This window comes from Microcoleus sp. S28C3 (genome assembly GCF_036700785.1).
Lineage (GTDB): Bacteria > Cyanobacteriota > Cyanobacteriia > Cyanobacteriales > Microcoleaceae > Microcoleus > Microcoleus asticus.
This window is the reverse complement of the sequence record NZ_JAUBPO010000030.1, coordinates 1-57,671: the sequence shown is the minus strand read 5'-3', so window position 1 is coordinate 57,671 and position 57,671 is coordinate 1. Positions and strand designations below refer to the sequence as shown.

Sequence of the window (57,671 nt, the reverse complement as noted above, 5' to 3'; positions counted from 1 at the left end):
TCGGAATTGGCAGGCGGCCCCACCTGATATTTTGTAGTTGGGGAGTCCAGAGGTGTAAGGGGGGAACCCATTGCGGGGCTACATCGTCTGGGTAATCGTGGTCGTAGCTTTTGAATTCTGTTTCCCAGGGGAACAGCGGCGGGTTGGATTCAATTTCGGCTCTAAGCCTTTGTTTTAACAAGGTCTGAAAACGGTCTTGCACGGTCGGTATTTCTCCAATTGTCAGCGGTTGTGCGGGTGCATTGTTGTGCCCCCCCACTTGATAGTCCAGCGGGTCTGGTTCGTCCCATTCCCAGTATTCCACCCCGGAATTCTCTTCTGTATCGCCCCACTCTTGTGAGCGAGGGGGCGGATTGAGGTTTTCCTCATCTTCGCTAGAGACATTCGCGATTGGCGCCTGCAATATCCAGTCTAAAAAATGGCGCTCGAAAGCCTCTGCATCCCTGTTCGTTTCGTTATTCATCACTAGATGCCCCTTCTCCGGAATCTGAACGATTTCGCAATTCCCAGGCAAGTTCCAGCAATTTAAACCACCGTTTCTGTACCTGGGCTACCGTGCTGCCGAGGGTTTGCGCGATCGCTGACTCTGACAGACCTTGTTGCTTCAACTTTAGCAAACGCTGTCCCTCTGGGCCAATTTGCTCGCCAAAATCCTGCCACTGAGAAGGCAGCAAACCCAGATTGCGGTCTAAGTCTGCTTCCAGCCACTGGTGAACGAGTTCCCAGCGGTGCGACATGGCGAACCTGAGCAAATGGTACTTGAAGCGCTGCTGCAAATAGTCTCTTTGGCGGGGAGTTATGCCCAGAAGCGACTCTATTTCATTAGTCGGCAAGTCTTGCAAGCGCAGCACGAAGTAATCGGCGCAGTCTTGTTGGTTGCGCTCTTTCAAGTAAGCCACTAATTCGTCAATCACGTTTTGCCGCAGAGATTCTGACTCGTCGCCTAGGGGACGAATTGCCGCCGAACCCTGTCCGGCCATCGCTTCCCGCACCGAGTGCACCGAGGTGTCGTTCCAAGTTTGGTCGGAATCAGAAGCCCCTCCGTCGGCGGCTTGTTCCATATCTACGGAGGTTTCTTTGGGCTGCTGCTGGGAAAAGGTTTGGGCGCGTAAAATAATTAGTTGCTGGCTGCGGTTCCGAGGTAAAGGAATGCGCCGCTTGCCGAAGCGCTCTACAAAGGCCATGTACTCTGCTAGTTCTAAGCGAGTGCGGGGACTGTAGGTGAGTGGTAGTTGGGTTTCGCGCCGGAATGCCTTTAAAGCTTCGAGATAAAATCCTTGCAAAAAATCTTTGATCAGTTCTACTCGCGCCTGATAGCTAGACTGCACCTGCGGAGGAGTGATGTAGCGATAGACGATCGCGCTGAGGGTACTGTGCAATTCTACTCGCCCGGGCCCGGAGCCTAAATTGTAATAGTGGAGGCATTGTTGCAAGCGGTGCTGAGCGAGGCTCTGGGCTGAACCTTCTATATCTCCGGAGGCTTGAATCCGCTGGCTTTCAGTGCATATCCTGTTGACTTCTGCTGCGAGTCGCCCTGCTACATCTTGGCAGTTCTGCTCAGACGCGCGAGTGGACTTTTTAAGTTCGTCTAACAGCAGTTGAAATATGGTTTCCACGCTCTGGCAGATTTCCCGCATGATGGTTTACAGCTAACAATGAAAGTAGCACAGTTAGTAAAAGTATGGATAAATCTTTCCTACCGCTACTTTACCCCGTATTCCCCAGATAGGACAAACTGCAATGCCCTCTATCTCCTCCTTTGGGCAAACACTGAGGACTGCTTTTTTAATCTGTCCTGGACGCGCCATCCCCCAAAAACCTGGTTTCAACAGTTGCGACTGCAACGATGGTTCATCACAGGGTCGGGTTTTACAAAGCCTTCATGCAGCAAGGGGCGAAAACGCCACACTGCCGTTGATACCTTCGGCTTAGTGCTGTGGTGGTCACAGCAGCAAGTGTTCCTGAACGTGAAGCGAGCAAACAGGTTCTTTCTTTCGGTCTACCAGATGGGACAAAGGGTTTCACGGCTGTATTTGATCTGGGTCGATCGAGGTAACAGCAGCCAACGGTTTCTCAAGTGGGTGATGGATAGGTTGGGATGGATTATTCAGGTGGTTTTACGACTCCAACAGACCCAAGGCTTTGTTTTACTAAAAAAAAGATAAGTGGTTGAAAAAACTTTTGGTTGGCTCAATTGGTATCGACGGTTGAGCAAGGACGATCGACTATTACCGGCTTGCTCACAGGCCCTGCTCTACATCTCCCTGATTCGGCTTATCGCTCTTCTTTCACTGTCAGAAGAGTATAATCAAGAAAAATTATTGCTCAGACCCAATTGCCGTATATGGATAAAGCCTGTGCTGCTTCACCTACCCTTAATTGTATCGATGAATATTGCGGTTATTATGGAAATTTGTTTTCAGATGTTAGAAGTTTTGAGGCATTTAAGCCTCTAGATCTAGGGAGGCTCTCCTCAATACCGCCTAAAGCTCTAGCAGCGAGTGCCAAAGTGGTAAGATTAGCAAATGAACAATCCTTACAGCACTTTTTAAGTCAATATCCTTGCCAAGTTCAGGATTTAAAAAACCGAAGATTATCTTTGTTCATGTAAGCCGAGTTGAACACTATCAAGGCTTCCATCCTAGAAATCTTTCTACTTTCCGGGCTGAACCATTAAAGTAGTCTTCCATTACTTTTGCCATAAAGTCTCGACGGCGATCGGCCGTCAGTTTGTTGGCAGCATCCTTGAACATCTATTTAACGGTTTCACTCAATATCATTTCTAGCATCCCAATCACAGAGGTCGGCACCACCGCTCAGGTCAGAAAATCTGTTTCCTAGCCTTCTAGGATAACTGGGGTTATATTTAATTGCAAGTCCCTTATGCCGTCATTTAAAGCAGCCCGCACAATTAAGTGTGTGGGAGGTTGCTTAACTTGGGCATAAATTCCTTGATTGTTAGTGGCAATCAGAGTGCAGCCTTTTTCTATAGAAGGATTGAGCGGAGTATCACCTGCCGCGCAATTGCTGTGTCCGCCAAATAAAGGCGAGCCAGAACAATAAGTTTCCTTGCATCTATCTAAGGGTATCTATATTGCGATTACTTTAACCTGAAATGCAGATATTTTACTAAAGTTCGATCGTCTTCGATCGTCCTCTGGGTTGATGTAAGTGGCTGTCGAAATTTGTTTTAATAAATGTAAAGTTAGAGTTGAAGGAACAATTTCAATGCGTAAGTTAAACATAGGTCTATCTGACGAGCAACGTGCAGGCGTTATCGAACTATTGAATCACGACCTGGCAGATGCTTATCTGCTGTTAATCAAAACCAAAAAGTATCACTGGGATGTAGTGGGCCCGCAGTTTAGATCGCTCCACCAGTTGTGGGAAGAACACTATCAGGCCTTAACACTAAATATCGACGCTATGGCCGAACGGGTAAGAACTTTAGGTGGCTATCCAATTGGTACTGCTGAGGGTTTTCTGAAGTATGGCTCGATTAAAGAACATATCGGCGATTTGCCTTTGGCTACCGAAATGGTATCGCGTTTAGTTGACGACCACGAACTGATTATTCGCAATCTCCGCCAACACGTCCAACAGTGCGGTGAAGAGTTTAACGATGACGGAACCGCAGACTTTTTGACTGGTTTGATGGAACAGCACGAACAAATGGCTTGGATGTTGCGATCGTTTATTGAAGGGGAATCCCTGGCGCCAGACGGCCAGCAGCCAAAAGCTCAAACTGCTACAGCTTCTCACGCTTAGAGAGCAATACTGAAATGGCAAACAGTTATCTAAACTTACCTATACTTGCTTACTTTAGGTAAGTTGACTATAGATGACAGGCAGTGTGATCCTTACTCAATAACCTTTGGCTGAAGGGGGATTGCCTACTTACGTTGCGGTTAGCCGTCGGCCCAATAGCGTAGGAAAGTAAATATCACTTATCTTATCTAAGCCTAGCCCGAAGAAAGATAAGTGTGGATAGGTTTGACGAAGCAGATTAAGTAGACGGAAGAAGGAAGAAGGAAGAAGGAAGAATAGAAAATTTAGATTTTTTATTTAACCCTCTTTCCTGATGGTCGATTGAGCAACCAGGCAGAATTAAACGCCATCTAGCTTTCTCAAAAACCCGGTTTATTCAAAAAACCGGGTTTTTCAATATTGGGTTTATTTAGATTTTCGATTTGCTAAACTATTGAACCGTATTCTTTCATACACCTGCGACGGCAGTACTGTGTGAACTTTCGTTCGCGTCTCAATCCTAGCAAGTGTCGTCCCTTCACTCGATTCTGATCCTTGTTTTAACTCTAACCCTGATTCAGTTGGGGCTATAACTATTATTTTTAATATACTTTCTCTTGACAGCAGATACAAATTGTGAGCAAAAGCCCCATTAATAAATAAATCTCCTTTGAAAGCTCGATACAGCCAAGATCATGTATTCCAATGAAGGCCGCTGCCGTTGCTTTTGACAGCCAAGTAAATGTAAAAATTGCTGCTAGACCAGCGATAAATGCTGCTGGGAATTTCGGGATGTTGCTGCCGGCTATCTGCCATAATTAAAGAGTGAGATTTTGCTATTGCTGTATAGTTGCTAGACATACTGCTGGTAATCAGTCGGTAGCCAACTAAATATTTTGGCACTACTTTAAATTGATAATGTTAGACTATGCGGAGGTGAAGTTCCCATTCTTCGCAGCCTTGAGCGTTTTCTAGTTTAAGTTTGCAGTTGTAACCGCCGACTTTTGCAAAACAAACGCGACGGATTAGATATGAGCTGGCATTGCCTATAAAATATTTATAAACTAATGTTGTATAAACTTCTTATTTGATGGTGGAGTTGTAAAATACACCTGTGAGCAAGTCTTTTTTCTTTATATATATCAACTGACCAGGAATAAATAACTCCGATAGATGGTGCTGAGAAAGTCAGGCACTTCACTTGTTTTTATAAGTTTTGCGGATACCAAATATCGTTGGCATTGATGGGAGCAATATATTCGCCTTTTGATTTTTCAATTGCTAGGTTGCGAGCGGCGACGCCAGCATTTGACTGCTGCAATAAGCTGAATCTGCTATCTTTTTGAGCAAAAGATTTGACGATTTCGGATATTGTATCTGTAGAGCAGTCGTCAACTACTAAAATTTCTATGTTTTGATAAGTTTTATATCCAACATATTTTAATATTTTAGCAATAAAAGTTTCAGCGTTTAAAGCTGGTATGATGACTGAAACTAATGCTGATTTAAAGTGTTTTGGGAGGTGTTTTTATAATATAAAAACTTGTTGATGTAAAAGTTTTGGCTCAAAGGGAGCTAGCTAAGGGTATGTTAACAAATTACGAAAGCTCGATCGTACACCGTCAGAAAATTCAAGAGGTATATTATATATATTGCCAAAAATCCTAAAATGTGCATCGACACCGCACTCGCGGTACAGACTGGGTAGAGGAGTCACTGGCGGATGAGGTCTGTAAAAAAAACTGTACCGGGCAAGTCCTGACAGCCAGCGGGTTTCCGTAGAAAGTCTGTTGGATTTTATACGGTGGTGTGCCTATTGACCAAATCAAAATTTTGTGCGGTGCAATACAGCAGCACAAAAACACTGCTGGGGCTTTTTGTAAGCTTTACAAAAACAATGACATATTTAAAGATTTAATAAAGCTGTTGTCTGCATCAGGTCAGTTTCAGGAAGATGTGGCGTAGAATACAGGTGTGAATCGGAAAAATGCAGTCAAGAATGCCAGAAAAAAATCTACTTGAATATAAACAGAAATCGAGTTATAAATAAAAAACTAGAGCTGATTTTACCCTTCGTAAAGTAGCACCAATAAAATTCAATCAAATTTTTGCCCCTGCAATTTAAACAATTTAGGTGATGATTTCTACTGCCGAACCCACTGTATCCGTCATTATCCCAGTCCACAACGGGGGCGCTTACTTCCGCACCTGTTTGTCAAAACTGGCTCAAGCTGAGCCGAGACCGATCGAGATTATTGTAGTAGCAGATGGCGAAAGCGACGGTTCCTGGCTTCTAGCCAAGGAATTCGGCGCCAAATTAATCAGAATTCCTGAGTGCGGGGGCCCAGCCCGAGCCCGAAATTTGGGGGCCCAAGCTGCCAAGGGAGATATTCTGTTTTTTGTGGATGCTGATGTCGCTGTTTGTCCAGAAGCTGTGGGCTATGCGATATCGGTGTTCAAAAATAATCCCTACTTAGCTGCTTTCATCGGATCTTACGACGATGATCCTGGAGATCCTGATTTTCTATCGCAGTACAGGAACTTGCTGCACCACTACGTACACCAAACAGGTAACGAAGAAGCTTCGACTTTTTGGGGAGCTTGCGGAGTGATTCGCCGGGAAATTTTTTTGCAGATGGGTGGTTTTAATGAGAGTTACCGCCAAGCTTCGATCGAAGATATTGAGCTCGGCTACCGTTTGAAACAAGCAGGTTATAATATTCGGCTGTGCAAAACATTGCAGGTGAAGCATTTAAAGCGCTGGAAACCGATGGGGATGGTGAAAGCTGACTTTTTCTACCGAGCGCTGCCTTGGACAGAACTGATTTGGCGCGATCGCAAATTGAATAACGACCTCAACTTGCAAGTTTCAAACCGGATCAGCGTGATTTTAACTTATGCAGTGCTGCTGGCAGTTTTGGGGACGTGCTGGTCGCTGAGCTTTCTGCTACTGGCTGGCTTGCTGGCAATACCACTGGTAGCAATTAATGCACCGCTTTACCAATTTTTTCACCGCAAACACGGTATCGTATTTGCCCTGAAAACAATTCCGTGGCACTGGCTTTTCTATTTTTATAGCGGACTGGCCTTTGCGATCGGCACTTGTCGCCACTTATACCAAAAAAAGCCCTTGACTGGCAAAGTTAGCTTGCCAGTATCCGCTCAATAAATCAGTCAAATCATCCTTCAACATCAGGCCGCTCGATAGTTTCTCAGGGTATTCACGGGTGCATCTATGACTGTGACAAGTTATAAATAACTGTATAGTTCGATTCAAAAGCTGGAGGTAGGCTTAGTGAAACATTATCCTGTTGCGATCGTCGGTGCAGGCCCTGCGGGTTTGACTGCTGCCTACGAGCTAGTCAAGCAAGGCATTATCCCTGTTGTACTAGAAAAAGGTGATAAAGTTGGGGGAATAGCTCGCACAGAAACCTACAAAGGCTATCGTTTCGACATTGGCGGCCACCGCTTTTATACTAAAGTTGAAGCCGTGCAACAGTTGTGGCAAGAGGTACTGGGAAATCAGTTTATTAAAGTGCCGCGATTGTCGCGAATTTTTTATCGAGGTAAATTTTTTAACTATCCGATCAGTGCCTTCAATACTCTCTTTAATTTGGGCATAATTGAGAGTACGCTGATTATGTTGAGCTATCTCAAAGTAAGAATTTGGCCTCTTCGGGAAGAAAAAACTTTTGAACAGTGGGTGATAAATCGTTTTGGGGAACGCTTGTACAAAACATTTTTTAAGACTTACACTGAAAAAGTTTGGGGAATTCCCTGTTCGGAAATTCAAGCAGATTGGGCGGCGCAGCGTATTAAAGGATTGTCCCTGACGACAGCAATTATTAATGCTTTGTTTGGCAGCAACGACACTAAAACATTAATCAAAGAGTTTGACTATCCGGCTTTGGGGCCGGGGATGATGTGGGAAAAGTTCGCGGAAGCTGTGGAAAATAAAGACGGCAAAGTTTATCTAGATACTAAAGTGATTAGCTTTGAACGTGAAGGGAATAAAATTAAAAGTATCACTGCTGAACAGAACGGAGAATTAGTTCAATATTCGGCGGATAATTTTATTACGAGTATGCCAATATCTGCACTCGTAGCCAGACTGAAACCGCAGCCGCCAGAAGAGGTGTTGCACGCCGCGAGATCGCTCAAGTATCGAGATTTTTTGATTGTATCGCTGATTGTCGATCGCAAGGATTTGTTTCCTGACAACTGGATTTACATTCACTCCCCCGAAGTCAAAGTGGGACGAATTCAAAACTTTAAGAATTGGAGCGCCGCTTTAGTTCCCGACGCCAGCAAAAGTTGTTTGGGAATGGAATATTTTTGTAGCGTAGGGGACGAGATTTGGGAAATGTCGGACGCGGAACTTGTCGAATTAGCAACTCGCGAGTTGGTTGGTTTGGGGTTAGCAACCACTGCCGAGGTTGAAGATGGAGTTGTCATACGGCAGCCGAAGGCTTATCCAGTGTACGATGCCGAATATCGAGGACATTTGCAGGTACTTGAAAAATTTTTCAAGGGAATGGAGAATTTGCAGACGATCGGGCGAAACGGTATGCACCGATACAACAACCAAGACCATTCCATGCTGACGGGAATGCTGGCTGTTAGAAATATTCTCGGCGAAAAGCACGATTTGTGGGATGTGAATACTGAGCGATCGTACTATGAAGATTTTTCAGTCGATCGCTCAAAGGACAAAAAGGATTCGGATTTGATTTCGCAGTCAATATAGCCAGCCGAAATAGGGATTGCGATGAAAAAAGCCAACCTGCCAAAGCTGACTAACGGTGCGCTTGCTCGGCTGCAACTAATAAGACTCAACCAACCATTTTCAAACGTTCGATGTGTATGAAACCTACCTTAAACAACCCGGAAATTGTTTAATCTCGAACACCCACAGATAAGATTACAACTACACCGCATACTGACGTTTGAATTGCTCGTATAAGTTTTGTGTCGCGGCCTCGCCGAATGACTCTTTGGCTAGAGCAAAACTAGGAAAGTCTTTTGGACGCCATTCGCTTTGTGGAACCTCCTCTATGTAGTAGAAATAATCCCATAGAATTGCTTCCCAGCTTGTGCAGCGGAGCCGCTTGCCGCCAAGACTTCCAGTTGATTCCAATGGGCAGGTTCCTGGGGGTAGTCCCTCTAACTCGTAGTGATCTCCCATGCAAATGCACGGTTCGCAGTCTAGGAGAACGCCATGCTTATCAGCTAGAAAACCATAGGAGGTTCGTTCAGTGATAGCGCAGTCGAGAGACTGCAGCAATGAAAGAAAGTCTGCGCTTCGATCGGCGGGGTAAGCAATATCAATATCTTCATGTTCGCGTGTTACCCGATTTAATTTTGCATCTATAGCCCATCCGCCTTGCAGCCATAGGGGCATATCGATCTTGTCTGATTCTGAGAATAATTGATGTATCAACTCAATATGGAGATAATTCATTTTTTTGCATTCCCAACGGGGAGGATCGATCGCCTTTTACACATCAATGACGATCGCGATCGCACCGATCGTTTTCAACCCCTGCGTATCTAGAGCTTCTTAAAGTATCTAGCGATCGGTAACAGCCCGAAGCCCACCTTTTCATAGGTGCGACGGGCTCTTTCATGACCGGGATCGCCTCCGGTCTCGACCATCGCAACGGACATCCCAGCATTTTTCATCCATAAGAGAGCGAATTCTGTCAGAGCGGTGCCAATGCCGCGACTTTGAAAGTCTGGATCGACAGCGACCATGTAGATTTCACCCATGCGGGAGTCCAAGTGTAGTTTCACGGCTATAAAGCCCACGGTTGAATCAGCGTCGATCGCAACCCATACATTTGTGTCCTCCGCAGTGCAGACATCCTCGACAGCTTTTTGCTGGCTCACACGCCAATCATCGGGGTAGAATTCTCGGTACACGTCAGCGTCCATCGCGTTCTGAATCGAATCAAAGACCGGAGCCCATGCTCGAAGCGAAAGACGAATGACTGCATCAAGTTGATGAGCGTCGTAAGGTTCAATCCGCATTTCCATATAAACTCCAGTTAACGGTTCGCTTCACCCGCCGTCAATAACTTCTCACTCCCAACAAATAACCCCGATTTGATCGGTGTGCAAGCGGATTGTTGGGCGGACTTGGGCCAAGAAGAATCTATTGTTCCGCTCGATCCTGCTGGGAAGTCATGGTAGCGAGTCGCTCAGATGCCGACGGTGCTGGGGCATATTCGAGGTGCTGCCGTATCATCGGGACACACTCGCTTGGGCTTGATGTCGAGGTGTCGATTTCCAGGTCATAGATTCCCGGAATGTGAACTTCATGTTGCCACAAACGAACCGGAGGTGGTACGGGTGAGTCAACGGAACTTTCTGGCATTCGGCCGGTGTTACGTCGGCGTTCCATAACGATCTCGATGGGGCAGCGAACGCCCGCGAACAAGACCGGCAATCCGCTCAAACGCTTGGCGCAATCGAAGAGGATGGCGCGCCCGATTGCATAGGCGTCATGGTGTCCCACATCCACTACGACATTCAGACCCAATCGGCTATGCGCGGCGATGGACTCGTACATAGCGCGGTACAGAACGGGAACAAAGAGTTCGATGTCCTGAAGTTCTCCCTCGGGACGCAGACCGATTCCGGGCAGATACCGTTCTGGAGTAGCCTGCATAAATGTGTCAACACCCAGATTCATCCAGAGACCATCAAACGTTTCTTGGATGGCTGTGACAACGCTTGACTTACCGGATCGCGGCACGCCGTTGAAGATGACGGTCTGCCCAGGCTTCTGTGTTTGCTCCATTAACTGTGTTGATGCAACTGCCCGTCCGATCGATGCTCTACTTTTGCTGGCGATCCAGGGCCTCCAATCCCAATCAAGTGCTGCGTCCATTGATGCTGTAGAAACTCGCACAAGGAATTGTAAGTGAAGCGCTATCCAGATCGTTAGCTTGCATAAATCACTAGATGCGTTTTCAAAATATTCGATCGCAGATAGGGATTTTCTAACCGATTCTTTCCAACCAAATCCACACAACGGTTAAATAAATGCTCTATTTCCTCTTGCATACCCAATAAATCTGACACCATGAGGAGGTGCGATCGCTCATAGGTAACTAATACATCTAAATCGCTATCAGGGCGAAAATCATCCCGCAGCACGCCCGCCAAACAGGGCAAACTCGACAATGTTCCAGCGCTGGCAAAATTGCGCGATCGCATTGAGAGAGACTTTTAAGTGATCGTTCACCACATATTCTAAATCTGATTGCAACTCAACCATGCGCGAGCTAACCTCCAATCTTGTAGCTAACGTCTTTTAATTGTAACATCGCAGGTCGGATTGACATTCAGATGCTAATGTTTGAAGTAATTTTTACTTCGGAAAGAGCTGGCATCATTGCCCGACAGTGGGGACAAAACCAGCAAATTTCATGTTGGTGAATGTGCCGTAATAATGGATCGGAACAACAAGGACATTCGTGCATTATCTTTTACCTCTATAATTAATTAGGGAAAAACTATTTTAGGAGCGGCCGTATCTCCCAAATAAATATAGGCAGCCGATCGCAGTACAATTTCGGAATATAGAATCTTTTGGATGTCTAAACTCGGCGCACGTTTTGCTGCGAAGTTGTAAGCCGCGATTTCCCCATCCAAAATGAAGTCACTATTTGTCAAGTAGTGGTCATAATCGTGCATTCCCTGAAAAATAAATCCATAAATAGGATTGGGATAAACAGCAGAATCGTAACTGTCAGCGGATACCCAAAGTTGCTGAAGCTTAATATCTGCAAACATCTCTTCAGCGTTGTCATAACGCATACAATCTGAAAATTTTAGATTTAAAGGCAATTGTTGGAACTCACCCATCAGCCAATCACAGAGTTGGGCGATGGTTTCATCTGAAATTTCGGCTGGCTTGCTTTCCAGATACAGTCTGGCGAGAGTTTCTAGTTGAGATGCGGTGATGTTTGCTTTTGTGAGAGTCATATCACTACCCTCCTAACCTTGAACTACCTTTAGCCTGACAGTTTTTGTCAAGAACTTCTATGAGCTAGCTCATAGTTGGAAGAGAAAAAGTTAAGCCTATTTAATCGATCGCACTCCCTGTTAATTTGTAATTGCTTCCTGTACTTGCTGTGAAACGCAACCTGCGGCTTTAATTAAATCTGCTGCCTTTTCGCCGATCGCAATTGTCGGCGCATTCGTATTTCCTGTGGTGATTTTTGGCATGATTGACGCATCTATCACACGCAACCCCTCAACTCCATGTACGCGGAGTTCAGAGTCTACAACCGCCATTGAGTCAGTTCCCATTTTGCAGGTGCCGACAGGATGAAACACAGTGCTGCAAACTTCCCGAATGTAAGCTTCGAGGGCTTCATCACTCTGATTGTCAGCACCAGGAGCGACTTCCTCACCTCGAAACTCATCAAAGGCACTTGTCTGAAATAATTTGCGGAGTAATTTAATTCCTGCAATGACTTTTTGCACATCCGATTCACTTTGGAGATAGTTCATCCGAATCATTGGTGGATCTTTCGGATCGGACGATCGTAAAGAGACACTACCAATACTCTCAGGATGGATCAAACATACTAAACCAGTGAATCCCGAATCAGAACGAGGAGGGGATGTCAACAGAATAGGGCTGAAGATCAACTGTAAATCAGGCGCAGCATCCAGATTACCCTCGCTATGTAAAAACAATCCGGCTTCAACGATACTACTGGTGATTGCAGGGTGTAAATCCTGAGTTGCCAGGTGTACCACAGGAATGAGAGGATGATCTTGGAGGTTTTGACCGACACCAGGCAAATCGACTACTACAGGAATACCCAATGATTCCAGGTATTCTTGATTACCAATGCCGGAAAGCATCAGCAGCTTAGGCGAATCGAATGCGCCAGCACTTAAAATCACTTCCCGGTTAACCCGGACTTGGTGCAGCGTTTCCTCGTATAGATATTCCACCCCAACGGCGCGGGTTCCCTCAAACAACAATCGAGTCACCAACGCTGCTGTCGTTGTTGTCAAATTGGGACGATCGAGAATTGGCACCAGGAATGCAGCAGCGGTACTGTGCCGTTTTCCATCTTTAATCGTCATCTGATAGAGTCCTGCGCCTTCTTGGTGCATCCCATTGAAATCAGGATTGTTGTGATATCCCATTGCTACAGATACTTCTACAAATCGTTGGGATATCGGTGCCGGGGAAATTAGATCCGTAACGCTCAACTCGCCATCGACACCGTGGTATTCGGAAGCACCTCGTTGCTGGTTTTCAGATTTCTTGAAATATGGCAATATATCTTGATAACTCCAACCGGGATTACCCAATTCTTGCCAGCGATCGTAATCATGAGGATTGCCTCGGACATAAAGCATGAAATTAATCGAACTGCTGCCGCCCAAGACTTTCCCGCGGGGATGAAAGATTTTGCGGTTATTGAGGTAAGGTTCTGGTTCTGTGAAGTATGCCCAGTCTACCTCAGAGCCTAGTAAGTTGAAGCATTCCAACGGGATTTGAATCTCTGGTTTCGTATCTGGATTGCCAGCTTCGAGCAACAACACGGTTGTTTGACTGTCTTCTGTCAGACGGTTGGCGACAACGCAGCCTGCCGAACCTGCACCAATTACAATGTAGTCATAGTTCGTCATAAAATTCTCCTTTTTTGTTGTCTGTAATCGATTAATTTAGTCAGGCTAGAGGATTCAACTTTTCCTACAAGCTTTCTGCATCAAGATACGGTTGTTTTTGTACACCTCTAAAGTTCCAGACTTCGGGCTATCCAAGGTGCCATCCCACACCCAATATTGATAATTGCCCTTCCGAAACTTATAGACTCGAACGCCTTCTGTAGCTTTGCTAGTACCTCCGCCCAAACTTAAATTACCGTTGGAACTGGTCGAGCGATATAGCAGTTCACCCGAAGCCTTCTTTTTCCAAATATTAATGTTGTAACCACCCTGGCATCTCGTACTGAGGATGAGGTCAGCAGTAGAATCAGCAGACGCAGGTAAGGAAAAATTAGCTAAGACACAGATTGGTAGAGCAAGGAGTAACGCTGATTTTTTCAGTAGTGTTTTCATAGTTATTAAGAATGTTGTAGAACTCATTGGACTGCCATCATTCATATCGAATTGCAATCCAATTTCAAAGTATAACACTTCCTACAACCAACTCGTTTTATCTGCGTTGGCAGCGACCGCTTCAACAACTGTATGGGGACTTTTGAAAGTTAGCCGCGCTTGTGGTTTCTGGAGTGCCACCATCGTTTTGACGTGTTCGTCTTCGTCATCACGGATGTTCGCGAACACGTCGTATAGATTATCCACCTTGGGACGGCGAAATTCATGACTTAGTGCAGTTTGAACTTCATCAAACATATAAAGATCGCCATCGCGATAGAAATTGATTGCCACCAGGGGCGCAGGTTGAGCTTTCAGTTGGGCTTCATAGGTTTTCAAGTATTCGTCATAGGTGTGGTAGGCATGACCTTCAATCAGTTCCATCAAGTAGTAGGCGTAAGAGGGAAACAGCATATAAATCAGCACTACCACCCAGTAGTAAGCCACGGCAACGTGTTGAGCGATGAAGCGATCGATCCAGAGGCGATCGCCCCCCAGTGATTCCATAATTAACAGATGGTGTAATTCGTTCCAGGTTTCAGCGAAGTGAACTTTCAACAAGTCTGCTTTGCGCCAGTAACCCAGCGTCTCGTAAAGATGCAGCACTGATAGATAGGAAAAGTAAGGCACGCGGGCGATCGTTTCCAGCATATAAAACCGAGGGTAGGAACGATTTCCGTAGACGACATCTACAAGAAAGACAAAAAAACCAACTATCAATCGAATCAAAACTTTCATGGTGCATTCCTCAAAAATTGAATACATTACCAGGGGTTCAGAACCCCGACTTCTCAGAGAAGTTGGGGTTCTGACTTGTACCTACTTACGCCAGTAGTTGTTGGCAGCAGCGACTGTGGCAAATTCTATTGCGACAACGTGACCAACTGCAATCAGCATCATGGCATCATTGCCATAAACCTCTCGTAACTGTTTGCGCTTTTCTTCATCAGGCTGAGTCATTTTAATAATCAGCCGTGCCATTTTGACTGCCAGTTGCCGTCCCTCTTCAGGGGTTTCTGTCAAAAGCGAGTTATTGGGAACCAATGTAACTTCGGCTGGTGTTACAACAGATGGATTGTTTGAAGTTATATTATCCATGTCAAAATCTCCTGAGTTAGTGTGTTTTTTAGAACAGCAGCATTGATTGTCCAAGACCTTCCTAAGTTCATCTGCTTCGAGCGTAGAATGAGATTTCAATAGCTTCTATGAGCTGGCTCATACTTGAAGCAACTCACCGATGGTTTTAGGCTATTACTCCAAAGATATCTCCTGGCAAATCCGCTCTAGCTTTTCTGGATTACGCACACTGTAAATAGACAAGATATAGCCATCAACAATCTCAAACGTCATCACACTGTGAATGCGGCCATCCAGATATTGGATCATGCCGGGTTGTCCGTTGATATCGGCTAAGTGAGAGACAGAATTAAGCAGCCATTTGCGACGAATGGCTAACAGCATCCGAGCCACCTTTACTGCTCCATGTATCGGCTTGAGGACTGAAACCACCTTGCCGCCACCATCTGAACAAAACGTCACATCCTTCGCCAGCAGCAGTAACAAATCTTGCAAATCCCCTTTGGTGGAGGCATCTAAAAATTGGGCTGTAATCTGCTTTTGTTGAGGCCGAGAAACTGGGAAACGAGGACGTTGGTCGGCAAGATGCTGCTTCGCCCGTCGCAGGATTTGGCGACAGTTGGTGGGACTCTTGCCGATCATCTGACCGATTTCGTCATAGTCATACTCGAACACATCCCGGAGTAGAAATACTGCCCGTTCGATCGGAGATAAACGCTCCATTACAGTTAAAAATGCGATCGAGAGCGAGTCTGCTAATTCCATTAGATCGGTTGAATTTTCGGATTGTTGCGTTAACATCGGTTCTGGTAGCCAGGTACCGACGTATTGTTCTCGTTGGACACGCGCCGATCGCAAATGATCGATGCAGAGACGAGTAGTAATAGTTGTCAGATAAGTCTTTGCCGATCGCACCGTGGAGTTCGCCGTCTGTTGCCAGCGCAGGAAGGTTTCTTGTACCATATCTTCGGCATCTGTGACAGTACCCAGCATTCGGTAGGCGATCGAGAACAGCAACGGACGATGGTGGTTAAAGTCATCCAGAGAACTCATAAAGCCCCCTGCTCTTGTTGCTGAATAGTTCTCAATGCCCAGAAGCCAATTCCAGAGCCTAATCCATCCACAATTAATATCAGGATGGCTGTGACTTGGAACACCAAACCCCAGCCTTCAAAGGCAACTTGAGACACATGATCGGGACTGATCGCGATGAAATGATTGTAGAGCCCAAACAGGATCGATCCAGCCATTGAACTGAGTAAGAGCCAGCTACCAATGCGATAGAAATGTGTCCAAAGCAAAACGGCTGCAATGATGGGAATCAGAAAAATCACAATACCCACAAACAAACTCTGAAGGAGAGAGAGGGGAATTGGGATTTGCAAATGCGCTAAACCATGCAGTCCGTTTGCGATCGCATGGATGACCGCGATCGTTGTTCCATATTGAGCAATCTTCATTTTATTTTTCCCTGATTAGAAAGCTTTCCAGACAACTCCTAGTGTTAGCCCGATCGAGATTAAATTGTCAGTTGGCCCTCTTCAACGGCAGTTTTAACAAGCCATTCCAACGATCGCGGTTGAAAATTTAGTTCGCGTTTTGCCTTGGCATTGGAGACACCTCGTAACTGGGTGCCATAGTAGACAGCATCTCCACCACTGATTCGCAGAGCATCCTCAACTGATACCTGCGGTGGCGGTGGAGCATTGAGCCACTGGGCATAAGCAGGAAGCCACACGCGCACCTCTAAGGGCCGATCGTCCGCAATTAAGTAAATACCGGGATTGCCTCGATCGACTGCCGCCACCGTCGCGAAGGCCGCATCCTCAATGTGAACCCAAGACCATACACCTTCGCCATTTCCGACGATCGGGAATTGTTGCTGCCGCACCTGTTCGGCAACGTCTCCATCGGTTGCGTACCAAGTGCCGGGCCCGTAGAAGAAGCCGTAACGCAGGACAATTGCTTCTAGATTGGGGTTCCCTAGCAAGCGATGTTCAATCTCATTCAGGGTGCTGGTTCCGTCTGCAACTGCGGGCGAAGCATCTAAGGCTAGGGGTGTTTCTTCATCGGCCAATCCTGTACCGGGAATCGCCCAAAAGGCGATCGACTGCCGGATGTAACGACGCACACCAGCCGCTTGCGCTGCCGCTAGGACATTAGCGCCCCCTTCGAGACGGATGCGATCGTTCAGTGCTGCTGCCGCCTGCATTGTCTCAGGGGTGTAGGTTTTAGGCAGAGAGGTGAGTTGTTCGATTACAACGGACGGTTGAGCGCGAATCACAGCAGCTTTGACAGCATCTGCATCAAACACATCTGCGATCGCAGGTTCGACACCTTGTTCAGCTAAAAGCCTTGCTTTTTCTGGAGTGCGGGTCAACGCCACTACATCATGTCCTGCGCTGTGCAATTGGGCGAGTAGCGGACGACCGATCGCCCCCGTTGCACCTGCCACAAAAATTCTCATCTAGGAACCTCCTGTTGAAACCTGTGAGGTATTTATAGATAAGACGAAAGAGCATCGTTAGTTGTGACAAGATGATTTAACTCAAAGTTGAAATGGCGATCTGTCACTTTAGCTCAAGTGAAGCAATGGCATCGCTAATTTTCACCATGAGTGTCATTGGATCGATCGGCGAAACAGTAAACCCGCACTTCTGGTAAAACTGCTTCGCATCTTCGGAGATAGCGTGTACGAGAATTGCACGTATTCCTGCAATCTCAGCAGCTTGCAAAATGCGAAGAATTGCATCCCGCAGCAAAGCGCGTCCGATGCCGGAACCTTGCCAGTTGCGATCGACTGCAAGCCGTCCAATCACCATAACAGGAATCGGATCGGGCATATTGCGCCGGACTTTACCCGTTGCAGCAGTTTGTGCTATTGCTCCAGTTGCAAGACAATAGTACGCAATCACTGCTTGACGATCGCACAAAACATAAGTCCGTGAAGCCCCCTCTGACTCATTTTTCAGAGCGCGGCGCTTGAGCCATTCATCTAACTGACTGTTGCCTGAATCAAAGGTCTCAATTTGATGTAACGAGTTCAGTTTTTCAGGCGGGCAGAGTTGGCCTAAATCTCGATCTAATCCCACGGAGATTTTGTTTTTAGTAATGCGTTTAGCTTCTGATTTGCCGTCGGCGGTGCATCCAGCAGCGCCAAAAATTGCTTAAATTTAAGTTCATCTAACCCAAAAAAACAGCGGTCTAGAATCACATCTTGAGCTTTTTGGTAAGCTGATTCAAGCATGAACTCCGATCGGCTCTTTCCCTGTAATTGGGCCGCGCGATCGATGAGAGCGCGTTGATTCGGCTTAGCTCGAATGTTGATTGTCACATCGCGGGTGTGGCTGACTGACTCTTCAGATGCTGGCGGGTGCATAACAGTTACCTCTGGCTAGATACAGTAGTAATTTGAGCTAGTAGCCCTAGCATATTTATATTATGATTTTTTGTATACACAATGTCCACACATCTACTGAAATCTTCGATCGCGGATCTAGTTAAGCGCGATGGAATCGTGAACTCACGCATTTTACGGGCAGCACCCGCCGCCCCTGAGACAGGAGCGGCCTAAGTCCTGATGTTGCCTTTCTAGGTCTGTTTTTGATAGTTGACACAAATTTTTTAAACTTGTGCTAACTCTTGACTTACAGACTTACAGAGTGAAAATATGCTAAGACGCAAGCAACAAACAAACCAACCTATGAACTTTTCCCAGAAGTCAGGGGGCAAAAGTCCCACACCCACAAAAACCAACCCAACACAAAATCTCAACACCGGGGGGCTGCGGACATTACTCCTCGCCGCCGGGATAGCATCTCTGTGCGCTAGCTGTCAAAATCCTCCAGCACCCACCGCCACAACTACCGGAACCAGTCCCGCAGCCACTCCCGTCGCAGTCAGCAGCCCAGGAGATCCAAATACCGTCAAAATAGTCTCCATGCTGCCCATGACGGGTAGCGCATTGGGTCAATCTCAAACAATGGTCAACGGCATCAAACAAGCACTTGCCGAAACCGACTCCAAAGCTTGCGACGGCAAAATCAAAATCGAATACGAAGTGCTCGACGATGCCACCGCCGCCGCCGGCAAATGGGACCCGGGTCAAGTAACCTCCAACTCGAACAAAGCCGTTGCTGACGGTTCGGTAGTTGCCGCCATCGGTCACTATAACTCCGGTGCAGCCAAACTTTCCATTCCCGTGCTCAACCAAGCTAACATCGTCATGATCAGTCCGGCTAACACTTATCCGGGACTGACTAAACCAGGAAAAGGCGAAGCCAAAGAACCCAACGTTTATTATCCCGCAGGCACTCGCAATTTCACCCGCGTTGTCCCCGCTGACGACCTTCAAGGTGCTGTAGCTGGCAACTGGGCAAAATCTTTAGGCGTGCAAAAAGTCTACATTCTCGACGACCAAGAACTCTACGGCAAAGGCATCGCTGATGTTTTTGAAGCTACTTCTAAAAAGTTGGGAATTCAAGTCCTCGGAAGAGAGGGAATTGATATTAAAGCTAGCGACTACAAGGCGTTAATGAATAAGATCAAAGCTTTAAATCCAGACCTGATTTACTTCGGCGGCACTACTCAGAGCAACGCCGGACAAATAATTAAAGACATCAGAAATGTCGGGATGACGGCTGATACAGTCAAGTTCATGGGGCCGGACGGCATTAAAGATCAAGCTTTAATCGATGCCGGAGGCAAAGATGCCGAAGGAGTTTATGCTACTTTTGGCGGTTTGCCTCCTCAAGAATTGACTGGTGTGGGTGCGAAGTGGTACGAAAGTTACAAGGCAAAATATAATGCTGAACCGGAAGCTTATGCAGCATACGCCTATGAAGCTGCTAAAGTTGCGATCGGCGCAATTAATAAAGTTTGCAAAAATGACCGCGCTGCTATCCGCGAAGCTGTCTTGGCAACTAAAGACTTTAACGGGGTACTCGGCACTTGGAGTTTTGACACCAACGGCGACACGAGCTTGACTACAATGTCAGGAAATGTTGTTAAAGGCGGTAAGTGGGAGTTCGTGAATGCGCTCAAGACGGAATAATTAATCAGAAGGAAGAGGGAAGTTCGGCAACGGATTTTATAACGGATGTAATGGATATCGGGAAGAAGGAAGAAGGAAGAAGGGATAATAAAAAGTTATGCCTTTTTCCTTCTCCCTCCAATGTCCCATGCCCGATGCCCAATTCCCAATTCCCAATTCTCAATTCCCAATTCTCAATTCCCAATTCCCAGTTCCCAATTCCCAATTACTCAAAAACATGAAAAACTGGAAAAGTATTCTCTTATATCTAGGTGTAGTTTATATAGTTTTGCTATTAGGCCCGATCGCAGGATTTGATTTGCCGAAAATTTTAGGAGAAATAGCCAGCAGTCCTGAAGTTTTGATTCAACAATTGTTAGTGGGTTTGGTCAACGGGGCGCTGATTGCAATTATTGCTTTGGGTTACACGATGGTTTACGGCATTATTGAGTTAATCAATTTTGCTCACGGCGATTTGTATATGTTGGGTGCTTTTGCTTCCCTAACAGTGTTCGGTGCTTTTGGCATTCAAGACGGCGCGCCTTTAGGTATTGCTATACCGGTGATGTTAGTCGGTTTAATTGTATGTTCGGTGTTTTGTGCTGGACTGAATATTGTTGTCGAAAAGTACGCTTATCGACCTTTGCGAAATGCCCCCCGTTTGGCTCCTTTAATTTCAGCGATTGGAGTTTCTTTTATTTTCCAAAATATGGGGTTATTTTGGGGAGGATTGAAAGCTTTTATTCCGGTGATGGGTTCTAATTCGGCGGCTCCGAAAAGTTTTCCCGATTTGTTGCCGCGAGTTGATATTCTCAAGTTTTTGGGAATTCAAACGAGTATTGTATTTACTACGAAAGATTTAATTGTGTTGGTGGTGGCTGTGGTATTGATGGTTTTGCTTCATCTGTTTGTCCAGTACACTCGTCTGGGAAAGGCGATGCGGGCAACGGCTCAAAGCCGCGATGCTGCTAAAATTATGGGGATTAATGTAGATCAGATTATTGCTCTGACTTTTTTGATTGGTGGAGCTTTGGCGGGTTCGGCTGGAATTCTGGTTGGTCTGTACAACAATACTATTGTTTTTACGATGGGGTTTACGGCTGGTTTGAGGGCTTTTACGGCGGCGGTTTTGGGGGGTATTGGCAATATTGTCGGGGCGATGTTGGGGGGGGTTTTGATTGGGTTGCTGTCGTCTTTGAGCGATCAGTATTTGTCGAGCCGCTGGACTAATGCTTGGGTGTTTGGGGTTTTGGTGGTGATTTTGGCTTTTCGGCCAGGGGGTTTGTTGGGTGAGAATGTTCAGGAGAAGGTTTGAAATTTCGGGGTTTAAATAATCGCAAGAGATACTTATCGGGACTTAAACAAAAAATACGAGCTAAATGAGTTATAATGCTTGCTCTGCAAGCATTTAACGTTAAAGTAATGAGCAATGAAAAAGACCATCCCCGCTGCGAGGCCCCCCTGCTTTGATAAATGGTTTCAAAGATTTGACGATATCTTTGGTCATCAAGCTCAAAAACGGGAGTTTAGGAACTATTTAAGCGGATTATTGGGAGATCGGGAGCGAAAAAACCTCTCGCAGATGGCGACAAACGCCGTCGGAGTAATTTACCACAAATTACACCATTGTTTTAACAGCCGCGCCCTGACGGGGTTGTCAACCCGTCATAAATTTGATATTATTGATAGCCATTACTTACAGTTGTGCTGTGATTCAAGGTCAAAAAATCAAGACAATGGGAATTCAAAAATATGTGGGTAGGTTAACTGAATAGGGGCGCTCGATACGTCGCCATAGTAGTTTCTGGATTGGGTTATCTGGTCAATGTTGGGCCGAGCGTTGCGGAGGGAGTTGGCATGGAATGCAAGTCAAGACATTATTATTACGCTCATTCATCGGAATTAGGCGCAATAAACTACGATTTTTTCAGAGGGGTATGAGGGCTATGTCCTTGATTCTATCAATGTTTTGACTCTTGTTGTCACCCCCTCGGGGGTAATGCTTGTATCACAGTTTAAATGCACAACAGCTTATATGGATTGTCCAGTGACCCACTCACTCATGCCATCTCAACAATCTACTCCCGACAAAGAAGACCCCAAAGTCTCATGGTTCTAGCGCTTGGTTGTTTTAAGTTTGGGAGGAATTCGATAAATAACCCAGTTGGGTGTTTCTTGATAGAGTTCCAATGTTTTTTGAATGTACGCAACCAATTTAGAGTTATCTTTTGCTATTTGATTATTGTCATATTTAACAATTCCCATCCAATCTGCTCCCTGGATAATCAAGTCTTTCAAGAGTACAATTAAAGTATCATCTTTTATTTTATCTTCCCAACCAACCCTATTTTTTCCAATGCTGCCTTGATACCTCTGAGGAGGAAAAACCCAGCCACGTCGTTGACTATAATAGATAGCGACCGGATCGCCACCTCCACGATTAGCTATGGTAACAACAAGGTCACTTGGTTGAGTTATTTGCTGCAAAGCTATTCCTAATTCGTAGCCATCTTTTGCCCAAGGATAATAGCAAGATTTATTTAACTGTTTATAACCAATTCCAGAAATGATTAGTAGTATTGCCGTTATGAGTGCTAATGCTGAAGATGAACCTCCGACTCGCTTGGCGAATGAAGCAAGTGCTATCAAACCATTTCCTGCTAGAGCGGCGGCGGCTGGGTTGACAATATTTAAGTTAGAGGGATTTGCGACAAGCTGTTGAGCGCCAATGAAGTAATAAATGGCAAAAGCAAGTATCCACCAATGAAACATCGCTGGTACTGGTACAGCTACATGACTTGACTGATCCTCAGATTCCAGGGTAGGAAGTTTATAATGAGGAGGAAGGAACAAACCAATAGCAACAAGGATCATGATGGGAAATGTCCAAAGCCAGTTATAAATATGATTATATAGTTTAGGAAAAAAATATTTTTGTTGCCACCATTCACGTAACTGACTATCCCAAAGCCAGTTCCCGCTGCCAGCAAAGTGGTAAGGCGGATAGGTGAGAGCAAGATGCCTCGCCCACAAATAATAGGCAATTACTGGCAGGAGGATGGAAATAGCAGCTACTCCAATGACTATTAGCTTTTTCGGGCGCAGTAATCCTCGATGAGCCAGGACAAAAAATATTGTATAGAGCATCGGAATGCCAATGATTAAACCTGGTAGTTTGGTTAAAAAGCCCCAAATTGCAAAGAGGGTGGCAAGTAATAAATAGTACCAGCGGTCAGTTTGTAGGTAAGCAATCAGCATCCAGAAACTTGTGACAACCAATGCAACCATTGCCGGGTCGGGAAGGAAAGACCGATCCAGATATATATTTCCTGGAAAAATTGCGAGAATTGCGGCACTCATAAGAGCGCGATCCCGATCCCAAATACGCGAAACTAACTGATAGAAGGCAAATATTCCCCACAAGCTAAACAGGACAACGACGCTGCGTCCCACCCAATCATGCTGTCCCAATAAAGTATAGAGAAGGGCTGTAATATAAGTAACTGTTTGAAATTCCCGTCCATTATAGCTAGGCCCTGGCCCATCCCAACTAACTTCAGGGTAGAAGATATTCCAATTTCTGCGATAGAAATTTTCTGCCATCATGGCTGTGCTTGACTGCCGCCAACTAAAGCTATCAATAAATGGCTGATTGATATTAATCAATCGCAAAATAGCTGCCACTACAAGAATTGATATCAGGAGATAAGTGGTGTTCCTATAAATTGGAATTTTCATCTTGCTCTGATGATATAAAAAATATTTGACCTGTAAAACTACGCAGTAAGCTAGTGGAACCTAGACAAGGGCAGCGCTAGCTAACTAACTTTACACCTGGGCATATCTCTTGGTCAAGTGGAGTACGCTAATTAGCAAAGAGGGGGAGCCTTCACAGCCTGCTCCCCCAAAAGGTTGCAGGTTATCTCCTGCGTAATTCTTGTTTTAATTGTCTGATATCGAGTTGTGCTTGAAAATTCCTATTTATGACGACAAAAGAGAAATAGGAAGAATCAACAGTTTTATCATATATCTGAAAAATTCTCCCCAAGCGATCGCAGTTATAGAAAACCGGCGTTGCTGAAATGATCTCCGAGTGAGGGAGTGAAAGAGCAAGAAAATAATGAACATTAAATAAAAATACAAGGAATGTCTTGAATGCCTGTCAAGTCATGTCAATAAAATTTGGAATAAAATAGCTAAACCTAATTAGATTTATGTTGACTATTTCAGGAAATTTATAGACTGCCTCAATCGCGGGGTTATGCACAAAAAGTTAAACGTGAATGTCTTTCAATGTATGTAAACTGCATGGAATTAGCGGGCAATTGAGAGGATGAAAAAATTATATCACACCCGCATTCTCAATTGGGCAAAACAAGTAAGATAATTACTCCCTGATGCTTACGAAGCAGACACAATTCCCCGGGTCGCAGAACTTGATGAAGTAGAAATATTTATTTTCCTATAAAATAAGATTTGGCTAGGGACAGCGGTAAATGATTTTCCGCCAGGGATTTTAGGATTGGCGCTGGGCGAGCGAATGTGGCTCAGATTATTGCTCTGACTTTTTTGATTGGGGGAGCTTTGGCGGGTTCGACTGGGATTCTGGTTGGTCTGTACAACAGTACAACAATACTATTGTTTTTACGAGGGGTTTACGGCGGGTTTGAGGGCTTTTACGGCAGCGGTTTTGGTGGGGATTGGCAATATTGTGGAGGCGATGTTAGGAGGGGTTTTGATTGGGTTGCTTTCGTCTTTGAGCGATCAGTATTTTTCGAGCCGTTGGACTAATGCTTGGGTGTTAGGGGTTTTGGTGGTGATTTTGGATTTTCGGTCAGGGGGTTTGTTGGGCGAGAAGGTTTCAAAGTGCAGGGTGGAAATAATGGCAAAAGATACTGATCATAATAATATAAGAACTGCCTTATAAAAGGATGGGTAGATAATTAAACTCGATTGCTACTTCCCTTCTAATCTTTCATAGATAACATCGGTACGCATGGCATACTTGGTACCAGTTCTGACTGTACATCCTTCGTGCGTGAGTTTGTGTTGGAAAATCACGGTCATACCAGTTTTGGGGACTACGGTATGTTCGAGTTGTTCGGTGAAGCGAGTTTCTCCCCCCTCGAAATCAGCGTTGAGGTACACGAGAACGCTGTGAAGAGTCACCTGAGAATCACTTGGACAATACCAATGATCCATGTGAGGCGCAAATCGCTGACCCGATCGATAGCGATACATCCTCAGACGTTCGTTCAAGCCCACTAGAACAAAGTTACCATGCGCGAGGGAATGTGGGGACGAAGCCTCCGAAACAAATCTGCCGAAATTTCCGGGTCGTCCCTAATGACGCGATCCTGGTCGCGGAACATCGGATTATTTGTCGCGATCGCCGGTGCAGATGCTTCAATCAGAGAAATCAGGCGATCGCACTCCTTGGAACTATAAACGTTTTCTACGACCCACAGGAAGCATTCGGACTCGAATCGAAACGGTACGTCAGTATGAATATTCATGGCTGCTGGATATGTAGTTTTTCGTCAACATGATTCGATCGCGATCGGCGACGAATAATAAATCAAGCGCGAGATCGTTTTACGTTTTAGTTTTACGTTTTAAATATTCCCTGGTTTGAGCCAGCCAAAAACTTCGCCTAAAGTCAACTGCATTTCCGGCATAAAATTGGGCATCGGAAGTATATCTGTTGGTTCTTGCAATGAAATCGGCTGCTGCCTTGCGGGATAGGCTAAAATGTTTTTTTCATCCGGATCGACCAACCAACCCATCTGACAACCGGCATTCAAACAGTACAAAATATTGTTTGTAACTTTGGTTTGGCTTTGGGATGGAGACAAAATTTCTATTGTCCAGTCTGGGTGAGCATTAAATGTATTGGCAATTTCGCCGTCAGCGTCTAGGGGAATGCGATTCCAAACAAAAATGGCGACATCGGGAACAATAGAACGTCCGCCAAATGTGCAGCGAAGTTCTGGTAGAGCTAGGGCAATTTGCGGTTTCTCTGCGATGTCGTTGGCGACTGTTACGAGTCTGCCTTGTAGTTTGCTGTGTTTTCCTTGCGGCATAGGTTTTTGGACGATCGCACCTTTGATGTATTCGCTAGCGGGTTTGGTTTCTGGGAGTTGCAAAAACTCGTCGAGGGTGATAGTTTTTTGAGGTGCTTGTACCATATAGCGATCGCCCGTTTGAAGTGTGTTGCGGTAACAGTTCCAGTATATTTGAAGTTTCGTCACTTTTGGTGCAATAATCGAACTCAAAAGACTCTAAACTGTAGCTAGCCCGATCGAGCGTTTCCACGATAAGCAGTCGCTCACATTCATTGAGGCAGAATTTGGCACGGCCCGCGTCAGTCGCATCTATAACTGCGATTCCTAGCATTCTTTCATCTAACTACTGACTAATGACTAATAACTTCTTCCTATGTCAAAAAAAATAATTAAAGCAATTAAATCGAGCGGTATTTTAGGGGCGATCGGCTCTTTGACTGTTCTGTTATTCGGCGGTTGGAGTGGCACGGTGATCGGCTGGCTGATGGGTACGGCGGCGGGCTTTATGAGCTGTCAGGAGCCAAAGGTTTACAGCCCGAAAATGGGTGCGACTATCGGCAGTATAGCGGGATTGGGATTGGGAGTTTGGCTGTTAGTTGCGAGTGTGGTAGAAGGGGTTTTGATTAGACCTTTTTCTGGGCAATCGGCTGTGGCTTTGCCGACTACGCTGCTGTACGGGATTTGCAGTTTGACGATCGCAATTCTAACAGCTACGTTAATGGGTGCTTTGCAGGGTTTGCAGGGGGAACGCCAGCGGCTGGCAACTCTGGTGACATTAGCTTTTATTCTAATTCTGTTTCCCTTTATCGACATTCAAGCTCAAACTGGCTGGATTGCTACTGTAGTACAGATTCAAATCTTTATTATGCTGGCGCTGGGTTTGAATATTACGGTGGGTTTTGCGGGTTTGTTGGATTTAGGATATGCGGCATTTTTTGCGATCGGCGCATACACGACAGCTTTACTATCTTCTGGGCAGTTAAATATTGCTTGGAACTTTTGGGTGGTACTGCCGATCGCCGCTGGTGTAGCTGCGATCGCGGGCGTAATTCTGGGTATTCCCACACTGCGGCTCAAGGGCGATTATTTGGCGATCGTTACCCTCGGTTTTGGCGAAATTATCCCGGTTGTCTTTAGGAATTTAACGGCGATTCGGATTGACGAACCAGTCTCGAAGATTGTTGCTTCCCTGTTGGGGAAACCCGAGTTGGTCCTTTGTCTGGTTGGGTGCGATCGACCTTTTAACCTCACCGGTGGCGAAGCGGGAATAAACCCGATCGGGCGTCCATCTCTCCCCATCGTCGGCACTTTCAGCACCGGCAACTACTTTCCCTGGTACTACCTAATTTTGCTGCTAGTTGTCTTCGCTTACTTCATGATTTCGCGGCTGCGAGATTCCCGCTTGGGGAGGGCGTGGAATGCCATGCGCGAAGATGAATTAGCGGCTAGTGCGATGGGGATTAACCTGGTCAAAACCAAACTTTCGGCTTTTGCGATGGGAGCGACGTTTTCGGGCTTTGCAGGCGCATTTTACGCCGCCTATATCAGCGCGATTTTTCCCAGCGTTTTCGATTTCTCGGTGTCGGTAATCATCCTGTGTATGGTGATTTTAGGCGGTTTGGGCAATATGACGGGGGTGATTTTGGGCGCTATCATTATCATGTCTGCCGATCGGCTTTATCTGCCACAATTAGCGCAAGTCCTCAAGGGTTTCCTGAATACTTTTGTACTCCCCAGGATTGCAATTCCCCAGTTACAAGACTTTCTGGCAACCAGTTTAGACCCGATTCAAATGCGCTTATTTCTATTCGGCCTAACTCTTGTTGTCATGATGATCGTGCGGCCGGAGGGGCTGATTCCTGATAAGATTCACCAAGCTGAACTGCATTCTGATGCTGAAGCGAGCAATGAGTCTTTAGCAGATGCGAGAAGTCAATAAATAAGTAAGGACAAAAAAAACATAGTATTTTGTAGGTGGGTTTAGCTAAAAATATAGGGTGCCATGCCAGGAACTTTATGAGTGTAAAACCCCCCTCGTCATCTAATGTTTATTTGTAACCAACTACTTAGTAAGGGTGAAAGATTAGCCATGAAGAATGTAACTGGTACTGCTTTTATCGTTGCGGAATTTAGAGCAGAAGAGAACGAAGAGGCAATTCCTCTTTACACTGATAATGTAGTAAAAATCTGGCTGAATGAGGAAACAAAAAAAATAGCTAGCCAGATAGCTCAAAACTCTCCCGCCGCTAAAGAAATGGTTAAGTTGAGGACTAAATATTTTGATGATGTTTTGTCAAACCAAATTTTAGGAGGTTGCAAGCAAGTAGTTATTTTAGGTTCTGGTTTGGATACTCGCGCTGCTAGAATTAATGGAGAAAAAGTCACTTATTTTGAAATAGACGACCGCGCGACTCTTCAATTAAAAGAAGAAACTCTCAAAGCTAACAAAGTTACTGCCAATGTTCGCTACCTTCCCGGGGATTACGTAAAAGACGGTTTAATCTCTTTGCTGAAACAGAGTGAATTTGATTTCGCTCGACCGACATATTTCTTGTGGGAAGGCAACACTACCTTGCTTGACAAAAAAGATGTAATATTTGTATTAGAACAAATTCGCGACAATGTTCATAATTTCCGATTGTCCTTTGATTATATGTCGGAAAAGGTGATTTTGAGAACCACGGGCTACCAAGATCTCAATGATTACATAGATAAATACGAAAGTATGTATGTACCGTGGATTACTGGGTTTGAAAATATTGCCACTTTGGCTGACGAACTCAATCTCAAAGTTATTGAAAACTTTTCGACTGCAGATTTACACGCACAGTATCGCCCCAGCCGTTCGCTAGAATCTAATCTTTTTAAGTTCTATTTTGTCTGTACGTTAGAGAATATGTCCTAAAATATCCCAAATTGATTCGCGTGCGTGAAAGCTCGCGATCATCCCGCTCGCACTACTCTAAAATATTAGGAAACACAACAAAAATGTCATTATTAGAAGCACAGCAACTTACAATGCGGTTCGGGGGTTTGACTGCCGTCAACCAGGTTAGTTTAACTTTGGAAAAAGGCTCAATCGCCAGTTTAATTGGCCCTAACGGTGCCGGAAAAACAACATTTTTTAATATGCTTACGGGCATCTATAAACCGAGTGCAGGTCAGTTGCTCTTGGAACAGAAGAATATAACGGGTTTACCGCCCGATCGCCTGACAACTTTCGGCATTGCTAGAACTTTTCAAAATATCCGCTTGTTTAACAACATGACTGTGCTGGATAATGTTTTAGTAGGTAGACACTGCCGATTAAAAACAGGTTTGTTGGGCGCAATCCTCCGCACTCCGGCTGTGATTTTGGAGGAACGGGAAGCTAAGAAAAAAGCCTTGAGTATGCTGGATTTTGTCGGTTTAGGTGCTTCTAAAGCGCCGGAGTTGGCAAAAAATCTTTCCTACGGCGACCAGCGGAGATTGGAAATTGCGAGGGCTTTGGCTTCCGATCCGAAAGTGTTGCTTTTGGACGAACCGACGGCAGGGATGAACCCGAACGAAACGGCTGATTTAACTCGCTTTATTTACCGGATTCGCGATGAGTTGGATTTGAGTATTTTGCTGATTGAACATGATATGAAGGTGGTTATGGGAATTAGCGATCGCGTCAGTGTTATGGAGTACGGTACTAAAATTGCTGAGGGATCTCCTGCCGAAGTTCGCGCCGATCCTCGTGTGATTGAGGCCTATTTGGGAAAAGAAGAAGATGGACATGGATAATCGGTATTGTATGCCGACAGATAAGTGAGTGCGCAGTGCGAACTATACGAAAAAATGATAGAATCTCCGGCAAATTAACCGCAATAAAATTAGGGGCGGGTTTGACAAAAAATCTGTCATTCCTATCGATAATATTTATCAACCCGCCCCGGACAACAGCATTTTATAACGAGCAATTCAACGGAAAAGATATGAGGTGCACAATGTGCACCTTACGAATTAATTTTCAGGAATTTTCCTAAACTTTTGATTTGAATTGAGACAATTTATTATTGAGTTTCCGCCCCCTGATAAACAATCCTAAAAATATTGCAGTACCTAATACTGCGCTCGGTTCGGGAACTGCTTCTGCTTCTGCCTCTGCGATATTATTCTTAATTTCTACTAACCTTAAGCTAGTGGCGCTGCCGAATGTCCGCGAATACACCCCAGAAGTATACAGGAGGCTTGTTGCTGCACTTCCTTGAGCCATTAAATTAAAATTAATGGCTGTGGGATTAAAGCTGTTGCTGGCAAACCCATTCAAATAAAAGCCACTAGAAGAGTCTAAACCGCTGGCAATTTGAAAAGAGTCTAACAGAATGTTAGTAACAGTGTTAATCAACCAGAAAGATATACTGCCATTCGCGCTGGCGCGTTCGGATTGGCGGTTGTCAACTGATGTTAAAAGATATAAAAATGTCTGGAAATTGAAGGAAAAAGTTTCTTCGGCATCAATGTCGAAGTCACCGAGAACTGCTGCTTGACTTTGGGCTAAACCGGAATAGTTATTGCCGTCACCTTGCACTTTATTTTGCGAGAGATTTGCAGCCAGCAATTCGTGACAGTTAGATAGAAAAACTGCATCAGCAGTTGCCTCGCTAATAACTGAACCGTTCTTAGCTATTGTCTGAGTGTAAATGTTAGTAGATGTACCTCTATCAGTCGGTATGTGACTGAAGTTGTCAATGGTTACTGCTGCTGCAGAACCTGCGATTATTGCAGCACTGCTAGGGCTAATGCCTACAGTCAAGCCGGTTACTAAAGGAGTTGCTAATAAAAATGCGATCGCTCCGGTACTGTGATTTAATTTCATGGTAAATGTCATGAAATTTGAAAATTTTTAAATGCTTTTATTGGTAAATTGTAGCGGTTGGTTGCGCTTACCTATTAATACTACCTATTTACTTAGAGATTTTTGTAAAGCTACTGTCAAGAAAGCTTGTGTTTAAGTAAAAATTATGTAAAGTTGGTCGCCACAGCTACTAAAAATACATTCTATGGGAGCTAGGGCTGGTGTTGATCTAAGTAAAATTACTGCTTACTCTAAAAAAGGTTAACTTTAAATAAATGCAATAAATATTTATAATTAGCCGGGATAATATAATAAAGCACAAAGCAGAAAGAGTAATTATGTTGGAAATTAAAGACATTCACACCTACTACGGAAATATCCACGCTCTCAAAGGAGTATCGCTAACAGTCTCGCAGGGAGAAGTTGTGACATTAATCGGCAGCAACGGGGCAGGGAAAACAACAACTCTCCGCACGATTCAAGGACTGCTGCGCCCGCGCCAAGGCACTGTATTATTTGAGGGAAAGCCTTTAGAAACACTATCTACAGAGGCGATCGTCCGTTTGGGGATTTCTCAAAGTCCGGAAGGGAGGCTAATTTTTCCGCGAATGACGGTGCAAGAAAACCTAGAGATGGGTGCTTATCTCCGCAACGATACTCTCGGTATCAAGTCCGATATGGAAAAAGCATTAAATTTATTTCCCCGTTTGCGAGAAAGAATTAATCAAAAAGGGGGAACTCTCAGCGGCGGCGAACAGCAAATGTTGGCGATCGCCCGGGCTTTGATGTCGCGGCCCCGCTTGTTATTATTGGACGAGCCGAGTATGGGATTGGCACCGATGTTAGTCAGTCAAATTTTTGCGATCGTCCGCGATATTAATGCTGAAGGAACAACTATTTTACTGGTGGAGCAAAACGCCCGCATGGCTTTAAGTGTAGCCCACCGCGGCTATGTCATCCAAACAGGTCAGGTTGTAGTCGCCGGTACTGCTAGCGATTTGCAGTCAAATGAAACTGTTCGCAAAGCGTATTTAGGCGAAAGTTAAATATGGGCATGGGGCATGGGGCATGGGGCATGGGGCATGGGGCATTGGTTATTGAAACTGACAAATAACCAATAACAACCAACAAATAACAAATAACAAATAACAAATTACCCCATTTGCGATCGCAACTTCCCCGTTTCCAATTCCGTCTCAAAAGCCGCCCGCACCTTTTCCCACTCCACTTGGGCTTCCAACAGGCGATCGCGCGCCGTACTCACATCAAAAACCTGTTCCCCTCCCGACTCAGACGCCACGCGGCCCATATACTCCAACTCCCTGCAAACTGCTGAAAAAGACACGGCTCCTAAATTGGCGCTGCTCGACTTGAGCGTGTGAGAAGCCAGCTTCAAACTATCAGCATCGCCGAGAAAAATAGCCTCCTTAATAGTTTCTAAATGCTGCGGTGCGTCTAACAAATATATCTTAATCAGCTCCCCCAAAAAATCCGGGTCTTCCTCATCGTCTAGCTCGCGGAGATTGTGCAAAACATGAAAATCAATCGGCGAATCTGCTCCCGGTTTGACGCTCGAATATCCAGCAGCATCACTGTCAAGTCCATCGGAAATATCTTGATTTTTAGGCTCAGTAACGGCATCCAATTCATCCCGATGCAGAGGTGAGCACTTGCTCAAGGCGATCGCCAACTCTTCCCGGCGCACTGGCTTAGTAATATAATCGTCCATACCTGCTTCCAGACACTTTTCGCGATCGCCCTGCATCGCATTAGCAGTCATCGCAATAATTCTCGGCTTCTTGTTAGCAGGCCATTCCTGACAAATGCGGCGCGTCGCTTCCAACCCGTCCATGTTCGGCATCTGCACATCCATCAGCACAACATCGTAAGATTGCCGCTTCAGGGCCTCCAAAACCTCCAACCCATTAGCAGCAATATCAGCCCGATATCCTATCCTATCTAGCAAATGCGTAGCGACTTTTTGATTCACCACATTGTCCTCGGCCAGCAAAATCCGAATCTGACTAGAATTAGCTGCATCCTGTCCCGCTGAATTGGTAGCAACCTGCCTCAAAACAGCCGGCGTCCGCTGCACGCGGTGCTGTTCTTGAGATTTTTCAAAATACTTCAATCCCGAAGTCAAAGTCACCACATTTGAAACTTCTCCCCTGCTGCTTTTTCCGGTAACATATCCAAAAACTTGCAGCAACACATTATAAAACTGTGACTGTTTTAGAGGCTTAGTTAAAAAAGCCGAAAAATGTACTTCTGTAGTTTCAAGTTTTTTCCAAACTTCCGCCTTGCTTAAATAAGTAAACAGCACCAAAGGTAGCGCAACTTTGCGAGGATTTTTAACTTGGATGGCATTCGGATTTAGGTCGTCGCCGCCAGACAAATTGCTCAGCTCAAATTTCCGAATCTGCACAGCCAAAGCCACACCGTCCATATCTGGTAGATTCATCGCCAAAATAGCTAAATCGATCGCCGAGTTTTGTTTGATGATTTCCAAAGCCTCAGCACCGGAAGTTACAGCTACCGGTATCATTCCCCAAGACTCTGCCTGCCGGCTCAAAACTTGCCGATTAATGGCATGATGCTCGACAATTAACAAGTGCTTACCAGCGGCAAATTCCGGCCTTTTTTCCTCAGTCAGGATTTCATTAGCTTCAGCAATAACCGTGAAATAAAAAATCGAACCCGAACCCGATATCGGCGGGGAAGTAAATTCTGCAGGCGACCTGCCAGCGGTACTTTGTCCGATCGCAGAAACTGCCGATTGAGACTTAGAACTTCCCGGACAAACCTGGCTGACAACCCACATTGTACCCCCCATCAGATCGCTCAAACGCTGGCTGATAGCCAGTCCCAAACCCGTCCCGCCGTAATGTCGCGTTGTCGAAGCATCCACTTGCGAAAAAGCTTTAAACAGGCGATCGATCCGGTCTGGCGGAATGCCAATTCCCGTATCTTGGACAGCAAATTGAATCTCGTATTGTCTGCTATCTGCCAACCGTCTCTGGTTAATTACTAACGGTTGCGGCTCTAAAATATTGATTATTTCCGGCGAACTCTTAGCAGCTACCTGCTCAATTTTTCTAGCCGTACAGCAGACGACAATTTCTCCCGATTCTGTAAACTTAACTGCATTTCCTAGTAGATTTACCAAGATTTGGCGCAGCCTAGTGACATCTCCTAAAATGTTTTTCGGAACAGAACTGTCAATAAAGTAAGCCAGCTCTAAACCTTTTTCTGATGCTCTCGGAGCCAGCAATTCCAGAGATTCTTCTATACAGTTTTGCAGATCGAAGGGGCTGCGTTCCAAGTCCATTTTTCCCGATTCAATCTTGGAAAAGTCTAAGATATCGTTAATAATAGTCAGCAAAGCATCGCCGCTGGTGCGAATTGTCTCTACAAAATCCCGCTGTTCTGGAGTTAGATCCATATCGAGCAACAAACCCGTCATCCCGATTACCGCATTCATCGGAGTGCGGATTTCGTGACTCATAGTCGCTAAAAATTCGCTCTTAGCTCTGTTAGCAACTTCCGCCGCTTGTCGCGCTTGATCCAAAGCTTCATTTTGCTCTGCTAACTGTCGCTGTCGCTGAACTTCCGTTTCTAAAAGTTGTGCTTGAGCTAACGTAATTCCCACTTGAGCGGCAACATCTTCTAACAGTTCAATTTCGTCGGAATTCCACTGGCGAGTGGCATCGCACTGGTGCAAAGTAATAATTCCATTCGGTTCTCCTTGATAGGAAGTGCGCACCGCCAACATAGATTTTAATCCGATGCGGCGGCACATCGGCCCCGAAGATTCGAGCAAAGGATCGGCAAACACATCAGGAGATGCCAGGGCTATATCTTCAGCGAGGAGTTTTTCTGTGTAGGGGTTATAAGTGACAGAAAGTTCTAAATCTAAAGCAGATTCGTGACCTGGTTCTAAGTATTCCGCGACGCAAGGAAGGTGCGGATAAGGTTGGGAAAGATAGGTGTGAATTGTACAGCGATTGACGCCAAATACGCGACCGATTTGGGTGGCGGTAGTCTGAAAAATTTCTTGAGTATCTAAAGTCGATCGCACTTTTTGAGTAATTTGTTTGAGTAGTAAAACGCGCTGGTACTGACCTTGCAAAGTTCGCTCTCGCTCTTCGCGGGCAATTTCCGCGCCGATATAATTGCCCATCAACTTTAAAATTTCAAAATTCAGCGGTTTCAAAGGAGATTTAGTGGTGCGGGAAGTAAAGCTCAAAGTGCCAAAAATTCGCCCTTGCACTATTACCCTCGTTCCCACAAAAGCCTCCAACTTGCGCACGCTGTAAGCGGGGTGGTTGCGCCACGGAGTAGTGCCGGCTGATTCGACAGAAATAGGTTCGCTCGATCGCAAAACCTCTCGCTCAAAGGTTCTGCTCAAAGCAAAACCGTCTCCTTTAGCAAATCCAAAGGGAAAATCTTCCGGTACATAAGCCGCGATCACTTCGTAGCGATCGCCCAAAACCCTGCCCAACAGCCCGATATCCATCCCAAACTGACTGCAACCCATTGCCAGCAACCGGATCGTTCGATCGTCAAAAGAGCCTTCCGAACTCACCATTACCTCGTAGAGCGATCGAATTGCCCGCTCGCTTTCCCGCAGATCCTCAACCCCTTCGACGCGGTTGCAGACATCGTGCAAAGTCCCTAAAATTCCCGCTATTTCACCTTGGGAATTCCGCCGGACTTGGGCAAATATTTCTACTGAAATAAAGCCCGAATTACTGTGAATTCCCAAGTAGTTTTTCCCCGCCTCCGACTTGCACTTAAATCGCAGTTCTCGTCGTTCAAATTCCGACTTGCCCGACAGCAAAGACTCCAATAAATTTGCACATTGCGCGCGCTCATCTGGATGCACCCAATCTAAAAAATTAGTTTGCAAACTTTCGGCAACCGAAAAACTCGTAATTTCCGTCCAAGCGCGGTTGAGAAATGTCCAAACCCCTGCCGCATCTATCTGGAAAATTACTGTTGCTTTCAAAGAGTCAAATAGTTGGAATTGCTCCTGATTATGAGCGCGGTTTGTGAGTTCTAACTGCTTGTTTGCAGTAATATCTGTATGAGTTCCTACTACCCGCAGCGGTTTGCCCGTAGCGCCGCGCAAAACTTGACCCCGGTTCAGCACCCAGAGAGTGCTGCCGTCTTTACAGTACATCCGATATTCTGCTGAAAAATCCGGTGTTTTTTGGGCGAAGTGCTCTTCTAAAGCTGCCTTTACGGAGTCAATATCATCTCGGTGGATGCGACTCCACCATTCCGATCGGCGATTCGAGATTTCCCCTTCTTGGTAGCCCAGCATTTCTTGCCACCGCGCCGAATAAAAAAACTCATCTGTTTCGAGATTCCAGTCCCAGATCCCCTGATTGTTGACTGCAGGGGGGAGATTTGGGCGCTCTACGAAACTGTTGTGAGAAATTTCAGCCGCGACGTGGCTATTTGCTGCCCTCCCCTGTATTTCTGCTGAGAGTCTTTTGTATTGAGCGTTGCTAGATTCTAGCTGGCGCTGCAAAGCGATTAAGCCAGAATGAAGAGATTTTGAATCCAGCGCTTGTAAAAGGATAGTTTTAGGATTGACAATCCCGATCGGGTGATTGCTTTCGTTGAGGACTAATAAAGGCAACTGGCAGTAGTTTTTTTGCAGCAGGGCGACTGCTGCTTCGAGGGTAGAGTGCGATCGCACCAGCGGTGGCGAACTGCTGCAAATCGCTCCCGCTTTAATTTTGTTGGAGTCTCTTCCCAGGGCCTGCAAGTGCACGATGTCTCGCGAACTTACCACGCCAACCAGTTTGTGAATGTTGGGATTTGTAAATTTGGGATTTTGAGCAGCACCAGTCGAGTGTTGTTCGGGGGTTTCAGTGATTAATACATAGCTAACATTGTGTCTGAACATCAGTTGCGCCAAATAGCGAACCGAAGAAGTAGCAGGAGCGTGAATAATTCGCGAGGCTGCGATTTGAGGGATTTGATAAAGTTTAATTAAACTCGCGGGCAGCTCTAATTTCGGATGCTGAATTGGCAGCGGCGGAGGGAACGCGAAAGCCGCAGGTGGCGAAGCGCTGCTAATTGCTTTTTGTGTCGATTCCCCAATTCCCTGCAACATTTGCACCAAGCTTTGAGAGCTAATTATACCGACAAGTTCTTCAGTGTCGCTGACGATGGGCAAATGGCCGATATGATTTTTCTCCAGCAGATTTGCTAAGGCAAAAAAGTCGGAAATTTCTGATTCTCGGGCTACAGTTACGGTTCTGATCATGATTTGCTCGATCGCAAATCCCCTCAAAGCAGCGCCGATCGAATTTAGCTGTACGACATCTCGCGTTGTAAAAATCCCTAGCACTGTCTGGCCGCCCGCATAGGGAGCTTTTGAGCCGTTGAGACCCAGCCCGTTGCCTCCTGCCTGTACCGCACGCGGTACGCCGCTGTAGAAACCCAACTGTTCCCGCGATTGTGGGGAAGTCCCGTTCGTGGGATTTCCGAATTGAGAATTCCCGCGCGGTTCTACCACGAGGACGTAACTGGCTCCTGTGCTGCTCATCAGCTCGATCGCCTTTTCTACGGGCGTCTCAGGGGTGACAGTGAGGGGATTGCGGTTGATGACCTGACTGAGGGAGGGAATAAACATCAGGGGGCATAAAAGTGATATTTGTTGGAAACAGCCGATCGCGAGCAGCAGGTTGATTGAGAGGCTTTGCCCGCGAGATTTCCCAGCGCGCTCAAAGTTTCTGTACGATTAGACTCACTCCTACTTCCAGCATCTTGGCATTGAAAATTAATTCCGTGCCAATTCCTGATAATTGGCCGGTTCTGACTTTCAGAACCAATGCTATCTGCCAGAGGGCGGACATGAAGGCTGGCGGGCAATTCCTCGCTTAGCGTAACTGCTGCGGGTTTACGAGCAAGAATTTCTGCGATTGTCTAGATTGCACCTTACTTTCTCGCCCTCAACGGAACTCTTGCTCGGATTCTGTTTGAGGCAAGATACCTGCACGCTACCAATTTACCAGCGACAGGAGGGGAATCACAACATGACGATTTAGGTATTGCTACTGTGCAATTAGGGGTTCTAGGGTTTGAGGGTTCGAGGGTTCGAGGGCTAAACAGGCAGAAAATAAATAATTCCGATCATAACTAATTGTATCTTATCCCAATTATGACCCGAGGATTTGAGCTTCAATTCTGGCGATCGAACTTGATGAGAATAGCGCTGTTCCCCGCCACCGCAAAACTCGCATTGCCACCCTTCAGCGTTAAGCTACCAACAACCTCATCCATTTTGTTAGAACTGAACTCCCGCACCGTGCCCTTACCGGCTTTTATCAGAGCCGAAATATCTGCATTTACTGTGTAAGATTTGGCTCGATCGTTGACAACAAGCAAGTAAACATTCTTGCTAGCATCGAGAGTTGCAACTGCCATTATATCCGAACTGTTAGGAATAGGAAAAAAGGTAGCTTTCCCGCCCTGCAAAGCCCTAATTCCCATCCGCAAAGCATAGTAGCCTGCACGCCGTTTTCCCTCGTCCCCTAGCAAACCTTCCACCACTGCGGGCTTGCCCCAGTCGTACAAACAGAATATGTGACTGCCGTAAATATAATTATCCCCCGGTTGGGAACCTCGAATCAAATTCTTAATCAAATTTAAAGCTAAAGATAAATTGCCGTAGCTAATGTTGTAAGTTCCCCATTCTCCGACCCAAAGCTGCGAGTTAGCGCGGACAGTACCGTTCATCCAGCCGCGCACTTTGCGGGTGTAGTTAGAAATATCTGCATCGTAGTTGTGGACATTGACTGTATTGAAATAATTCGGTATTTCCTGCAAAGCACTAGCCGGCCAATTGCTGCCACCTACGGTTTTCGGGCCGTGGATGCGGTAAGTGCGATCGGGCAAATAAGTTTTGTAAACAAAGTCGATCGCATCTTTTGCCACTTTAACCAACTCAAAATAGTCAGCCATAGTCCCGCCCCAACCCTGAGCGCGATTGTCCGGTTCGTTGTGAATTTCCCAATCATCAACGCCGTAATCATTGCGAACATTCAGCCAATAAACCGTAGCAAAAACGTGTTCCCACCACTCGTTCCAATCTTCTTTTGGGCGCGGCGGATTCAGTTGCAGCGCCCAACTCGGCTTCCAGTTATTATCAACATTCCGAATACTCACAACCGGGCGAATATTTGCTTGTTTGAGACTATTAAAAATAGTCCGGGCATTGCCTTGCCAAACTATACCAGGTTTTCCCGACCACCAATAATCGCTACCCTGGGGCGGATCGGTCATAATCTTATCCCAATGCGCCCAATTAATTATATTGGGATTTGCCTTAATTTGGGATATTTCCGGCCACCCGTATTTACCATCATCGTCTTCGGGTTCCCATCGGGACATCCCGCCGTAAATGCGGTAGGTATTAATTCCCAAATCTTGCAAATCTTTGATGTCGAAATTGATATTGCCCTCGACTGCACCGATGTAGCGAGTGCTAACACCCGCAGCATTGGCTGAAATTTTAATTGTTTCGATGTTTTGAGAAAAAATTGTCGTTCCGCTGAACAACGCTAGGCTGAGGGCCATTAAAATGGCGAGCGTAAAATTCCGAACAGTTATTTTCAAGAACACGGGAGTAATGACTAATGATTACATCACGCCTATAAATATAGCAGGTAGTCATACGATTTTAGATTTTAGATTTTAGATTTTGGATTTTAATTTTTAGATGGTAATGACTGATGACTTAAGTTATTAGTTATTAGTCAAAAGTCAATTTTCTTAAGAAACTTTTCGTAATTCCTGTTACTAAAACTTCTCCACAACGTACTTGCCCAAATTCCTGCCCGCTGTTAACCCATCTCGATTGTCCGACAACCAGTGAGAACCACCGTAAATGCGACTCATCCCGGCTTCCTCCGCAGCCTCAGTAATACTTTTAAAAGCCCGAGGCTGCAAATTTACCGAAGCATCGGCGACGGTGGTAAAACTAACATTATCGCCGAAGAAAGCTGTCAAAACTACATTTGCTGCACCGCCAAAGGTACTATGTCCCGAAACATAAGCTGGGGAAAATGTAGTATTGAGTAACGGCGTCGAATTTGCATCCGCTGCTTTCTGAGGATTGCCGTTTTTATCTGCTTGCTGGATTCCTGTAATTAGTCGCCACCGATTGAACGTTTATTTTTGGTAGCCGTCGATGATGCTGGCATCGGCGAGAGCAATATTCAACACTGCAAATAAACCCACGTTTTGCTCGAAGTATTGCCGCGTCTAATAGCAATATCAGCAGCAATTTGATTCCAATTTCCGGGAGGAGTGACAGTACCTGCACTGTCCAGCCAAAATTTGGATATCGCACTTTGATCGGGTGTGCGAATTTTACTATTTTTTGCTCCTAATTATTTTAGTTTGTTGAGATATGCTGCATATTCTTCGCTCGTCAAACTCGGCATATTCGCTATTTACAACTGCGAATATTTAGTCATGGCAAAAGGTTTGACATTTTTCCAGTGTGGCATAGAATCTGGTTTCAAACCCGGCGGTATGGGCTGCCAATAACCAGTTTGATTAACGGGAGTATATTTCACCTCGACAGTCGCACCATCATCTTTTCGCCATTCTCAGATATTGTTCACTACAAACTCTCTCTATTGTACGCCATCTGTTTTTGATTTTCCTTTAGCGATTGTCGCCAAAAAAGCTGTTTTTGCTGCTTCTAAAGTTGCTGTTTGTTTTGGGTACAAATTTACTAGCACGCGATGTGCTGCTGCTGCTTCAGCAGGTGTACCGGCGGGTGCTGGTGCTGGAACTTTGTATACTTTCTGAGTTTTGGCGATCGCATTTGCCGCATCGTAAACCGCAAGGTGAACCAATACGGTTTAGTTAAGGGCTATGCAGTGCTTAAAACAATCAATACAGAAGTATTCATTATGATTCCACTACCTCTGTGTTTAACTTGTTTAGACCGAAATTTTGAGCCAGTTTTTTTCACGACTATGGGGTTGTTTCTCTGGACTCTTTCCGGTATATTTTGATCCAGAATCTCCCAAGTTAACAAACTCAAAAAAAGAGAATTTATTGTGGTTGTAACCCCTGAAATTTTGGGAGCGCGCGACGAACAACTCGTAATGTTCCAGTAAAATAAAGACGCAAGGGTGAAATGCTTGCCTTGCTTGCAGCTTGAAAAATTAACGACCTTACAGCAAGCGTGTCCTAGTAGTAAACCATAAATTTCTTGCACAACTTATGAATGCTCTGTGAGAACGAATATGAGTTTTTCGTCCTAATAAATGTACTTTGAGTTCATCAATCGTATTCTCGACTTCCCAACGTTGATGATATTCACAGGCAAGTAACTGGGCAGTAAATTTTTCAGCGTCCAACAAGCTGGTAATTAAACGATATCTAATTTTTGCTTCTGGGCGATCGTAATTCTCAATTGTGTACTCAATTACTCTTACCTGTATGGGCTTAAATCCTTTTTTCCTTAATTTGCTATCAGGGGTAAATCCAACTCACATACGAATCATCATCTAATTGTATTTCGTTTAAGAATTTAACGTTGCAGGGAATTCGCCCCAAATACTCACAACCTTTACTGACTGTAGCTTCTACTATCGCATAAGAATGTAAGCCTCTATCCCACATCAATAGCATTCCCGGCGTTACCGATCTCCAAAACTTTAACGATCTTACTCTTTCTCCCATTTTATATGGACACATTAAGGCATCAAATATTAAATGTGTTGCTGCCTCTACTAAAATGATTAATCTAGATGCAAAGGAATGCTACTTTTGTAGCGGGGCGACTTCCTTTCCCGACCAAAAACTCTGGCATTTTCATCACGATCGGGGAGATCTAAGCAGGTTCCGTCTATCACTACGACTCTAAGTTCGTTGATAAAAGCTCCTAGTGTTTCAACTGTCACCATTGGTCGCACTTGCAGAATGAAACAACTGTCTCATCAGGCCTGCTCCTAATCTTTGTCTGGCTTGAGTAATTGCCGAAATACACATGGAAATCGCCAATATTTACCAAGTTTTCTCCACCCTTCATTAAGACCATCAATCAAATTTTTTAGTACATCCCGCATTGAATCTTTCGACCACAGACTCATGGCAATTACCAGACACACTACCAGTTGTAATGGTAAGGCACGATGACGTTTCTCTTCAACCTTCGTTTTAGTAATCGCCTGGAAAGATTGCAGTAGTCCGACTCGCCATTTCTATTGCTTTGAATATCTCCGTGCTTGGGATTTTGGAAGATACTAATGAGAATTATTTGAGATGCACGCTAACTTGCTCTCCCTTTTTGGATACAATACCTAGTTTACCACGGTTTGAGCGTTAACTGAACCCTATTGAAATAAGCCTCAATTTCGCCATGAACTAAAACTCTGTAGGCAAGAGTTAAGGCTAACTGCCGAGCGGAATATGAACCTATAGGGTTAATTTTAGGAATAAATTGTTTTTTTAACCTAATGCTTATGACCAACGTAATGTCATTGCTGACAATGCGTAACGCCTAAATCTGACACTTGCGTTTAACCAAAGCGTCCACTGATGTACTCTTCGGCTTCTTTGGTTTGGGGAGAACGGAAAATTTGTTCAGTGGGACCAAACTCCACCAATTTGCCGCGTCGTTTGCCTTGATCGTCCGTTTCTGTATTGAAAAATGCCGTCCAATCCGCGATTCTTGACGCTTGTTGCATATTGTGAGTCACCGTAATAATTGTGTATCTTTCCTTAAGTTCTAAGCACAGTTCTTCAACCTGTCGGGTAGAAATGGGATCGAGAGCAGAGCAAGGTTCATCCATTAACAAGACATCGGGCTTCATAGCGATCGCGCGGGCAATACAAAGCCTCTGTTGTTGTCCCCCGGATAACGCCGTTCCTTTATCTTGCAGTTTATCCTTGACCTCATTCCAGATAGCAGCTTGTTTCAGAGAAGATTCCACTAATTCATCCAGATTTCCTTGATAACCGTTGGTTCTGGGGGCATAGGCAATATTTTCATAAATGCTCTTGGGAAACGGATTCGGTCTTTGAAACACCATTCCCACCTGTCGCCGCAATTTGACGGAATTCACTTGCGGATCGTAAATATTGCGGTTGCGATAAATGAGTTTCCCTTCCACCTTGGCACCAGGGATTAAATCATTCATGCGATTGAAGCAACGCAATAAGGTACTTTTGCCACAGCCTGAAGGACCGATAAAAGCCACAATTTTTTGACGGGGAATTTTGATATGGACATCGACAAGGGCTAAAAAGCCATTGTAATAAACCTTTACGCCTTCTGCATCAAACACGCTATCGTCCGTGTTGAGTTTGGTATTACTGTTAGTCATCTGAAATGGTCTCCTTAATCTTGACAACTCAAGTTAATTAATGGCTGGAATAGCGTTGGCGCAGATAGATAGCGACGGCATTAAGCGCCAAAATCAAGATAATCAGCACAATAATCGTCGCTGCGGCTGCACTGGCAAACCCCGGTTCAGGACGAGTGATATAGCTGAAAATTTGAATGGGTAACGCCATAAATCGTTGGAATAAACCCGGATTAAACGTGAGGAAACTGACAGCACCCACGACCACCAAAGAAGCAGCATCCCCCATGGCGCGGGAGACAGAAATAATCACCCCCGTAAGAATTCCCGGAATGGCATAGGGTAAGACATGGTGTTGAATGGTTTGCCATTTGGTAGTTCCCAGTCCATAGGAAGCATTTCTCAGGGAGTCGGGAACAGCCCGAATCGCCTCCCTCGCTGTGACGATAATGACGGGTAAAGACAATAGGGCAAGGGTTAATGCCCCCGAAATCAAGGTAGGCCCAAACCCTAGTAAATAGTTAAAGACCCCTAAACCCAGTAAGCCATAGACAATAGAAGGAATCCCCGCTAAATTCCCGATATTAATCTCAATCAGCGCAGTCCACCACTTTTTAGGGGCGTATTCCTCTAGATACAAAGCAGCCCCTACCCCAATGGGAACCGCAACCAGAAGGACGATTAGTCCCAGAAAGAAACTCCCAATAATGGCTGGACGGATACCTCCGCGTTCGGCAAAACGGGAAGGCGTTTCCGTGAGAAACCCCGGTGTTAGCAATCTGCCAAGTCCATCATGAAGGATATTAAGAACCAGTAAGGCGAGGACAAATAAACCGATGAGTAACCCAATTAAGAATAGATACTCAAAGACTTTACCGATCGCTTCTCGGCGTTCTATATTGTCGGTAAATTCGGCAGTGTTGACGGAATTGTTTGTTGGAGTTGATTTAACCATAGCAATCAGTCGTATTTTTCCTTAAAGCGACTAGAAATCCAAAAGCTGGCCATATTGAGAGACAATGTAATCACGAACAGAACTGCTCCCACCGCATACAAAGTCTTAAAACTGAGGCTACCCCTGGGACTATCTCCCCCCGAAATCTCCGCCATAAAAGCGGTCAAGGTGGCGACGGATTCCATGAAATTGACGGTGAGGCGGGGCTGCGATCCAGCCGCAATCAGAACGGTCATGGTTTCTCCCACTGCGCGGGAAACGCCTAAAATAATCGAAGCCATAATCCCAGACAAGGCAGCCGGAAGAACCACTTTAAAAATGGTTTCTAGTTTGGTAATGCCCAAGGCATAGGAACCTTCCCGCAGAGAACGGGGAACCGATTGAATGGCATCTAAGCTGATGGAACCGACGGTGGGGGTGATCATAATGCCCATCATTAACCCAGCGCTGAGGGCATTAAAAATCTCTAAGGGGAAAAGATACCGCAGAACCGGAGTGACAAAGAGCAAAGCAAAGTAACCATAAACTACTGTGGGAATTCCCCCCAATAACTCCACAGCAGGGCGTAACACGGCTGCCACTTTCGGTTGGGCATATTCACTCAGGTAAATGGCTGAAGACAACCCCAAGGGAACCGCCACAGTCATAGCGATCGCAGATGTTAAAAACGTTCCGTTCAGCAGCGGCCAGATGCCAAAATGGGCCTCGGCAAACAGGGGAGTCCATCGGGTATCCAGAAAGAACTGGGCTAAGGACACTTCTTGGAAAAAACCCAAAGTCTCTTGGAAAATGATCCAGACAATACCAAAGGTGGTGGCAACGGACACGAAGGCACAGGCAAATAAAACTGCACCAATAATCTTTTCTGGGACATCTTCAGAAGCCTTCTTAAGCAAGAAGTCATCCGCAGCGAAAAGGGAGTCATCAAAGGAACTAGGAGTTAGGGTCATTGGCTTGAGATTTCCTCCTTAAATAAAGTTAGTAATGGGTTCGCCGGGTTTGGCTTTTTTGAACTTCGTTCCGGTTTCACGCCGCTCAAATTTTTGCTTAGTTTTCACATAAGCTTCATCGGGTAACGCTACATAGCCCACACCATCCACCCATTTCCAAGAATTTTCTAAATAGAATTTCACGAATCTTTCCAGGGAAGGATTGGTTGTCAGGGAGTTTTTATTGACGTAGATAAAGAGGGGGCGAGAAAGGGGGCTATAGATATTTCTCAGAACGTTATCAAGGGGAACTGGTTTAACACATTCTCCATTCGCATTTTCAATCGCCACCCCGTTCAATTTGTCTTGGTTTTGGAGCAAGAAGGCAATTCCCAGATATGCCAGTCCCGATTTATTGCCAATCACCCCTTGAACGAGGGTATTTTGGTTGCGACTGGGGGTAAAGTCGGTACGACTATTTTTCCTTTTACTCGTTACGGCTTGGGTGAAATAATCAAAGGTTCCCGTATCGGAAGGAGGGGCAAACAGCAACAGTTTTTCGTCTGGAAAGTCGGGATTGATTTGCTTCCAACTGGTAATTTTGCCTTCGGATTTGGCATTCCACATTGTGTCTAATTCTTTAATCGTTAGACATTTGGCAAAGTTATTTTCCTTATTAACCACTACCGCAAGACCATCAAGAGCCATCGGCAGTTCAATAAATTCGATTCCTTTTTCCTCACATTTTTTGATTTCTTCGTCTCTGATAGTGCGAGAAGCCCCCGCAATCTCAAGGTTTCCAGCACAAAACTTGCTAAACCCTCCCCCTGTGCCACTGGCAGCCACGCTGACTTGGGCATTGGGATAAAGTTTTTGGTATTCTTCGGCGACGGCGAGGGAAACGCTAAAGCCCACAGCACCACCATCAATACTGATTTGCTGTTCCTTATCTCCTGAATTGCCACAACTCGTCATCAGGTTGCCCGTGACGATGAGAGGGATTAGGTAAAACCAACGAGAAAATTTCATAGGATTTGAGCGTAAATTTGGAAAAATGAAAGTGAATTAGGCGTTTAGGTTCAGGACTTGCCCTTAATTTGGTCAAAGATGCCATCCTTTGCAAAAAACTTCTCTTTGATCGAAGGCCACCCTCCTAAATCTTGAGCATTGAACAAGGTTTTAATTGGGGGAAATTGCACCTCTGTGCCTTGAGCGATAAAGGGATTGACCGAACGGTAGCCTAATTTGGCGAATTCTTGCTGAGCTTCGTCTGAATAGAGAAAATCGACAAAGGCTGCTGCCACTTCTCTCGTTCCATGCTTATCCACGTTTTTATCAACTATCGCCACGGGATTATCGATAGAGATATTGAGGGAAGGAACAAAATAACTGGTTTTGGGTCGGTTCGTTCCAGCTAAAATCACTTCATTTTCATAGGTTACTAAGGCATCTCCCTGCCCTTGTTGGAAGAATAAGTCGCTGGCTTCCCGCGCATCTTTCGTTAGGGTGGGAATTTTTTTATAGATTTTTCCCACAAAATCAAGGGCTTGTTCAGGATCTCCTCCTTCTTGGGTGACTGACCCCCACAGACCTAAAAATTGCCAAACACCAATACCAGAGGTTTGAGGATTCGCTGTAATGACATTTACATCTTCTTTGGCTAAATCTGCCCAAGTTTGAATATCTTTGGGGTTGCCTTCTCGGGTGACAATTGCCGCGACCGATTGACTAACTACTCCCCTTCTAGGAACTCTGTCCTGCCAGCCAGAATTAATTAAACCCGCTTCTTCGATGCGAACGACATCCAATGGGAGGGCCAGATGCACTACATCGGCTTCTTGTTTGCCGGCAACGATCTCGTCGGTTTGCGCTAAAGACCCGCCATAACTGCGTTCAAAAATGACGTTTTGGTTGTGTTCTTTCTGCCACTTTTCTACAAATTTAGGGACGATTTGGTCGTGGGCCGCTTTCGTCACTGAGAAGGAAACTAGGTTGAGCTTGATATCGCCTTGATTAGCCCTACTCGTTCCAGAGCAAGCAGCAATTGATATACTTAGAATTACACTTAGTAAAAACAAGACACTGTACGCTTTTTCTGAGCGTCCTAGATGCTGAGCTCTTTTAAGAAATTGCCCTGAAAATCGCAGCAATTGGGAACTGGCTGCGATCGCAAATTTTAGAGACTGAACGATCGAAGTCACTGAATTTTGCCAAACTTGTTGTTGATTCACCGATACTTTTTCTTTAACTACGGTATTTTTATCGAGATTTCGTAGTTACTTTGAGGAGTATAGAGTCATCAAATTAGAGTCTTCAGTTTTCTTAATATTTTCTTAATAATTGGTCTTAACCTACCGCTACCATGACAAAGAGTCCAAACTCACACCCGCCCGCCGCGGCCGCTAAACAGTTAGAACTGACTAACTTAAGTGACTCCCGCATTGGCGATGCCCAGAAAACGGTGATTATTGCCTCTGGAAGTGGGTGCGGTAAAAGTACGCTGTTGCGGATTATTGCTGGCTTGGAATATCCGACGGTGGGGGAAGTGTTTATCGACCCGGATGTCGCATCGCCGTAGAAGTGTTTGAAGGCAATATCAATGATGCTTCAACCTTAAGTCCACTGCTGGAAAAAGTTCGCCAAAAGAGTTAGACAAAATTGTCACGCTTGACAACCGCTCGAATCGTCCGCTTCGAGGAGCCGAAAAAATTGGGGTGAGAGTGGGAAAGGTCATCAATCGCTATCAGGTAGCAAAGCATTTTCATCTCAAGATTACCGACAACAGCTTCTACTACGAATGAAACAGCGAGAAGATTGAGATGGAAGCGCATTTAGATGGAATTTATGTGATTCCTACCTCGGTCTGTCCTTCTGGGTTAGATGAGAGAGAAAGAGTGAAGGCGTATCAGAGTATATTCGATCGGACGCACCTTGCACCCTCTCCGGTAGGGTGCGTCAGAAACAAAAACTTTCGAGTTGATGCAAAAACATCGACTGACGCACCTTATCTGTATCAATTCAAACAGCTTTGCTTCCCAAAAAATCCCTCATGTACCTATTCACCAACTCCGGCTGTTCCTGCTGCACCCAGTGGCTGCAATTAGGAATGTAATGAATCTGAAAATCCCGCACGTAATCTGCGGTTCCATAGGTTAACTCTTTACCGAGGGCGGCATCATTTTCTCCCCAAATCATCAGCGTCGGAACTTGCAGCACGCTCCAATTCTGGCGATCGAGAAATCCGCTAGCCATATTGCGGTAATAATTGATAGTAGCAGTCAGAGCGCCCCGTTTGGCAGCCGCATCTTTGTAAGCTTCGATATCTGAGGGGGTAAAAGTGTTTTTGTCAACTGCCATACCTTCCAAAGCAGCAGAAATTGCCTGATAGTCGCCCAACTGAATTAACAACTCCGGCAAAACGGGGAACTGAAATAAAAAGATGTACCAACTTTTCAGCAATTGTTGGGGAGTGCGTAACCCTTCAGCAAACTTTGCCGGATGCGGTAGATTCATCACAATTAATTTATCCAGCATTTGGGGATAAGCATAAGCAAAATTCCAGGCGATCGCGCCTCCCCAGTCGTGACCAACTAAGACGCAACTTTCGTATCCCAAACCCTGAATAATTCCCTTGACATCTTGCACAAACTCTGCCATCACGTAAGCAGATTTATCCTGAGGTTTGTCGCTGTCGTTGTAACCCCTGAGATCCACAGCGACAACTTTATAATCTGATGCAAATTCCGGGATTTGATGTCGCCAAGAATACCAAAATTCAGGAAATCCGTGCAGCATCAGCATCAGCGGCCCAGAACCTTGAGTGACATAGTGCAGTTTGATGCCGTTCGTAGCGATAAATTCGTGTTTCCAAGCAGCTTCCAGCACAGACATATTTGATGCTTCCTCTAGCTTTCGAGATATCCTAGCAGTTACTCTCTTTGAGAGGAACCAACTTTAGGCATATCTAGCAATTCTCCCAGCACTTGTAAACTCTTCCTTTTCTCTTCATTTGTGGAACAGGCGTCCCGCCGCTGGTTCTTCGCGCAAAAAAAGCCGTAGCTTGCGGGACCCGACGCTATCGCCCATTTCCTAAAAAGATTGCTATCTCTGTCAAAATAATAGTATAATGTTGCTGGCATCCAGACAACGGCTAAGCCAAAAATTACTCTTTTTCGAGCGCGCGAAAATCCAGAATCGCAACAATTTTAGGTGTGGTAGTTGTGCAATTTCAATAATTAATATCTGGCGAGTGTACTAAGAATTAAAGGAGTTAATACTATGTCTGGCGATCGCCTGCAAAACATTGTTAACCGCTTGACAGATCGTCTAAAGCGTGACGTATTAATTGAAACATCCCTCTACGACATTCGAGAAATTTTGCAGAGCGATCGCGCGGTGCTTTATCATTTTTACAAACAGTGGCAAGGTCGAGTGACTTACGAGACGTTGAGTGCGATCGACCTCTCCATCTTGGGTTCAACGGGGCCAGATGAGTGTTTTAACGGCGAATACGCTGCTTTGTACGAAGCCGGCAGAGTTAGAGCAATTGCAGATATTGAAGTAGAACAAATTCACCAATGCCACCGAGATTTTCTGCGTAGCCTGAAAGTGCGCGCCAATTTAGCCGTGCCAATTTTAACAAAAAAAGGACTGTGGGGGCTGTTAATTGCTCATCAGTGCAGCGGGCCTCGTACTTGGTTGCGATCGGACATTGAATTCATGCAGCAACAAGCACAAAATATGGCAATGTCTCCGACAATTCAAGATAGTTAATTTTGAATCCAAAATCCTGCTTTGTGACTGTTCGGGTGCATTATCTGTGCGATAGAAAATTACCAACAACCAAAATATGATGTTCTATTGTTAGGCGGAGGTTTGTAGCGACTCATAGGGCTGGATGAGAATCTCAGCGGGAATTCCTAACTCTTGATTCAGCTTCCGAATCATTTCCAAAGTCAAGGAGTGTTTGCGAGATAATATCTCAGATACTCTATCTCGACTGCCAATACATTGTTCCAAATCGCTACCAGACCATCCGCGAGCCTCCATGTAGTATTGAATGGCTGCAATTGGATCGGGTATTGCGATCGGAAAATGTGCCTTCTCGTAAGCTTCTACTAGGGTACTGAGCACATCTAGGCGATCGGAGTCAGGTGTATTAGGAGGTGCATTAAACAGCAACTCAACCTCTCGAAGGGCATCCTGATAGTCAGTTTGGGTTCTAATTGGACGTATTTCCATATATCAATTTGTGTTTAGATTGTTTCTGCATCTACCTTGTCATACTCGGCATGAGTGCCTATAAAGCGGATAAAAATAATACCGATGTCATAACGAATGGCAACAATCAGCCGATAGGAATTGCCTTTGATGTTGAACACAACACGATTGTTGGCAATGATGCTGGCATTACGATGAGCAGACTTAACATCGACTGGACTCTGCCAATCGGCGTGAGACGCTTCGTAGTACCAAGTTTTTAGTGCTTCTGAGGCATCTGGATGAGTTTCCCAGAAGTTTCGCAAGGTGCTGCGGGACAAAATACGCATAGAACTTATAGTAACTCGATCTTAAAACGGGAGCAAGAGGCGCTTGAAGAGATGCCAAATCTTTTTCCAAATTAAGCTTAACGGCTTGGGCTTCAGCAGCGGCGAACCTGTAGTCGGAAAGGCAGTCGGGTGGCTTCTAGCCTTCAAAATTACCGCGATCTTGTGGGCGCAGAGCACCGTCTGCTGGAAGCCCTTGTTAGTAGCCAAGAGTGGTTAGACGAAATCGGCTCAATTCTTCTACCCATTGCTTTGATACTGATAATAATATTTGTGATGTCTCTCGAAGACATTCAGGCGTAAAAAAAATTAGATACTCACCAAGTTCTCGATTGAGAAAAGGAGTCACGTTTCCGTGACAAAGATCATTTCTTAGGGCAACGATCTTGACATCTACACGGTTAGGTTTAGTTGTTGCTAAATTTTCAATAAAGTCACTTTCACCTGGAAATGCTAGGGCTAGAATTGGCATTCCCTTGTCGCCTGCTTGATTTATCAGAGTATTACTCAGCAACTTATAATCGCTCAGATCTTCGTTAAAGGACTTGCCTGCAAGTTGATGAATGGTTATTCGGAGGGTTGCCTCTATACCATTAATGAGCGATAAGACTCCTGGTATATATAGATCCTTCCGCAGCGCTTGTGCCCCTTGCACAAAAAACCAGTGCATTTCTGAACCACGCAAATGTGCAAAAAAAAGTCCATCATTGGGTTGGTCAAATACCGAAAGCATATCGCTCATATTTTTACCTTGAATGTATAACCAACATAGTAGAATACCAAGCTTATTTTATAACTTGTCCTCTTCATTGCAACTGGCTTGATGACTTGACAGCTAACTTCTAATTGTATCGCAGTTGCGGTACAGTAAGGGATATAATCAAACAATACCGCAGCTCAACGATCGCCTACATCTTTCTTACTCCCCATCAGCATCTCCCTTCCTCGAAGGTTAGGTGCTGTAGTGAGAATTAACTAACAGCTACAGCCTCCCCTAAAGGATGCTGCTGCAAAACCGCTTGCAAATACTTCCCAGTATAAGACCTCTGATTTGCCGCCACATCCTCCGGCGTCCCCGCCACAATAATTTCGCCGCCCTTATCTCCCCCTTCCGGGCCTAAATCGATCGCCCAATCGCAGCACCGAATCACATCTAAATTGTGTTCGATTACCAAAATAGAATTACCCTTATCCACCAATCTTTGCAGCACATTTAGCAAATGGTGAACATCATAAAACGACAAACCAGTCGTCGGTTCATCGATCAAATAAAGCGTCTTCCCAGTAGCGCGGCGCGACAGTTCCGTTGCCAATTTTACCCGCTGCGCTTCGCCTCCAGAAAGCGTCGGCGCCGGCTGTCCCAACTGAATGTAACCCAAACCGACATCTACCAAAGTTTGCAGTCTGGCGCCCGCCCTGGGAATATTTTTAAACATCTCCAAAGATTCCTCTACGGTCATGTTCAAAACATCAGAAATCGACTTGCCTTTATACTTCACTTGCAGCGTTTCGCGGTTGTAGCGCGCACCCTTGCAAACCTCGCACTGCACGTAAACATCCGGCAGAAAATTCATCGAAATCACGTTCACGCCTTGGCCGCCGCAAGCTTCGCACCTTCCCCCTTTCACGTTAAAAGAAAACTGCCCCGCTTTGTAACCTCTTGCCTTGGCTTCAATGCTTTCGGCAAACAAATCCCGAATCACATCAAAGACTCCCGTGTAAGTAGCAGGATTAGAGCGCGGAGTGCGGCCGATGGGAGATTGGTCAATTACAATTACCTTATCAATCACATCCTCTAGAGAGCGTTCCCCTTTAGTTTTGAGGGCGTCCATATCGGGCGGTAAAGGCACTTTTTTGGTGATATAGTGTTGCAGCGACGGGTAGAGCAATTCATTGATTAAAGTAGATTTTCCCGAACCGGAAACCCCCGTCACGCAGACGAGTTTTCCCAGCGGAATTTCCACATCAATATTTTTTAAATTGTTGCGCCTCGCATTTGTGATTGAAAGAGCTTTGCCGTTGCCTTTTCTTCTTTCATTAGGGGTTTCAATTACTCGCTTTCCCGACAAGTAAGCCCCGGTCAAAGATTCTTCAGCCGTTAGCAAATTTTCTAAACTTCCTTGCGATATAATTTTGCCACCGTGAACGCCGGCACCGGGCCCGATATCGACAATGTGGTCTGCCGCTCGCATGGTTTCTTCATCGTGTTCTACGACAATCAAAGTATTGCCTAAATCGCGCAATTTTGTTAAGGTTTGCAGCAGTCGAAAATTGTCTCTTTGGTGCAAACCGATGCTCGGTTCGTCCAAAACGTAGAGCACGCCAGTCAAACCAGAACCGATTTGAGTCGCCAGCCGAATTCGCTGGGCTTCTCCGCCAGAAAGCGTCATTGCTGCGCGGTCTAAAGTCAGGTAATCTAACCCGACATCGAGCAAAAATTGCAGCCTTGCTTTGATTTCTCTCAGGGCTAAATCGGATATTTGGAATTGCCGATCGCTCAATCCCAAATTATTTACTCGTTCGCGACATTCGCGAATCGAAATACTGGTTAAATCCACAATTCCGTACTGTCCCAATCGCACCGAAAGCGCCTCTGTTTTCAAGCGTTTGCCGTGACAAACCTCGCAAGAGCGATCGACCCGATACTGTTCCAACTTCTGCTTGATCAGATCGGAACCAGTATCGTCGTACTGGCGCTGCAACATGGAAATTACGCCCTTAAAATCTCTTTTCAAATCGGTGGTGTTGCCCTCTCGCTTCTTACTTTCTGAGGTACCCTTGGACTCATTGCCGTACAAAATCACGCGCTGGTGTTCGGGCTTTAATCGATGCCAAGGAGTGTCGATATCAAACCCGCAAGTATCAGCAATACTGCACAGCAAAGAAAGATAATAAGAATTGTCTTTGTCAGACCAAGGCGCGATCGCACAATAAAGAGGTGCTTTCTCGTCGGGAACTACCAACTCCGGCGCAAAAGTCCGCAAACTCCCCAAACCGTGGCAGTTTTGGCACGCGCCGTAAGGCGAATTAAACGAAAATAGCCTGGGGGAAAGTTCTTCCATTACCGCGCCGTGTTCGGGACAAGCAAAGTTTTCGGAAAATACGATCGGCCCCTGTGGTTCGGAATTTTCATCACTCGGTAGCTCTTCAATTATCGCAATTCCCTCAGAATGGCGCAAACAAGTTGCCAGAGAATCAACTAAACGTTCTTCTAAACCGGGTTTTTTAATTAACCGATCGACAACTATCTCAATATTGTGCGTATGATTTTTATCTAATTCGATATTTTCCGAAAGTTCTAAAATTTCTCCGTCAACTTTGACGCGGATAAATCCTTCCGCAGCTATACTCGACAATAATTTGCGGTGAGTGCCTTTTTTTCCGCGCACAACTGGTGCCAGAAGGTGAAAGCGAGTGCCGTCGGGAAGTGCCATGACTCGATCGCACATTTCATCAATTGTCTGCGGCGCAATGCTGCGATCGCAAATCGGACAGTGCGGTTCACCGGCTCTGCCGTAGAGCAATCTGAGATAATCGTAAATTTCTGTAACAGTGCCAACAGTCGATCGCGGGTTGTGAGAAGTTGACTTTTGGTCGATCGAAATAGCCGGACTCAAGCCTTCGATCGCGTCCACATCCGGTTTGTCCAACTGTCCCAAAAACTGGCGCGCGTAGGCGCTGAGAGACTCCACGTAGCGGCGCTGTCCCTCGGCAAAAATTGTATCGAAAGCGAGGGAAGACTTACCAGAACCGGAGACACCCGTAAAAACTATCAGACGATCGCGCGGCAGTTCCAGATCGATATTTTTCAGGTTGTGCTGTCTCGCACCGCGAACCCGAATCATATTTTGGTTGTTAGAGTGAGAATTCGTCACATTATGCCCGTTGCGGGATGCACTTGGCTGGCTGTTTGAGGTTTCGGCGCGTTGGGACATGAGAGTAGTGCAAAACAGTGCTTAACCATCTTAGCGCTGCAGATCGAATTGCTGGCATCCAAACTCAAGAATATCAAAGAATTGTCAAATAGGTTTCCGTCGGCCCGTCGGGCAAAACTTTCAATCTTTGATTTTTCAAATCAATTTCAATTCCCAACGCTTCCATCGGGATCACGCCTAAAAGTGGCGTTTTCCCCTCGGGCAATTCCAGACACTCAAAAGTCCCTTCGCGGCCGCACAGAGAAATCTTGGCATCTTGAAAAATCCTCGCTTCACTAATGCCCGTCGCTGTTTCCACAACTACTTGCTTGAGAATTTTCAAACCCAGTCGGGCAATGACATCTTTAGGCAAACACAAAGTTGTCGCGCCCGTATCCACCAAAACATTTTCTAGAGTAACAGACCGGACTTGTTCAATGGGAATTAAACCATCTTCGGCTTTCCCTTCGTCCAGCCGATTCGTAATTACTAGAGTTGCGATAACTTTTCCCATTTGGGTTTCCGTAGTTGTTTCCATTACGTTCAAATTATCATAAATTGCTCCTTTAATTTTAGCACATATTTCCACATATTGTAGGGAGAGCTACTCCCAGTTTGCACCGCCAACCTGACGAATATCTCTGTCTAAATCATCACATTATTGCACGCCAATAAACTTGTGAGTTTGCAAAGATAACTTGTAGCTAGGATTTTGTTTCAGCAATTCCAAGATTATGGGAATCCCTGAATCTTTCGAGTTCCATTCTGGTTGCAAGAAAACCGGAATATTCACATTACTTGCCAAATTCTTGTGATAAAATTCAACTTCTTCGCCAGTGCTAACCACCAACTTAATTTCATTAGCTCTAGTCCAAAAAAGCTTTTGCACCGGATATTTAGGGTTGATGTGTTCCTTAGGAGAAAGAGTAATCCAAGCCTGCGGCGAAACATCCTGCCAGCAAGCACCAGAAGTTTCAATACTCACCTGCTTGTCAGCTTCTAACAAAGCTTCAACTAACTCAGGCAAATTCTGGTGTATAAAAGGTTCGCCGCCAGTAATGACAACTCTCGGAGACTGCAATTGAGCGAGCAATTGTGCGATCGACTGCGGCGCAGACGGCAAACCTTTGCCCCCATTTGCGTAACCGGTGTCGCACCAAGGACACCGCACAGGGCAACCTGCCAATCTGATAAAATCAACTAAAGTCCCCGTCCAGTAACCTTCGCCTTGAACAGTACACTGAAAAGTTTCGTGAATCGGTAATTTTACCTGCAAATTTGAACCCAGCATTTGCGCCTCTGATTAACTAAAAAATAAATCATTCTCTAGGGTACGCATTGCGCACCTTACTCTATACTTTTGAGTTTCTAGGGTGTGCATTGCGCACCTTACTCTATATAAAACTGACTTGTATATTCTTGAATAATTAGCAGTTTGTGGCAATTTAAAATGAACCGCAAACCGCAAACAACTCTTTAATTATCCTGTTCAGGTTCCATCATAGTAGCCCAGCGGCGTTTCAATGCCAAAGTCAGCCCGTCACCAATGGGGACAACACTGAGAGTAACTCTGGGATCGTTGCGCAATTTGTCGTTAAAAATACGAATGGCGGTGGTACTTTCGTCTTGTACTTGAGGGTCAGCAACTCGTCCTGACCACAGAACATTGTCAATTACAACTAAACCGCCATTGCGTACAAGTTGCAGCGATCGCTCAAAATAAGCCTCATAATTTTCTTTATCGGCGTCGATGAAGGCAAAATCAAAGGTTCCTGCTTGTCCTTCAGCTATTAACTTGTCGAGAGTATTTATTGCTGGGCCCAAGTGCAAAGAAATCTTGTTGGCGACACCCGCAGCTTCCCAATAGCGTCGCGCGATCGCAGTATATTCCTCGCTGACATCGCAAGCAATAATCTGACCGTTTGAAGGCAGCGCCAAAGCCACGCACAGCGAGCTATAACCAGTAAAAACCCCTATTTCTATGGTTTTGGTCGCTCCCATAAGCTGCACCAGCATCTCCATAAACTGACCTTGTTCGGGAGCAATCTGCATCTGGGCCATAGGATGCTTAGCAGTTTCTTCCCGTAGGGAAGCGAGAATATCGGGTTCCCGCAGAGAAATAGATAACAGATAATCGTAAAGTTGATTTTCTAGGCCAAGAGTTGAGTTCGCCATCGGTTTGTCCTTCCTGCTGACTTTTTATTTGAGATTGTAGACGCGCAGTTAATGGAAATCGGAGACTGTAGAGTTAAATTTGGCACCTATTTTGCTGTGGCTGATGACAGGTTGCACTAGCAGTGTCTCGGTTATGGAGAGGCAACTTGCAAAACGCGCGATCTAGTTCCAAACCAGTTTATCTCAGCCACAGGTGATTTAGCAGCTCTGGAAAAGAAAAATCGATAGAGGGGAGCGTTTTGAGATGGCGGCGTTCCTAGCACTAGCACCGCGTAACGCCGTTAGTGATACCAGTTTAAAAGATGAATGCAACTGTGGACAAGCTGCAAACCCATACATAATCTGCCATTGCTCATCTCAAATCTCAAATCTCAAATGCTATGAGTTGGGTAGAACGTGACCGAAAGCATCTAGGATACAAGCCCCCGGATTCATCCGTGAATAAATAAAAAACCTGTATCCGATAAAGGAGCCCCCGAATTTATTCGTGGGGTCAATGCTTCAATTCTTTAATCTTTAATCTAAAATCTAAAATCTAAAATCTAAAATCGATTGACTTCATCCCGATCGCTAAGTAGATGAACTGCGAAAAGCATAAGTAGTCAAAAGCGAGTGAAATGAAGCAATCGCAGAGGTTGTGATTAGTTTACATTTTGTTACATTGTCAAGTTTTTGCGTGTCGCTCTACTTAATCCTCAATGACTAATTATTGAGAAGTTACGCACTCTCAATAAACAAACCGTTTCTTTTAACTCTTATTGATGGGTTAAAGCAGGTGTATTTTCCTGGAACAAAGCAGGGGCCTGGAAACCCTGGTGTCCCGGAATATTACTCATAACGAATAAACTGGGTTTAATCAACAGTCCGGACAGTTTTTTGGGGTGAGTGGCGAGGAAAGCTATCCAAGGCTTAAAGTACAGTCATACATAAA

General features: G+C 45.3%; 53 protein-coding genes and 3 pseudogenes (1 of these 56 running past the window's edge). 14 read left to right on the top strand and 42 right to left on the bottom strand.

What is annotated here, in order from left to right; translation table 11 throughout:
* Together QUA13_RS11575 and hetZ are read right to left on the bottom strand one after the other, a co-directional pair.
* Window positions 1–463, bottom strand: the 5' portion of a protein-coding gene (locus tag QUA13_RS11575) for a hypothetical protein (protein ID WP_333198495.1). It extends 608 nt beyond the left edge of the window; only the first 463 of its 1,071 coding nucleotides appear in the window; it begins with the start codon at window positions 461–463; its stop codon lies beyond the left edge, outside the window.
* Window positions 456–1,637, bottom strand: a complete 1,182-nt coding sequence (hetZ, locus tag QUA13_RS11570; RefSeq protein ID WP_172190680.1) for a heterocyst differentiation protein HetZ — start codon at window positions 1,635–1,637, stop codon at window positions 456–458. Before hetZ ends, QUA13_RS11575 begins: the two co-directional genes overlap by 8 nt.
* Window positions 1,638–1,828: 191 nt before the next feature.
* Here hetZ and QUA13_RS11565 point away from each other — a divergent pair.
* A pseudogene (locus tag QUA13_RS11565) lies at window positions 1,829–2,279 on the top strand (transposase); the annotation flags it as partial.
* Between the two features lie 348 nt (window positions 2,280–2,627).
* Here QUA13_RS11565 and QUA13_RS11560 read toward each other — a convergent pair.
* A complete protein-coding gene (locus QUA13_RS11560) occupies window positions 2,628–2,753 on the bottom strand; it encodes a hypothetical protein (protein ID WP_333198493.1) in 126 nt (41 codons plus the stop codon).
* A gap of 475 nt (window positions 2,754–3,228) precedes the next feature.
* Here QUA13_RS11560 and QUA13_RS11555 point away from each other — a divergent pair, with 475 nt between their 5' ends.
* The gene (locus QUA13_RS11555; RefSeq protein ID WP_333198491.1) at window positions 3,229–3,768 is read left to right on the top strand and encodes a Dps family protein; all 540 of its coding nucleotides are present in this window, start codon (window positions 3,229–3,231) and stop codon (window positions 3,766–3,768) included.
* Window positions 3,769–4,440: 672 nt separating this feature from the next.
* Here QUA13_RS11555 and QUA13_RS11550 read toward each other — a convergent pair.
* Both QUA13_RS11550 and QUA13_RS11545 read right to left on the bottom strand, forming a co-directional pair.
* Window positions 4,441–4,650, bottom strand: a complete 210-nt coding sequence (locus QUA13_RS11550) for a hypothetical protein (protein ID WP_333198489.1) — start codon at window positions 4,648–4,650, stop codon at window positions 4,441–4,443.
* 304 nt (window positions 4,651–4,954) lie between these two features.
* The gene (locus QUA13_RS11545; protein WP_333198514.1) at window positions 4,955–5,194 is read right to left on the bottom strand and encodes a glycosyltransferase family A protein; all 240 of its coding nucleotides are present in this window, start codon (window positions 5,192–5,194) and stop codon (window positions 4,955–4,957) included.
* Window positions 5,195–5,884: 690 nt separating this feature from the next.
* Here QUA13_RS11545 and QUA13_RS11540 point away from each other — a divergent pair.
* Together QUA13_RS11540 and QUA13_RS11535 are read left to right on the top strand one after the other, a co-directional pair.
* Window positions 5,885–6,916 (top strand): glycosyltransferase family 2 protein, encoded by a 1,032-nt coding sequence (locus QUA13_RS11540; protein WP_333190162.1) that lies wholly within the window; start codon window positions 5,885–5,887, stop codon window positions 6,914–6,916.
* A gap of 126 nt (window positions 6,917–7,042) precedes the next feature.
* The gene (locus tag QUA13_RS11535; RefSeq protein WP_333198487.1) at window positions 7,043–8,494 is read left to right on the top strand and encodes an NAD(P)/FAD-dependent oxidoreductase; all 1,452 of its coding nucleotides are present in this window, start codon (window positions 7,043–7,045) and stop codon (window positions 8,492–8,494) included.
* Between the two features lie 180 nt (window positions 8,495–8,674).
* Here QUA13_RS11535 and QUA13_RS11530 read toward each other — a convergent pair whose 3' ends face one another.
* The 14 genes from QUA13_RS11530 to QUA13_RS11465 all read right to left on the bottom strand — a co-directional run bounded on the left by QUA13_RS11530 (window position 8,675) and on the right by QUA13_RS11465 (window position 18,337).
* Complete coding sequence (locus QUA13_RS11530; protein WP_333198485.1) at window positions 8,675–9,208, bottom strand: nucleotidyltransferase domain-containing protein; 534 nt, start codon at window positions 9,206–9,208, stop codon at window positions 8,675–8,677.
* 89 nt (window positions 9,209–9,297) lie between these two features.
* Window positions 9,298–9,777 (bottom strand): GNAT family N-acetyltransferase, encoded by a 480-nt coding sequence (locus QUA13_RS11525; RefSeq protein WP_333198513.1) that lies wholly within the window; start codon window positions 9,775–9,777, stop codon window positions 9,298–9,300.
* Window positions 9,778–9,901: 124 nt separating this feature from the next.
* Window positions 9,902–10,639, bottom strand: coding sequence for a phosphotransferase-like protein (locus QUA13_RS11520; RefSeq protein WP_333198484.1), 738 nt, complete (start codon window positions 10,637–10,639; stop codon window positions 9,902–9,904).
* Between the two features lie 53 nt (window positions 10,640–10,692).
* Window positions 10,693–10,968: a nucleotidyltransferase domain-containing protein gene (locus tag QUA13_RS11515; protein WP_333198482.1), complete on the bottom strand. Its 276-nt coding sequence runs from the start codon at window positions 10,966–10,968 to the stop codon at window positions 10,693–10,695.
* Window positions 10,969–11,256: 288 nt separating this feature from the next.
* Window positions 11,257–11,739 (bottom strand): transposase, encoded by a 483-nt coding sequence (locus tag QUA13_RS11510; RefSeq protein WP_333198480.1) that lies wholly within the window; start codon window positions 11,737–11,739, stop codon window positions 11,257–11,259.
* Between the two features lie 120 nt (window positions 11,740–11,859).
* Window positions 11,860–13,410 carry a GMC family oxidoreductase N-terminal domain-containing protein gene (locus QUA13_RS11505; RefSeq protein ID WP_333198478.1) on the bottom strand — a complete coding sequence of 517 codons (1,551 nt, stop codon included), beginning with the start codon at window positions 13,408–13,410 and terminating at the stop codon, window positions 11,860–11,862.
* 54 nt (window positions 13,411–13,464) lie between these two features.
* Window positions 13,465–13,842 carry a hypothetical protein gene (locus QUA13_RS11500; RefSeq protein WP_333198476.1) on the bottom strand — a complete coding sequence of 126 codons (378 nt, stop codon included), beginning with the start codon at window positions 13,840–13,842 and terminating at the stop codon, window positions 13,465–13,467.
* 81 nt (window positions 13,843–13,923) lie between these two features.
* Entirely contained in the window at window positions 13,924–14,619 is a 696-nt protein-coding gene (locus QUA13_RS11495) for an alternative oxidase (RefSeq protein ID WP_333198474.1), read from the bottom strand.
* A gap of 81 nt (window positions 14,620–14,700) precedes the next feature.
* A complete protein-coding gene (locus QUA13_RS11490) occupies window positions 14,701–14,979 on the bottom strand; it encodes a hexameric tyrosine-coordinated heme protein (protein WP_333198472.1) in 279 nt (92 codons plus the stop codon).
* A gap of 153 nt (window positions 14,980–15,132) precedes the next feature.
* Window positions 15,133–16,011, bottom strand: coding sequence for an RNA polymerase sigma-70 factor (locus QUA13_RS11485; protein WP_333198470.1), 879 nt, complete (start codon window positions 16,009–16,011; stop codon window positions 15,133–15,135).
* Window positions 16,008–16,418: a hypothetical protein gene (locus tag QUA13_RS11480; RefSeq protein WP_333198468.1), complete on the bottom strand. Its 411-nt coding sequence runs from the start codon at window positions 16,416–16,418 to the stop codon at window positions 16,008–16,010. The genes QUA13_RS11485 and QUA13_RS11480 overlap by 4 nt, the downstream gene beginning before the upstream one ends.
* A 59-nt stretch (window positions 16,419–16,477) precedes the next feature.
* Window positions 16,478–17,425, bottom strand: coding sequence for an NAD(P)-dependent oxidoreductase (locus QUA13_RS11475; protein WP_333198466.1), 948 nt, complete (start codon window positions 17,423–17,425; stop codon window positions 16,478–16,480).
* Between the two features lie 103 nt (window positions 17,426–17,528).
* Window positions 17,529–18,050, bottom strand: a complete 522-nt coding sequence (locus tag QUA13_RS11470) for a GNAT family N-acetyltransferase (RefSeq protein ID WP_333198464.1) — start codon at window positions 18,048–18,050, stop codon at window positions 17,529–17,531.
* On the bottom strand, window positions 18,041–18,337 hold the full coding sequence (locus QUA13_RS11465) for a DUF1778 domain-containing protein (protein WP_333198462.1): 297 nt from the start codon (window positions 18,335–18,337) through the stop codon (window positions 18,041–18,043). Before QUA13_RS11465 ends, QUA13_RS11470 begins: the two co-directional genes overlap by 10 nt.
* A 324-nt stretch (window positions 18,338–18,661) precedes the next feature.
* Here QUA13_RS11465 and QUA13_RS11460 point away from each other — a divergent pair, with 324 nt between their 5' ends.
* The 3 genes and pseudogenes from QUA13_RS11460 to QUA13_RS11450 form a co-directional block, all read left to right on the top strand.
* Window positions 18,662–20,011, top strand: a complete 1,350-nt coding sequence (locus tag QUA13_RS11460) for a branched-chain amino acid ABC transporter substrate-binding protein (RefSeq protein ID WP_333190147.1) — start codon at window positions 18,662–18,664, stop codon at window positions 20,009–20,011.
* A 97-nt stretch (window positions 20,012–20,108) separates the two neighbouring features.
* Window positions 20,109–21,305 (top strand): branched-chain amino acid ABC transporter permease, encoded by a 1,197-nt coding sequence (locus QUA13_RS11455; RefSeq protein WP_333198460.1) that lies wholly within the window; start codon window positions 20,109–20,111, stop codon window positions 21,303–21,305.
* A 114-nt stretch (window positions 21,306–21,419) separates the two neighbouring features.
* A pseudogene (locus QUA13_RS11450) lies at window positions 21,420–21,617 on the top strand (IS701 family transposase); the annotation flags it as partial.
* Window positions 21,618–22,105: 488 nt separating this feature from the next.
* Here QUA13_RS11450 and QUA13_RS11445 read toward each other — a convergent pair.
* On the bottom strand, window positions 22,106–23,728 hold the full coding sequence (locus QUA13_RS11445; protein ID WP_333198458.1) for a glycosyltransferase family 39 protein: 1,623 nt from the start codon (window positions 23,726–23,728) through the stop codon (window positions 22,106–22,108).
* An 871-nt stretch (window positions 23,729–24,599) separates the two neighbouring features.
* Between QUA13_RS11445 and QUA13_RS11440 the strand changes: the two genes are divergently transcribed.
* Window positions 24,600–24,917 (top strand): ABC transporter permease subunit, encoded by a 318-nt coding sequence (locus QUA13_RS11440; RefSeq protein WP_333198456.1) that lies wholly within the window; start codon window positions 24,600–24,602, stop codon window positions 24,915–24,917.
* A 29-nt stretch (window positions 24,918–24,946) separates the two neighbouring features.
* On the opposite strand, the gene QUA13_RS11435 is transcribed toward QUA13_RS11440, so the two are convergent.
* The 3 genes from QUA13_RS11435 to QUA13_RS11425 all read right to left on the bottom strand — a co-directional run bounded on the left by QUA13_RS11435 (window position 24,947) and on the right by QUA13_RS11425 (window position 26,178).
* The gene (locus tag QUA13_RS11435; protein ID WP_333198454.1) at window positions 24,947–25,255 is read right to left on the bottom strand and encodes a 2OG-Fe(II) oxygenase; all 309 of its coding nucleotides are present in this window, start codon (window positions 25,253–25,255) and stop codon (window positions 24,947–24,949) included.
* Window positions 25,255–25,506 carry a hypothetical protein gene (locus QUA13_RS11430; protein ID WP_333198452.1) on the bottom strand — a complete coding sequence of 84 codons (252 nt, stop codon included), beginning with the start codon at window positions 25,504–25,506 and terminating at the stop codon, window positions 25,255–25,257. Before QUA13_RS11430 ends, QUA13_RS11435 begins: the two co-directional genes overlap by 1 nt.
* A 99-nt stretch (window positions 25,507–25,605) precedes the next feature.
* On the bottom strand, window positions 25,606–26,178 hold the full coding sequence (locus QUA13_RS11425; protein ID WP_333198511.1) for a Uma2 family endonuclease: 573 nt from the start codon (window positions 26,176–26,178) through the stop codon (window positions 25,606–25,608).
* A gap of 250 nt (window positions 26,179–26,428) precedes the next feature.
* On the opposite strand from QUA13_RS11425, the gene QUA13_RS11420 reads away from it, so the two are divergent.
* The 3 genes from QUA13_RS11420 (at window position 26,429) to QUA13_RS11410 (ending at window position 29,823) form a co-directional block, all read left to right on the top strand.
* Entirely contained in the window at window positions 26,429–27,994 is a 1,566-nt protein-coding gene (locus tag QUA13_RS11420; protein ID WP_333198450.1) for an ABC transporter permease subunit, read from the top strand.
* A gap of 105 nt (window positions 27,995–28,099) precedes the next feature.
* Window positions 28,100–28,960, top strand: a complete 861-nt coding sequence (locus QUA13_RS11415; RefSeq protein ID WP_333198448.1) for a class I SAM-dependent methyltransferase — start codon at window positions 28,100–28,102, stop codon at window positions 28,958–28,960.
* Between the two features lie 83 nt (window positions 28,961–29,043).
* On the top strand, window positions 29,044–29,823 hold the full coding sequence (locus QUA13_RS11410) for an ABC transporter ATP-binding protein (RefSeq protein WP_333198446.1): 780 nt from the start codon (window positions 29,044–29,046) through the stop codon (window positions 29,821–29,823).
* 238 nt (window positions 29,824–30,061) lie between these two features.
* Here QUA13_RS11410 and QUA13_RS11405 read toward each other — a convergent pair whose 3' ends face one another.
* On the bottom strand, window positions 30,062–30,910 hold the full coding sequence (locus tag QUA13_RS11405) for a PEP-CTERM sorting domain-containing protein (RefSeq protein WP_333198444.1): 849 nt from the start codon (window positions 30,908–30,910) through the stop codon (window positions 30,062–30,064).
* 305 nt (window positions 30,911–31,215) lie between these two features.
* Here QUA13_RS11405 and QUA13_RS11400 point away from each other — a divergent pair, with 305 nt between their 5' ends.
* A complete protein-coding gene (locus QUA13_RS11400; RefSeq protein ID WP_333198442.1) occupies window positions 31,216–31,923 on the top strand; it encodes an ABC transporter ATP-binding protein in 708 nt (235 codons plus the stop codon).
* Window positions 31,924–32,030: 107 nt separating this feature from the next.
* Here QUA13_RS11400 and QUA13_RS11395 read toward each other — a convergent pair whose 3' ends face one another.
* The 10 genes and pseudogenes from QUA13_RS11395 to QUA13_RS11350 all read right to left on the bottom strand — a co-directional run bounded on the left by QUA13_RS11395 (window position 32,031) and on the right by QUA13_RS11350 (window position 47,336).
* Entirely contained in the window at window positions 32,031–37,526 is a 5,496-nt protein-coding gene (locus tag QUA13_RS11395) for a response regulator (RefSeq protein ID WP_333198440.1), read from the bottom strand.
* Between the two features lie 548 nt (window positions 37,527–38,074).
* The gene (locus tag QUA13_RS11390; RefSeq protein ID WP_333198438.1) at window positions 38,075–39,511 is read right to left on the bottom strand and encodes a hypothetical protein; all 1,437 of its coding nucleotides are present in this window, start codon (window positions 39,509–39,511) and stop codon (window positions 38,075–38,077) included.
* Between the two features lie 183 nt (window positions 39,512–39,694).
* Window positions 39,695–40,036, bottom strand: a complete 342-nt coding sequence (locus QUA13_RS11385) for a phosphatase PAP2 family protein (protein WP_333198509.1) — start codon at window positions 40,034–40,036, stop codon at window positions 39,695–39,697.
* A gap of 500 nt (window positions 40,037–40,536) precedes the next feature.
* A complete protein-coding gene (locus QUA13_RS11380; RefSeq protein WP_333198436.1) occupies window positions 40,537–40,761 on the bottom strand; it encodes a hypothetical protein in 225 nt (74 codons plus the stop codon).
* 202 nt (window positions 40,762–40,963) lie between these two features.
* Window positions 40,964–42,081, bottom strand: a pseudogene (locus tag QUA13_RS11375) (IS4 family transposase).
* Window positions 42,082–42,435: 354 nt separating this feature from the next.
* Window positions 42,436–43,242 carry a phosphate ABC transporter ATP-binding protein PstB gene (gene pstB / locus QUA13_RS11370; protein WP_172193335.1) on the bottom strand — a complete coding sequence of 269 codons (807 nt, stop codon included), beginning with the start codon at window positions 43,240–43,242 and terminating at the stop codon, window positions 42,436–42,438.
* A 37-nt stretch (window positions 43,243–43,279) separates the two neighbouring features.
* A complete protein-coding gene (pstA, locus tag QUA13_RS11365) occupies window positions 43,280–44,176 on the bottom strand; it encodes a phosphate ABC transporter permease PstA (protein WP_333185612.1) in 897 nt (298 codons plus the stop codon).
* Window positions 44,177–44,181: 5 nt separating this feature from the next.
* Window positions 44,182–45,126 carry a phosphate ABC transporter permease subunit PstC gene (pstC, locus tag QUA13_RS11360; protein WP_333198434.1) on the bottom strand — a complete coding sequence of 315 codons (945 nt, stop codon included), beginning with the start codon at window positions 45,124–45,126 and terminating at the stop codon, window positions 44,182–44,184.
* Between the two features lie 18 nt (window positions 45,127–45,144).
* On the bottom strand, window positions 45,145–46,134 hold the full coding sequence (locus QUA13_RS11355) for a PstS family phosphate ABC transporter substrate-binding protein (RefSeq protein ID WP_333198432.1): 990 nt from the start codon (window positions 46,132–46,134) through the stop codon (window positions 45,145–45,147).
* A gap of 50 nt (window positions 46,135–46,184) precedes the next feature.
* On the bottom strand, window positions 46,185–47,336 hold the full coding sequence (locus QUA13_RS11350; RefSeq protein WP_333198430.1) for a sulfate ABC transporter substrate-binding protein: 1,152 nt from the start codon (window positions 47,334–47,336) through the stop codon (window positions 46,185–46,187).
* Between the two features lie 131 nt (window positions 47,337–47,467).
* Here QUA13_RS11350 and QUA13_RS11345 point away from each other — a divergent pair, with 131 nt between their 5' ends.
* On the top strand, window positions 47,468–47,683 hold the full coding sequence (locus QUA13_RS11345; protein WP_333198428.1) for an ATP-binding cassette domain-containing protein: 216 nt from the start codon (window positions 47,468–47,470) through the stop codon (window positions 47,681–47,683).
* Between the two features lie 440 nt (window positions 47,684–48,123).
* Here QUA13_RS11345 and QUA13_RS11340 read toward each other — a convergent pair whose 3' ends face one another.
* On the bottom strand, window positions 48,124–48,996 hold the full coding sequence (locus tag QUA13_RS11340; protein WP_333198426.1) for an alpha/beta hydrolase: 873 nt from the start codon (window positions 48,994–48,996) through the stop codon (window positions 48,124–48,126).
* A 387-nt stretch (window positions 48,997–49,383) separates the two neighbouring features.
* Here QUA13_RS11340 and QUA13_RS11335 point away from each other — a divergent pair, with 387 nt between their 5' ends.
* Complete coding sequence (locus tag QUA13_RS11335; protein ID WP_333198425.1) at window positions 49,384–49,878, top strand: GAF domain-containing protein; 495 nt, start codon at window positions 49,384–49,386, stop codon at window positions 49,876–49,878.
* Window positions 49,879–49,968: 90 nt separating this feature from the next.
* Here the strand turns inward: QUA13_RS11335 and QUA13_RS11330 are convergent, their stop codons facing one another.
* The 7 genes from QUA13_RS11330 to QUA13_RS11300 form a co-directional block, all read right to left on the bottom strand.
* Entirely contained in the window at window positions 49,969–50,346 is a 378-nt protein-coding gene (locus tag QUA13_RS11330; RefSeq protein WP_333198423.1) for a transcriptional regulator, read from the bottom strand.
* A gap of 14 nt (window positions 50,347–50,360) precedes the next feature.
* The gene (locus QUA13_RS11325; RefSeq protein WP_333198421.1) at window positions 50,361–50,654 is read right to left on the bottom strand and encodes a type II toxin-antitoxin system HigB family toxin; all 294 of its coding nucleotides are present in this window, start codon (window positions 50,652–50,654) and stop codon (window positions 50,361–50,363) included.
* Window positions 50,655–50,850: 196 nt separating this feature from the next.
* A complete protein-coding gene (locus QUA13_RS11320) occupies window positions 50,851–51,393 on the bottom strand; it encodes a hypothetical protein (protein WP_333198419.1) in 543 nt (180 codons plus the stop codon).
* A gap of 229 nt (window positions 51,394–51,622) precedes the next feature.
* Window positions 51,623–54,586 (bottom strand): excinuclease ABC subunit UvrA, encoded by a 2,964-nt coding sequence (gene uvrA, locus QUA13_RS11315; protein ID WP_333198417.1) that lies wholly within the window; start codon window positions 54,584–54,586, stop codon window positions 51,623–51,625.
* Between the two features lie 73 nt (window positions 54,587–54,659).
* A complete protein-coding gene (locus QUA13_RS11310; protein ID WP_333198415.1) occupies window positions 54,660–55,103 on the bottom strand; it encodes a retroviral-like aspartic protease family protein in 444 nt (147 codons plus the stop codon).
* Between the two features lie 120 nt (window positions 55,104–55,223).
* Entirely contained in the window at window positions 55,224–55,856 is a 633-nt protein-coding gene (locus QUA13_RS11305) for a 7-carboxy-7-deazaguanine synthase QueE (protein ID WP_333198413.1), read from the bottom strand.
* Between the two features lie 185 nt (window positions 55,857–56,041).
* On the bottom strand, window positions 56,042–56,740 hold the full coding sequence (locus QUA13_RS11300) for a class I SAM-dependent methyltransferase (protein ID WP_333198411.1): 699 nt from the start codon (window positions 56,738–56,740) through the stop codon (window positions 56,042–56,044).
* Window positions 56,741–57,671 lie beyond the last annotated feature (931 nt).

What these genes read in the sequence shown, in the direction of transcription:
- QUA13_RS11520 (WP_333198484.1), bottom strand. Translation starts at nt 10,639, where the DNA reads ATGGACGCAGCACTTGATTGGGATTGGAGGCCCTGGATCGCCAGCAAA.
- QUA13_RS11485 (WP_333198470.1), bottom strand. Translation starts at nt 16,011, where the DNA reads ATGAGTTCTCTGGATGACTTTAACCACCATCGTCCGTTGCTGTTCTCG.
- pstB (WP_172193335.1), bottom strand. Translation starts at nt 43,242, where the DNA reads ATGACTAACAGTAATACCAAACTCAACACGGACGATAGCGTGTTTGAT.
- QUA13_RS11405 (WP_333198444.1), bottom strand. Translation starts at nt 30,910, where the DNA reads ATGACATTTACCATGAAATTAAATCACAGTACCGGAGCGATCGCATTT.
- QUA13_RS11510 (WP_333198480.1), bottom strand. Translation starts at nt 11,739, where the DNA reads ATGACTCTCACAAAAGCAAACATCACCGCATCTCAACTAGAAACTCTC.
- QUA13_RS11490 (WP_333198472.1), bottom strand. Translation starts at nt 14,979, where the DNA reads ATGGATAATATAACTTCAAACAATCCATCTGTTGTAACACCAGCCGAA.
- QUA13_RS11515 (WP_333198482.1), bottom strand. Translation starts at nt 10,968, where the DNA reads ATGCGATCGCGCAATTTTGCCAGCGCTGGAACATTGTCGAGTTTGCCC.
- QUA13_RS11480 (WP_333198468.1), bottom strand. Translation starts at nt 16,418, where the DNA reads ATGAAGATTGCTCAATATGGAACAACGATCGCGGTCATCCATGCGATC.
- QUA13_RS11475 (WP_333198466.1), bottom strand. Translation starts at nt 17,425, where the DNA reads ATGAGAATTTTTGTGGCAGGTGCAACGGGGGCGATCGGTCGTCCGCTA.
- QUA13_RS11455 (WP_333198460.1), top strand. Translation starts at nt 20,109, where the DNA reads ATGCCTTTTTCCTTCTCCCTCCAATGTCCCATGCCCGATGCCCAATTC.
- pstC (WP_333198434.1), bottom strand. Translation starts at nt 45,126, where the DNA reads ATGACCCTAACTCCTAGTTCCTTTGATGACTCCCTTTTCGCTGCGGAT.
- pstA (WP_333185612.1), bottom strand. Translation starts at nt 44,176, where the DNA reads ATGGTTAAATCAACTCCAACAAACAATTCCGTCAACACTGCCGAATTT.
- QUA13_RS11430 (WP_333198452.1), bottom strand. Translation starts at nt 25,506, where the DNA reads ATGAATATTCATACTGACGTACCGTTTCGATTCGAGTCCGAATGCTTC.
- QUA13_RS11445 (WP_333198458.1), bottom strand. Translation starts at nt 23,728, where the DNA reads ATGAAAATTCCAATTTATAGGAACACCACTTATCTCCTGATATCAATT.
- QUA13_RS11420 (WP_333198450.1), top strand. Translation starts at nt 26,429, where the DNA reads ATGTCAAAAAAAATAATTAAAGCAATTAAATCGAGCGGTATTTTAGGG.
- hetZ (WP_172190680.1), bottom strand. Translation starts at nt 1,637, where the DNA reads ATGCGGGAAATCTGCCAGAGCGTGGAAACCATATTTCAACTGCTGTTA.
- QUA13_RS11310 (WP_333198415.1), bottom strand. Translation starts at nt 55,103, where the DNA reads ATGGAAACAACTACGGAAACCCAAATGGGAAAAGTTATCGCAACTCTA.
- QUA13_RS11300 (WP_333198411.1), bottom strand. Translation starts at nt 56,740, where the DNA reads ATGGCGAACTCAACTCTTGGCCTAGAAAATCAACTTTACGATTATCTG.
- QUA13_RS11340 (WP_333198426.1), bottom strand. Translation starts at nt 48,996, where the DNA reads ATGTCTGTGCTGGAAGCTGCTTGGAAACACGAATTTATCGCTACGAAC.
- QUA13_RS11530 (WP_333198485.1), bottom strand. Translation starts at nt 9,208, where the DNA reads ATGAATTATCTCCATATTGAGTTGATACATCAATTATTCTCAGAATCA.
- QUA13_RS11345 (WP_333198428.1), top strand. Translation starts at nt 47,468, where the DNA reads ATGACAAAGAGTCCAAACTCACACCCGCCCGCCGCGGCCGCTAAACAG.
- uvrA (WP_333198417.1), bottom strand. Translation starts at nt 54,586, where the DNA reads ATGTCCCAACGCGCCGAAACCTCAAACAGCCAGCCAAGTGCATCCCGC.
- QUA13_RS11410 (WP_333198446.1), top strand. Translation starts at nt 29,044, where the DNA reads ATGTCATTATTAGAAGCACAGCAACTTACAATGCGGTTCGGGGGTTTG.
- QUA13_RS11460 (WP_333190147.1), top strand. Translation starts at nt 18,662, where the DNA reads ATGAACTTTTCCCAGAAGTCAGGGGGCAAAAGTCCCACACCCACAAAA.
- QUA13_RS11330 (WP_333198423.1), bottom strand. Translation starts at nt 50,346, where the DNA reads ATGGAAATACGTCCAATTAGAACCCAAACTGACTATCAGGATGCCCTT.
- QUA13_RS11335 (WP_333198425.1), top strand. Translation starts at nt 49,384, where the DNA reads ATGTCTGGCGATCGCCTGCAAAACATTGTTAACCGCTTGACAGATCGT.
- QUA13_RS11425 (WP_333198511.1), bottom strand. Translation starts at nt 26,178, where the DNA reads ATGGTACAAGCACCTCAAAAAACTATCACCCTCGACGAGTTTTTGCAA.
- QUA13_RS11495 (WP_333198474.1), bottom strand. Translation starts at nt 14,619, where the DNA reads ATGAAAGTTTTGATTCGATTGATAGTTGGTTTTTTTGTCTTTCTTGTA.
- QUA13_RS11500 (WP_333198476.1), bottom strand. Translation starts at nt 13,842, where the DNA reads ATGAAAACACTACTGAAAAAATCAGCGTTACTCCTTGCTCTACCAATC.
- QUA13_RS11415 (WP_333198448.1), top strand. Translation starts at nt 28,100, where the DNA reads ATGTTTATTTGTAACCAACTACTTAGTAAGGGTGAAAGATTAGCCATG.
- QUA13_RS11355 (WP_333198432.1), bottom strand. Translation starts at nt 46,134, where the DNA reads ATGAAATTTTCTCGTTGGTTTTACCTAATCCCTCTCATCGTCACGGGC.
- QUA13_RS11395 (WP_333198440.1), bottom strand. Translation starts at nt 37,526, where the DNA reads ATGTTTATTCCCTCCCTCAGTCAGGTCATCAACCGCAATCCCCTCACT.
- QUA13_RS11525 (WP_333198513.1), bottom strand. Translation starts at nt 9,777, where the DNA reads ATGCGGATTGAACCTTACGACGCTCATCAACTTGATGCAGTCATTCGT.
- QUA13_RS11465 (WP_333198462.1), bottom strand. Translation starts at nt 18,337, where the DNA reads ATGCACCCGCCAGCATCTGAAGAGTCAGTCAGCCACACCCGCGATGTG.
- QUA13_RS11555 (WP_333198491.1), top strand. Translation starts at nt 3,229, where the DNA reads ATGCGTAAGTTAAACATAGGTCTATCTGACGAGCAACGTGCAGGCGTT.
- QUA13_RS11320 (WP_333198419.1), bottom strand. Translation starts at nt 51,393, where the DNA reads ATGAGCGATATGCTTTCGGTATTTGACCAACCCAATGATGGACTTTTT.
- QUA13_RS11560 (WP_333198493.1), bottom strand. Translation starts at nt 2,753, where the DNA reads ATGTTCAAGGATGCTGCCAACAAACTGACGGCCGATCGCCGTCGAGAC.
- QUA13_RS11325 (WP_333198421.1), bottom strand. Translation starts at nt 50,654, where the DNA reads ATGCGTATTTTGTCCCGCAGCACCTTGCGAAACTTCTGGGAAACTCAT.
- QUA13_RS11400 (WP_333198442.1), top strand. Translation starts at nt 31,216, where the DNA reads ATGTTGGAAATTAAAGACATTCACACCTACTACGGAAATATCCACGCT.
- QUA13_RS11505 (WP_333198478.1), bottom strand. Translation starts at nt 13,410, where the DNA reads ATGACGAACTATGACTACATTGTAATTGGTGCAGGTTCGGCAGGCTGC.
- QUA13_RS11540 (WP_333190162.1), top strand. Translation starts at nt 5,885, where the DNA reads ATGATTTCTACTGCCGAACCCACTGTATCCGTCATTATCCCAGTCCAC.
- QUA13_RS11305 (WP_333198413.1), bottom strand. Translation starts at nt 55,856, where the DNA reads ATGCTGGGTTCAAATTTGCAGGTAAAATTACCGATTCACGAAACTTTT.